Origin of the sequence: Micromonospora fulviviridis, assembly GCF_014648395.1 — a bacterium.
Taxonomy (GTDB): Bacteria; Actinomycetota; Actinomycetes; order Mycobacteriales; family Micromonosporaceae; genus Micromonospora; species Micromonospora fulviviridis.
Genome location: NZ_BMRA01000005.1, coordinates 487249 through 544214 on the forward strand (window position 1 = coordinate 487249; position 56966 = coordinate 544214).

Consider the following 56966-nt stretch of genomic DNA (forward strand, 5'->3'; position numbering starts at 1 on the left):
CGGCCGCCGCTCCGCCGCCCGGGTCGATCGTCCCGACCGGGCCGACCGGACCCGGCCTGCCGGTGGTCAACCCGGCGCCGGTGCGGAACGGCGCGCCGTCGGCACTGCTCGCCGGGTGGGTGCTCGGCTGGGTCGGGCACGGCGTAGCGCTGGCCCTGGCGGCCGGCTGCGCGCTGGTGCCGCTGGTCCTCGGGCGGGCGGCCGGCACCCCGCTGCTGGCCGGCGGTCCGCTGCTGGTGGTGGCGCTCGCCCTGTTCGCCGGCGCGCTGGCGGCGGGCGGCCGGACCCACCGGGCGGTCGCCGCCGGGCTGCTGGTGCCGGTGCTGGCCACCGCGCTGATCCGGCCGGTCGCCGCGCTGCGCCCCGGGTTGCTGCTGCTGGCCGCGGGGATCGTGGTGCTCGCGCTGGCCGGCGCGGTCCGGGCGCTGCCGGCGGGGCCGCGGACCGGCCCGCGGCTCGGCGCCTTCCTGGTGGCCGCCGGCCTGGGCCAGGTCGCCACCGTCCTCAGCGGGCTGGTCGCCGCGGCCACCGCGGCCGCCGCCTTCCCGGCCTGGCAGGGCGGGCGGACCGCCCCGGTCCCGTCCTGGGGGTGGCAGCTCCCGGTGGCCGTGCTGCTCACCGCCGGGGCCGTCGCCCTGCTGGTGCCCCGGGTCGCCCGGCCGCTGGCCGGGGTGGTCGGTGGCGCGCTGGCCGTGCTGGCCGCACCGGCCGTGACGGCCACCCCGTGGCCGCTGGTGCTGGTCGCGGACCTGGCGGCGGCCACCGCGCTGCTGCTGGTGGTGGTCGCCCGGCCGCGCCGGCGGTACCCCACCGTGGTGGTCACCGCGCTCACCGCGGCCGTCCTGCTCGGGCACGCCCTGCTGGTCTCCTGTGCCGCGCCGGCCGGCGCGGGCGCGGTGCTCGCCGTCCTGGCCGCCCTCGGCGTGACCGTGGCGGCGCGGGGTCGCCGGGGCCGGGGCGCGCAGCCGGTCATCGCCGGGGTGGCGCTGGCCGTGGCGCTGGTCGCCGTGCCGGCGGGGGTGGCCGTCGCGCTGCTCGGTCTCGGCGCGCCGCCCTGGTGGCAGTTGCGCGGCGCGACGGTCGCCGTCGGGGTACCGGTGGTCGCCGTCCTCGCCGTCCGTCGCCACTGGCCCGACCTGCACGGGTACGCCTCGACCGGCCTCGCCGTGGCGCTCGCGGCGGTCGGCCTCGGGCCGCTGGTCGTACCGGGTGGGGAGCCCGTGGCGCTCTACGGCGCCGTCGGGGCGCTGCTGGCGCTGGCCGCCGGGGGCGGTGCCCGGCCCGGTCCCGCCCCGCGGGTGGTCGGCGCCGCGCTGGCCGGCCTGGCGCTGCTCGCCGCCGCCCCGGCCGCCCTCGCGGTGCTGCTGGACCTGCCGGTCCGGCCCTGGTCCGGGGTGCCCGCCGTCGAGCCCGCGCCGGCGGCGGCCCGCGCCGGGCTGGTGCTGGTGCTGCTTGGAGCGGTCGCGGCGGCGTACGCCCGGATCGCGACGGTTCCGGGTCGCCGGGCGTCGTCGGGTGCGCCGAGCGGGAGTCGCCGGGGCGGCGGCCACTGGCTGCCCGCGCTGGCCGCGCTGCCGTTCGGCGCGGTGGCCCTGCCGGTGCTGCTGGCGGCGGCCGGCGCGCCCTGGCCGGTGGTGCCCGCCCTGGTCTTCGGGACCGGGGTGGCCGCGCTGCTGCTGGCGGCGCTGGCCGGCCCGCGCCCGGCGGCGCTGCCGGTCCTGCTGCCGCTGGGGCTCGCCCTCACCGCCCTCGGGTTCGGTGGCCTCCTCGCCACCCGGGCCGGCACTCTGGCCGGGCTGGGCGTGCTGGTCGTCGCGGCGGCCGTGGCGGGGGCGGCCGGCCGGCCGGCCGAGGTCCGGCTCGCCGGCTGGCTGGGCGCCGTGGCGGCGGCCACCGGGTTCGCGGTCACCGCGGCGCTGGCCGGCGGGCTGCCGCTGCGTACCGCCGCGTTCGCGGTGCTGGCCGTCGCGGCGGTGACCCTGCACGCCACGCCGGCACTGCGCGCCCGGACCGCTGCCTCGACGGGTGGGGCGGAGGCGCGCCGGCCCGCTGAGGCGGCGGGTACGGCGCAGGGGGCCGGTCCGGTTCGGGCCGGCCGTGCGGACGGGGCGGTGGCGCTGGAGGCGGCGGCGCAGGCGGTTGCCCTGCTGGCGCTGCTGCTCACCGGTGGCGCGTTGCGGCACGCGGCGGCGGTCAGCGTGCTGTGGGGCCTGGCCGTGGCGGTCCGGGTGCTGCGCCGGGGCGAGACGCCGGCCCGGCGGTGGGGCTTCGCCGCGGTCGCGGGCGGGAGCGAACTGCTCGGCGGCTGGCTGCTGCTGGCCGCCGGCGGGGTGGCGGTGCTGGAGGCGTACACCCTGCCGGCGGCGGCACTCGCCCTCGGCGCGGGCCTGCTGGCGCTGCGGTCCCGCCCCGGGCTGAACAGCTGGCTGGCGCTCGGCCCCGGGCTCGGCGCGGCGCTGCTGCCCGGCCTCGTCTCGGTGCTGGCCGCGCCGGACCCGCAGCCGGCCCGCCGGCTGGTCCTCGGCCTGGTGGCGCTCGGCGCGGTGCTCGGCGGCGCGGCCCGGCGCTGGCAGGCGCCGGTCCTGCTGGGCGCGGCGCCCCTGGTCCCGCTGGCCCTGCACGAGCTGGCCCGGGGCTGGGACCTGCTGCCCCGCTGGATCTTCCTGGGCCTGGGCGGCCTGGCGCTGATCGCCCTCGCCGCCACCTACGAGCGGCGGCGACGCGATCTGGCCCGGCTGCGGGCCGCCGTGGGCGGGATGAGGTAGGGGTAGCACCACCCCGGGCTGGGGGGTTGCCAGGATTACCCAGCGCGATCAATCCGCGCAGAATCGGTTACGCAGAGTCGCGCCGCCGGCGTGGCCACCCAACCGAGGAGCGGGGATCGGATGACCTCATCGACGTTGACGGCGCCGGCGGCACGGCGGGGCAGCGACTACGCGCGGCTGTCCCGCCGGGTCGCCGCCGCGGGCCTGTTCGACCGGCGACCCGGCCGGTACGCGGCCCGGATCGGGATCACCCTGGGCGCCTTCCTGGCCGGCTGGGCCGTGGTGGTGGCGGTCGGCGACTCCTGGTGGCAGGTGCCGTTGGCGGCGCTCATGGCGGTGGCCACCACCCAGGTGGCGTTCCTCGGCCACGACGCCGGCCACCGGCAGATGTTCCGCCGGCGCGGCCCGAGCGAGGCAGCCGGCCTGGTCGCCGGGAACCTCGCGGTCGGGCTGAGCTACGGCTGGTGGGTCGACAAGCACAACCGGCACCACGCCAACCCCAACCACGCCGACGAGGACCCCGACGTCGGGGCGGGCGCGCTGGTCTGGACGTACGAGCAGGCGACGGCGACCCGGGGCGTGAGCCGGTGGATGGCCCGGCGGCAGGCGTGGCTGTTCTTCCCGCTGCTGCTGCTGGAAGGGCTGGCGCTGCACGTGGCCAGCGTGCGGGCGCTGGTCGGCCGGGAGCCGGACGGCCGGTGGCGCACCCCGGTCCGGCACCGCGCCGTGGAGGGGCTGCTGCTCGTGGCGCACGCCGTCGGCTACCTGGGCCTGCTGTTCGCCGTGATGTCGCCCGGCAAGGCGCTGCTCTTCGCGGCCGTCCACCAGGGGCTGTGGGGGCTCTACATGGGCTGTGCCTTCGCCCCGAACCACAAGGGCATGCCGATGCTCACGGCCGAGGACGACCTGGACTTCCTGCGCAAGCAGGTGCTCACCTCGCGCAACGTCTGCGGCGGGCGGTTCGTCGACGTGGCGCTGGGGGCGCTCAACTACCAGATCGAGCACCACCTCTTCCCGAACATGCCCCGGGCCAACCTGCGGCGGGCCCGGCCGATCGTCCGCGCCTACTGCGCCGAGCAGGGCATCCCGTACGCGGAGACCGGGCTGGTCGAGTCCTACCGGCAGGCGCTCGCGCACCTGCACGAGGTGGGCCGCCCGTTGCGGCAGGGCTGAGCCGGTCGGCCCGGCCGGCGAGCGGCGAGGGTCGATTTCCGGCGTGCGTCGAGCAGCGCCGATCCGCCGTGCCGGTAGGGTCGTCGCATGGCAGACCTGCTCACCGCGACGGCGGTGCGAGCCGAGGCGGGGCGGCCGGACCCGACCCGGCGTACCGACGACACCGTCCGGAGCGCGGCATGAGATTCGAGATCAGCAAGGTGCTGGACGCCATCGAGGGTCGGGTCTGCACCGATCCCTCGCTGGCGCGGGCGGTGGTCGACCTGGCCGAGGTGATCCGCTGGCAGGACCTGGACGGCGGCCGGCCGGCCAGCCTGCTGCGGCTCGGCATGGTGATCGACGCGCTGTCCCGGCAGATGGAGGAGGACAGCGTCCCGGTCTACGCGATCGTGCACCGGGCCCTGCTCTCCGACGCGGACCTGACCTCCAACGAGCGGATGGTGGTCCGGCGCTGGGCCGACGACGGCCTCGTCGAGGTGCTCGACCAGCCCGGCGACCGGATGCTGGAGGTGGCCGACCTGCTCGGCCTGCCGGTGCTCAGCCGGGTCCGGTTCGACGGGCTGGGCGGCCGGTGGCCGTGGCTCGGCCAGGCCGGCCGGGTGCTCGCCCCGGTGCCCGGCGCCGGCGGCCCGGTCTTCATCGCGCACGTCGGCGGCGGGCAGACCCCGACCTCCGGCAGCCGCTCGCCGGTCGGCGCGAAGCTGCTCGCCCGGCAGTGGCGCTGCCCCGAGCCGGGCTGCGCGCTGTTCGGCGGCGGTGGGGGCGGGGGCGCCTTCGCCGACCTGGCCCGGGTGGACCGCGCCCCGGCCGGGCAGCCGCCACCCACGGTGCGCAACGGCGTACCGACCTGCCCCCGGCACGGCGCCCGGCTCGGCGACGCCGGGCCGCGGCCGCGTACCGCGGTGCTGGCGGTGCGGATCGGCGGACTGGTCCGGCGGCGGTTCGTGCTCACCGAGACCCAGCCGGTGCTGGTCGGGCGGGCGCCGGACGCCACCGGCGGCGTCGTGCTCGGCCAGTGGCTCAACGACGAGGCGCGGCGCTGGATCAGCCGCAGCCACGTCCGGTTCGAGCTGCGTGTGGGTGAGGTGATCGTGACCGACACCAGCACCAACGGCTCGGGCGTACGGCCGGGCGGCTCGATGGCCGAGCCGGACCGGATCGTGCTGGCCCCGCAGCAGTCCCGGGTGCTGGGCGAGGGTGACCTCGTCGAGCTCTACCCGGGCGTGCAGATCGGCCGCGCCGACGAGGTGACCAGCGACGCGAAGTTCAGCCCCACCTCGGTGATGGCCGAGGCGCCGACCATGGCGATGCGGCTGCCGCGTCCCTGACGCGACACGAAAGAAGGGCGCCGGGACCGTCGTGGTCCCGGCGCCCTCTCCTCAGGTACGCGGATCAGCCGGCCAGCACGGCGGCGAGCTGCGCCACCGCGTGGTCGATCTCCTCCTCGGTGATCACCAGCGGCGGGGCGAGCCGGATGGTCGAGCCGTGGGTGTCCTTGGCCAGGACGCCCCGCTCCATGAGCCGCTCGCAGGCCTCCCGGCCGGTCATCAGCGCCGGGTCGATGTCCAGCCCGGCCCAGAGGCCCCGGCCCCGGACCGCCACGAGACCCTTGCCCACGAGCCCGCGCAGGCCGGCGTGCAGCCGCTCGCCCAGGTCGGCCGAGCGGCGCTGGAACTCGCCGGTGGCCAGCAGCCGGACCACCTCGGTGGCGACCGCGCAGGCCAGCGGGTTGCCGCCGAAGGTCGAGCCGTGCTGGCCCGGCTTGAGCACCCCGAGCACGTCGGCGTTCGCGGCGACCGCCGAGACCGGCACGATGCCGCCGCCGAGCGCCTTGCCCAGCAGGTACATGTCCGGGACGACGCCCTCGTGCTCGCAGGCGAAGGTGGCGCCGGTGCGGCCCAGGCCCGACTGGATCTCGTCGGCGATGAAGAGCACGTTCCGGTCGGTGCAGACCTGGCGGACGCCCGGCAGGTAGCCCTCCGGCGGCACCACGACGCCCTGCTCGCCCTGGATCGGCTCGAGCAGCACGGCCACGGTGTTCTCGTCGATCGCCGCGGTCAGCGCGGCCAGGTCGCCGTAGGGGACCACGGTGAAGCCCGGCGTGTACGGCCCGAAGTCGGCACGCGCGTCCTCGTCGGTGGAGAAGCTGACGATGGTGGTGGTCCGGCCGTGGAAGTTCCCCTCGGCGACCACGATGTTCGCCTGGCCCGGGGTCACGCCCTTGACCTGGTAGCCCCACTTGCGGGCGACCTTGATGCCGGTCTCCACGGCCTCGGCGCCGGTGTTCATGGGCAGCACCAGGTCCTTGCCGCAGAGCGCGGCCAGCTCGCGGCAGAAGTCGGCGAACTGGTCGTGGATGAACGCGCGGCTGGTCAGGGTGAGCCGGTCGAGCTGCGCGTGCGCGGCCTCGATCAGCTTCGGGTGCCGGTGGCCGAAGTTCAGCGCCGAGTAGCCGGCCAGGCAGTCCAGGTAGCGGCGGCCGTCCACGTCGGTCAGCCAGGAGCCCTCGGCCGACGAGATCACCACGGGCAGCGGGTGGTAGTTGTGCGCCGTGTGACGCTCCGCGTCCCGTACCGCGGAGGGCGTCCGCAGCATGTCGTCGATGATCACTTGATTGCCTTTCCCTGACGGAGTCGCAACGTGCAGCACTTCGGTCCGCCGCCGGCCTTGCGAAGCTCGGACAGGTCGACACCGATGGTCTCGTAGCCCCGGTCGCGCAGCTTCGCGGCCAGGTCGGTGGCCTGCGCGGGCAGCACCACGTGCCGCCCGTCGCTGACCGCGTTCAGCCCCAGCACCTCGGCGTCGGCCATGGTGGCGTGGACCGCGTCCGGGAAGAGCCGGCGAAGCACCGCCTGGCTGCCCGGGGAGAACGCCTCCGGCAGGTACGCCACGGTCCGCTCGTCGAGCACGGTGAGCGCGGTGTCCAGGTGGTAGAAGCGCGCGTCCACCAGCTGCATGGTGATCACCGGGTAGCCGAAGACCTCCTGGAGCTGCGCGTGCGAGGCGTGCGCGGTGCGGAACCCGGTGCCGGCGAGCAGGTGGTCGCCGACCAGCAGGACGTCGCCCTCACCCTCGTTGACGTGCTTCGGGTCGTACATCTCGAAGCCGGCGGCCTCGAACCAGGCCCGGTAGGCGGGCGCCTCGTCGGCGCGCTGCGGGTCGCGGAACTGCACCGCCATGGCCTTGCCGTCGATCACCGTGCCACCGTTGGCCGCGAAGACCATGTCCGGCAGGCCGACGACCGGGTCGATCAGCTCGACCTCGTGGCCCAGGTCGAGGTAGGTCTGGCGGAGCTGCTCCCACTGCCGGATCGCCAGGTCGGCGTCGACCGGGGCGGTGGGGTCCATCCACGGGTTGATCGCGTAGTCGACGGCGAAGTACGTCGGCCGGCACATCAAGAAGCGCTGGCGGGTGGCGTCCATCGTCATGTCGTGCTCCCAGGGGTCGGGCGCGCCCGGCCACCGTGGCCCACGGGCTGGCGCCGTGGTCCAACGGTATGCGGCCCGGGCCGACGACATCCACCGCGAGAAGTTGCGTACGGCGACGGATCGTTGCGTCTGGCCTACTTCTCGCGGTGGATCGTTGCGTCCACGTGCTCAGCCGCGCTCCACGCCCAGGTGCACCCGCCGGTGCCCCGGCCGCTCGATCTCGTCGAGCAGGGCCAGCGCCAGGTCCGCGTACGTGATCCGGCTCGCGGCCCGGGCCGGGGCGAACCGGTACCGGCCCGCGGGCGTCCCGCCGTGGTCGAAGTCGCCGGCCGGGCTGAGCACCAGCCAGTCGGCGTCCGCCCCCTCCCGGCGCAGCACCTCGGTCCCGGCCGCGTGCCCCAGGTAGAAGTCCCGGTACTCCCGCGGGTAGTCCGGCGTGTCCATGAGCGGCACGCCGTCCGCCGTCGGGAGCACCGAGGCCAGCCCGACCACCACGAGCCGGGCCGTCCCGGCCCGACGCGACCCGGCGAGCGCGGCCCGGGCCGCCGCCGGGAAGAAGACGTCCGGTGGCGCGGCCAGGTCGGCGGCGGCGTGCACCGCCGCGTCGTGCCCGGCCATCAGGCCGGCGACCTGATCGGCGTCGGTGATGTCGCCGGCGGTCACCCGCACCCCGCTGTCGGCCGTCAGGTCCGCGTGGCGGGCCGGGTCGCGGACCACGGCGGTCACCTCGTGGCCCCGGTCACGGGCCGCCCCGACCGTCGCCCGGCCGGCCCGGCCGCCGGCCCCGAAGACGATGATCCTGCTCATCGACGTACCTCTCCTCGTCGTCCTGGCCGGCGGGGTCGCCGGCCGTCCGCGCGGACGCTATCCGGCGGCCCGGTTTCCACCCGGATACCGACTACGGTGGGCGGATGGCCGCGCCGCTGGACCCGGAGATGTTCGACGAGCTCTGCCCCTCGGACCTGTCGCCGATCCGGTTCGGGGACAAGTGGGCCGGCATGGTGGTCCGCTGCCTGGAGGACGGGCCCCGCCGCTTCTCCGAGCTGCGGGTGCCGCTGCGCGGCGTCACCGCCAAGGTGCTGACCCGGTCGCTGCGCCGGCTCGAAGCCGACGGGCTGGTCCGGCGGGCCGCGCTGGCCGGGCGGGTCGAGTACGCGCTCACCCCGCTGGGGCGCAGCCTGCTCGGCCCGATGGATGTCGCCTGCGCCTGGGCCCGGGAGCACTGGGAGGAACTGCTCGACGCCCGCGACGGCGTGGCCACGGCCGCCGACTGACCCCGGACATACTTCGGGGGCGGCGAACCGCCGCCCCCGAAAGAGGTTGCCCGGCTGGTGAACCACCAGAGCTGATCGGGCGTGCCGGCGCTGCGCCGGCGACCGGGAAACTGCCCGTCAGAAGAGACCCGCAAACTGTGAGTCGAGCCACTCCCGGAACCGGCCCACCCACTCGCCGTCGGTGGTCGGCCAGTCGAACTGGCCGGTCATCGCCACGACGCCGAGCACCACGGCGCCAAGGCCGACGATCACGCCGATCAGGGCGTCGGTCTTGCCGGCCACGTGCCGGCGCCGGGTGGCGATCAGGCCGAGCACGGCAAGCACCGCGCCGACCGCGCCGAGGCCGATGCCGTAGCCGGCGAGGGTGCCGGAGAGCACGAAGAGCGCGCCGACCACCGACACGATCAGCCCGAGGGTGGCGAGCAGGCTGGCCCGGGGCCGCTTCGTGGTGACCGGCTCGACCCGCTCCACCGCCGGGTCCCGGTCGACCGGCCGGTCCGGCCGGCCGTCCCCGTCCAGGTCGACGGTGCGCTCCAGGGTCGGGTCCGGGTCGACCGTCGTGGGAGTGCGCCGGCCGTCCGGGCCGGTCGGGCGGGCGGTGGCGGCCCGCGCCGCCGCGGCCCGGTCCGCTGCGCGCCGCTCCGCGTCGGTGGCGCGCTCGTCCTCGGTCGCCGTGGCGGCACTCCGGTACGTGGTCCGCTCCGTGTCGCGGTCGGTGACCACGGGCCGGTCGTCCACCCGGTCGCCGACCCGGTCGCGCTCGTCGACCACCCCGTCGCCGTTCACGTCTTCGGTTCGCGCCGGGTCGTTCCGGCGGGACAGAATCTTCACTGGGACACCTCCTGATCTCCGGCGCGGAGACCGCGCATGACAGTGAGGACGTACCCCGTGGCGGACAGGTCGACACCCGTCGACCCCCGCTCCTGCCTGGTCGGCGTCGTACGGGCCGGCGGGCTACCGTTGCCGTCGTGCCAGAGGGACACACCATCCACCGCCTGGCGGCCCGGCACGCCGAGCTCTTCGCCGGCGACAAGGTGCACGCCGCCAGCCCGCAGGGCCGCTTCGCCGAGGGCGCGGCCCGGCTCACCGGCACCGTCCTGGACGGCACCGAGGCGTACGGCAAGCACCTGCTGCACCACTACGCCGGCGAGCTGACCCTGCACGTCCACCTCGGGCTCTACGGCAAGGTCACCGACGGCCCGGGCGAACCGCCGCCCCCGATCGGGCAGGTCCGATTGCGGTTGACCAGTGACCGGCACTGGCTGGACCTGCGCGGGCCGACCGCGTGCGAGCTGCTCACCCCGCCCGAGGTGGCCGCGCTGCGCGACCGGCTCGGCCCCGACCCGCTGCGCGCCGACGCCGACCCCGAGCGGGCGTACGCCCGGATCCGGCGCAGCGCCACCCCGCTGGCCGCCCTGCTGCTGGACCAGTCCGTGGTGGCTGGCACCGGCCTGATCTTCGTGACCGAGGCCCTGTTCCGGGCCGGGCTGCCGCCGCTGCTGCCGGGGCGGGACCTCACCCCGGCCGGCTGGGCGGAACTCTGGGCCGACCTGGTGGCGCTGATGACCGTCGCCGTCGAGCGGGGCCGGATCGACACCGTGCGGGACGACCACCTGCCGGAGGCCATGGGCCGGGCGCCGCGGGTCGACCGGCACGGCGGCGAGGTGTACGTCTACCGCCGCCCCGGCGAGCCCTGCCACGTCTGCGGCGCCGAGGTCAGCCGCGGCGAGCTGGCCGGCCGCAACCTCTACTGGTGCGCCACCTGCCAGGCCCGCTGACCGGCGGCGGCGCCTTCGGTGGCGAACCGGCGACCGAGCGCGGCCCGCTCAGCCGACGGCGCGGAGGGCGCCGTGGCGGCGGTGCCGGAGCCGCTCCACGGCCTGCGCTGTCGCCTCGTCGGCGGGCAGGAGGACGACCAGTTCCTGGGCGTCGGTGCTCGACAGCTCCAGCTTCTCCCGGTGCCAGCGCAGCTCGCCCACGACGGGATGGCCGAGCCGCAGCGGCACCTGCGGCGGCGGCAGGTGCTGGCGGAGCCGTCGGGTGAACTCCTGACCGGCGACGGGCGCGAGCTGGACCGTGAACCACTCGGAGGTTTCCGCGGACGGCCCGAGCCGCAGGTCGAAGGCCTGCTCGTCGGCCACCTGATCCCAGTCGGGGAACACGGTCCGGGCGCGGGAGTCGGTGAAGACGTAGCGGGTCAGGTTCGGCACGTCGGCGTCGAGCAGCCCGATCCCGCTCATGACCAGCTCGAACCCGCCCGTGTACGCGAGCACGTCGCCGAGGCGGTTGGTGACGAACGCGACCCCGGGTTCGAGCAGCCGGAGGGTCTCCCGCACGGTCGGCCGGACCTCGCGGTTGGGCGGGGCCGGGGGCCGGTGCCCGGGACAGGCCCCGCCCGTGATCTTCGCGAGGTAGCGCAGGTGCTCACGCTCCCCGGCGTCGAGGCTCAGGCCGTCCGCGAGGGCGTGCAGCACCGAGTGCGACGGGTTGCGGTCCCGGCCCTGCTCGATGCGGGTCAGGTATTCCACGCTGATCCCCGAGCGGGTGGCCACCTCCGCACGGGTCAGGCCGGGGGAGCGGCGCCGGCCCCGGTCCGGCAGGCCGAAGGACTCCGGCTGGAGGCTGTCGCGCTTGGCGCGGACGAAGTCGCCCAGTGGCGTACCCATGGGTGGAAGTCTAGGGCCGGTTCCGGCCGCACCGGCCGGCGTAGCGTGGCCCTGCGGGGGCCAGCCTGCGCCCGGTCTGGTTGCCGCCGTCCGGGCGGCGGACCGTGGACCGCATGAACGAGAAGCACAGGTTGGTCATTGTCATCGGAAGCGTCCGTGAGGGCCGGTTCGGGCCGGTCGTCGCGTCCTGGGTCGCCGAGCGGGCGCGCGAGCACGGCGGGTTCGACGTCGACGTCGTCGACCTCGCCGACGTCGAGATCCCGCTGTCGCTGCCGGCGCAGTCACCGAAGTTCGCGGGCGACGCGTACCCGCGCCCGGCGGCCATGGCGTCGCTCACCGCCCGGCTGACGGAGGCGGACGCGTTCATCCTGGTCACCCCGGAGTACAACCACAGCTACCCGGCCGCGCTGAAGGCGGCCATCGACTGGCACTTCACCCAGTGGACGGCCAAGCCGGTGGCCTTCGTGAGCTACGGCGGGGCCGCCGGCGGCCGGCACGCCGTCCTGCACCTGGAGAACGTGCTGACCGAACTGCACGCGGTGACGATCCGCGACGGGCTGGCCTTCCCGAACTACTTCACCGCCTGGCAGGACGGCCAGCCGCTCGACGCCGCGGCCTCCGGATACGCCAAGACCCTGCTGGACCAGCTCGCCTGGTGGGCCGGGGCGCTGCGGTCGGCACGCGAGGCCGTCCCGTACCCGGCCTGACCGCCGAACGGTGGGCGAGGGTGACCGGTTCGCGGGGGCCGGTCACCCCATCCCGAGCAGCCGGCGGACCGTCTCGACCTGGTGCGGGAAGACCTCGTCCTCGCCGATGCTCCAGGCCAGCGTGTGCACGACCGCCCACCCGCGCACCCGGTCCCGGTCCAGGCCCAGCTCGGCGCTGAGCCGGTCCAGCCGGTGGCGGAGCGCGGCGGGGGAGTCCCCCAGCTCGGGGCCGCGCACCAGCGGCACCGCCCCGAACTCCCGCTCGCCGACCAGGGGCTTCGGGTCGATGACCAGCCACGGCTCCCGGGTGGCCGCCAGCACGTTGCCCGCGTGCAGGTCCTGGTTGACCAGCACCTGCTCGCCCTGGCTGGGCACCAGGTCGGCGAGCAGCCCGAGGGCGGCATCCAGCAGCACCTGCTCGAACGGCCGGTTCAGCCGCTCCCACTTGGCCGGCAGCCGCTCGGCCCAGCCGGCCGCCTCCTCGGCGAGCGGGGTGAACGGCGGGCCGGCCGGCACCCAGAGGCGGGGCAGCAGTCCGACCGCCACGTCGAGCGCCGCCTCGGGCGGCAGCCGGTGCAGCGCGGTGCCGGGGACGCAGCGCTCGACCAGCAGCGCGCGGCGCTCGGCGTCGTGGGCCAGCAACCGGATCGCGCCCTGGCCGGCCCAGTGCGCCAGCGCGGTCGCCTCGTGCACGCTGTCGTCGTCCGGGTACTGGAGCTTGAGCACCGCCGGGGTGCCGTCCGGCAGCTCTACGGGCATGGCCAGCGACGCGAAGGCGTACGCGAAGGGCGGGCCGATCCGCAGCTCCCACCGGGCGGCGCAGTCGGCCAGCCGGTCCGGCAGGGTGGCCAGCCACGCCCGGCCGGCCGGATACCGCTCGGTCCAGCGCAGCCCCTCGGGGATCTCCAGACGCATCCGACCATCCTGCGTTCCGGTGGCGATCGCGTACAACCGTTTCAGCCGCGATGCCGTCTGGAACAGCGAACCCCACGGAGGTGGCCGGATGCCGGACGCATCGGACCAGGAATACGTCGACTACGTCACCGCACGCCTGCCGGCGCTGCGCCGGCTCGCGTACGGACTCTGCGGCGACCGCGACCAGGCCGACGACCTGGTGCAGGAGACCGCCACCCGGCTCTACCTGCGCTGGGCGCGGATCGGGGAGGTCGAGCAGCTCGACGCGTACGTCCGCACGGTGCTGGTGCGGCACTTCCTGGACACCCGGCGGCGCGGCTGGTGGCGGGTGCACCTGTTCGGCGGGCCACCCGACGTGCGGTCCACCGAGGACCGGGGCGTCGAGGAGCGGACCGTGCTGCGCGACGCCCTGGCCCAGGTGCCGCCCCGCCAGCGCACGGTGCTGGTGCTGCGCTTCCTGCACGACCTGCCGGTGGAGGAGGTGGCCCGGACGCTGGGCTGCTCGCCCGGCACGGTGAAGAGCCAGACCTCGCACGGCCTGGCGGCGATGCGCCGGCTGCTCGGAGACCGCGAGCTGGCCGGTCGGACCGGAAAGGAGCGGTGAGCATGAGGACCGATGACGAACACGTCGCCAACCGGCTGCGGTGGCTGGACGACGAGCCGGCCGGCCCGCCCCGGATCGACCTGCCGGGGGCGATCCGGGAGGCGCGCCGCCGCCGACGTAACCGCCGGGTGGCGGCGGCCGGACTGGCCGCCCTGGGCGTGCTGGCGGTGGCGGCGCTGCCGGCGGCGCTGGGCGAGGACCGGCGGGCGGCGCCTGCGCCGGCCGCGAGCCCCAGCCCGTCGTTGCCGTTGCCCGAACCGACCGGCCCGTGGCAGGGGGTGTGCACGGCCACACTGCTGCCCGTGCCGGGCGATCCACGGGCCGCGGTCACCGGCGGAGACCCGGACGGCCGGTGGCTGGTGGGGCGTCGGGCCCCGCAGGGGCAGGGTCGCACGGATTTCGGCCTGCTGATCTGGGAGGGGGACCAGGTCCGGGAGGTCGAGATGCCGGGCTCCATGCAGAAGCTGACGGACGTGAACCGGGCAGGCCTGGCGGTGGGTTCGTCGTGGGGGGCCGGCAGGGAGCAGCGGGCGTGGGCGGTGCGCGACGGCGAGGTCATCGGCCTGCCCGTGGTGACGTCCGGGGGCGCGACGGCCGTCAACGACGCCGGCCGGATCGTCGGCTACCGCAATCTGGTTCCCGAGAAACCCTGGATCCAACGGCCGGTGGTCTGGGACTCGTACCGGAGCCGGCCGGTCGACCTGCCACTGCCCGGCCCGAAGTGGGAGGGCACGGCCATCGACATCGACGAGGACGGCACCATCCTGGCCACGATGACCGACGGGCACCCGGACAAGCCCACCCGCGCGGTGGTGTGGCGTCCGGGCGCCGCCCGGCCGGAGGTGCTGCCGTTGCCGCGGGTGCCCGGCGGGAAGGCCGACCGGTTCATGCCCCTGTCGTTGGCCGGTGGCTGGGTGACCGGCACCGCCGAACGCGACACCGAGGTGGTCCCCCGCAGCGGCATACCCAGCTATCCGGTGCGGATCAACCTGCGGACCGGGCAGGCGGAGGTGCTGAAGGGCGTCCTCTGGGCCGGGACCGGCAACGGTCAGGGCTGGCTGGCCGGTTGGGTCTCCGATGACGTGCCGGGCGTGATCACCGACACGAGGTCGGTGAGGTTGCCCGTGCCGGACGGCTGGCGCGGCGAGCGGCAGGGCGAGGTGACCAGCTTCAGCGACGACGGCCGGGTGCTCGGCGGGAAGCTCGAGTCCGACGACCAGGTCCGGCCGGTGCGCTGGACCTGCCGGTGACCGGTCCGGGGGCGGTCCCGCACCGCCCCCGGACCGGAGCCGTTCAGCGCAGCCGGCGGATGTCGCCGTACGCCCGGTAGAAGCCGCCCCGGCCGGCCTCCCGGACCTCCGCGACCAGGTAACGCGCGCCCGGCTCCCGGATGCCCTTGGGGAACTGCACCGACCAGTCCCGCCGGTAGCCGTCGGAGAGCACGCGGATGCGCGTCCGGCCGCCCTGCTCGACGCACTGCACGACGACGCCGGCCCGGTCGTCGGTGGTCACCTCGACGGTGGTCCAGGCGGCCGGCTCGGGCAGCCGGGCCGGGGCCTTCACGTCGACCACCTCGGGCACGCTGCCCGCCTCGGCCGCCCGGATCGCCGGCTCGCTGGCGTCGATGCAGGCCAGGTGGCCACCGGTGGTCACCACGTAGAGCCGCTCGTCGTGGTACTGCATCGAGTACGCCGAGCCGCAGCCGGTGCCGAGCTTCCACAGCCGGTTGCCGGACTCGTCGAAGCAGTAGATCGAGGAGGCGCTGTCGCCGGCGAAGACGTACCGGCCGCCCTCGGCCGTGGCGCAGGAGAAGACCGCGGCGTCGCACCGGTAGGTCCGCTCGGCCCGCCCGTCCTTGCGCAGCCGTACCACCTCGCGGGTGCCGGTCCCGGCGAACACGGCGTCGCGCTCCTGCCAGCCGAACAGCACCGCCCCGGTGCGGGTGTGCCACAGCTCCCGCCCGGTCCGCCAGTCGTAGCCGGTGACCCCCTGCGAGTGGCCGTGGTAGAGGGCGTCGGTGTCGCACCGCACCATCCACGCGGAGCGGCCCCGGCCCGGCCGGCGCCAGAGGAACTCGTCCTCGTGGTCGACCGCGGCGATGCCGCCCTCGCGGTCGGAGACGCCCAGCACGCCGTCGTGGATGTCCAGCCAGTAGATGTCGATGTCGGGGGCGATCGCGTACGCCACCCGCGGCACCTTGCCGGAGAGGTCGTAGACGTTGCCGTCGTCGCAGCCCGCGTAGATCCAGGCGTCGTCGGCGACGATGCACTTCACCCCGTCGGGGAGCCGCACCTGGTTGAGCACCCGGGCGTCGTGGTCGAGCGTGGTGATCACGCCGTGCTCGTTGCCCACCATGCAGGTCTGCCCGTCGATGAAGATGCCGAACGCGGGCGCGCCGGAGGCGTAGCGCCAGAGGACCGGCGCGGTGCGGGCGGTGGAGCGGGTGCTGACGATCTGCCGGCGGGAGACCGCCCGCTTCTGGCGTACGCCGGGGACGGCCGGCGCGTATCCCTTCCGGATCTTCTCCCCGATCTTCTTGGCGGCGGCGGCCCGGGCACGGGCGTTGTCCGGGAAGTTGCTGATCTTCACCTGGCCCTGGTCGCCGATCCGGCCGTAACGCACGGCCATCGTGGTGCCGTCGACCACGACCTCGTAGAACTTGTGCGCTCCTCCGTCCACTTCGGACAGTTCGAGGTAAGTCGTCTCCTGCGACATGGGATGCCTCCGAGGGGGAAGTGCCGGACCCGGCAACGCGACAGCGCGCACAAGGTAACCGCGCCCCCCGACAAAGAGCTTCGGGTGCGTCTGTTGTGGCCGGGACGACAACAGACGCACCCGCAACGGCTTCAGGGACGCCAGCCGGCCGCGGTCAGGGCGGCGCGGAGTTGCGCCACCACCTCGTCCGGGCGGTGGCGGACGTCGAAGGCGGTGAAGCGCAGTATCCGGTCGCCCTCGATCCAGACCCGGTTCTGGCGACGCAGGTCCGCCGCCCAGTGCCGGACGTCCATGTGGTGCGCGCCGTCCACCTCGACGTGCAACCGCCAGCGCGGCCAGTAGGCGTCCAGGTAGCGTTGCCGGCCGTCGGCGTCCCGCCGGCGCGCCTGCCCGTCCGGCGCTGGCAGGCCGTGGCGGCGGCAGAGCCGGACCAGGTCGATCTCGGACAGGGCCTCGGCGCCGCCGGCCACGTCGCGCAGCGTCTCCCGGACCAGGCCGCGCCGCCGCGCGCGGGGCATCCGCTCCAGCACCGCGCCGATCTCCGCCAGGGTCGCCCGCCGCTGCTGGCAGCCGGCCGCGACGATCTCCTGCGCCTCCTCGTCGGTACGCGCCCACTGTGCCGCGTCCACCAGGGAGCGTGCCATGGTCGTCCGGTCCGGCCGGCCCCGCTGGTGGTCGGCCGCGGCGAGCTGGCGCACCCGGCGCACGCGTACCGCCGGCAGGCCCAGCGGGAGCCGTCGCAGCAGGTCGGGCGCCCGCCGCTGGTGGGGGACCAGCACGTCCACCACCTCGTACCGCCAGTTGCTCCGCAGGCCGCCGGCCCGGGCGGCCGCCAGCCCGGCCAGCAGCGCCCCCTCGCCCGCCGCCAGCACCGCGACCCACCACTGCTGGTCCCGGCTGAACGGGCCGCCCGGGGCGGCTCGCAGGACGCCGCGACACACCCGTTGCCAGCGGCCGCTGGCCAGCAGGTGCCGCACCTTCGCCGGAGTCAGTTCCGCGACCGCCTGCGCCCAGGTGAGCACCCCCGACTGGGCGAACAGCGTCCACTCCAGTCCCGACGCGTCGTCCCCCGGCACTCGCACCGGTCGATCCCACCGCGCTTCGGGTGCGTTTCTTGTCGCCCCAGCGACAACAACCGCACCCGAAAGCCGACAGGTGTCAGCGGCCGGCGTGGGCCAGGGCGTCGACGGCCTTGCGGGCGGCGATCAGCACCGGGTCCCAGACCGGGGCGTACGGCGGCGCGTAGCCCAGGTCGAGCGCGGTCATCTCGTCCACCGTCATGTTGTTCCACAGCGCAACGGCCAGCGCGTCGATCCGCTTGGCCGCCTCGGACCAGCCGACGATCTGCGCGCCCAGCAGCCGGCCGCTGGGCCGCTCGGCGATGAGCTTCACGGTCATCGGTCGGGCGCCCGGGTAGTAGCCGGCCCGGTTGGTCGACTCGGCCAGCACGGTGATGAACTCGAAGCCGGCCGCGGTGGCGTCCCGCTCGCGCAGGCCGGTCCGCCCCACCTCCAGGTCGCAGACCTTGGTCACCGCCGTGCCGATCACGCCGGGGAAGGTCGCGTACCCGCCGCCGATGTTGATGCCGGCGACCCGGCCCTGCTTGTTGGCGTACGTGCCCAGCGGGATGTGCACCGGCATGCCGCTGACCCGGTGCAGCGACTCCACGCAGTCGCCGGCCGCCCAGACACCGGGCACCCCGGGCACCCGCATCCGCCGGTCGACGCGGATCGCCCCGGACGGGCCGATCGGCAGGCCGGCCGCCTCGCCGAGGGCGGTGTTCGGGCGTACGCCCAGGCCCAGCACCACGACGTCGGCCGGCATCGGCCCCTCGTTGGTGACCACGGCGGCGATCCGGCCGTCCCGCTCGTCGAGGCCGGTGACCGTGAGGCCGGTGCGGATGCCGATGCCGGTGCCGCGCATCGCCTCGGCCACCAGCTCGCCCATGTCCGGGTCCACGGTGGACATCGGCTGGTCGGCCTGCTCGACCAGGTCGACCGAGAGCCCGTGGTGCAGCAGCGCCTCGGCCATCTCCACGCCGATGTAGCCGCCGCCGACCACCACCGCGCGGCGGGGCTTCGGCTCGCGTTCCAGCCAGTCGAGCAGAGCGGTGCCGTCGTCGAGGGTCTGCATGCCGAACACCCCGGCCACCCCGCCACGCGCCCAGTCGGGCTGGATCGGGCGCGCGCCGGTGGCGTACATCAGCGTGTCGAAGCCTTCGCGGACCTCGCCGCCGCCCTCCAGGTCGCGGGCGACCACCTCGCGGCGGTCGAGGTCGATGGCGGTGACCTCGTGCCGCAGCCGGACCTCGATGTCGAAGTCGTTCCGGAAGGTGGCGGGATCCCGGGCGATGAGCTGGTCCCGCTCCGGCACGATCCCGCTGACCCAGAACGGGATGCCGCAGGCCGAGTAGGAGGTGAAGTGGCCCCGCTCGAAGGCGACGATCTCCAGGTCGCCGCGGTCGCGGAGGCGCCGGGCCTGGGACGCCGCCGACATTCCGGCGGCGTCCCCGCCGACGACGACCATCCGCTCCGCCACGACGCCCATCCTGTCACGCGCGCCGCGCTCGCGTGGGCGCTCAGCCCCGGGTCTGCCGGGCCACGTCCGCGACCACGTCGACCAGCTCGCCGGTACGCGCGAACACCGCCCGCTGTCGTGCCGCGCCGCTGCCGTGCCGGCGCAGCCCGCCGAGCAGGTCGGTCACCTGGTCGAGGTCGCCGTGCCGCGCCAGTTCCGGGCGGACCCGCTCGACCAGCCCGTCCAGCAGTTCCCAGGCCGGGCGCAGCTCGCCGTCGGTGAGGTCGACGCCCTCGCCCTCCAGCCCGTCGTGGGCCGCCCGCCAGTGCGCGGCGACCAGCAGGTGGTGGTCGGTGTTGGCGGCCGGCCGGCCCTCGGCGATCTCCGTCATGGCGGTCGCCACCAGGGCCCGGACCAGGGCGGCGACCAGCACCGCGTCGTCCACCGACGGGCAGACGTCACCGATCCGGATCTCCACGGTGGGGTACTTGGCGGACAGCCGGGCGTACCAGTAGAGCATCCCCTCGTCGAGCATCACGCCGCTGGCGATGAGCTGCCGGATCAGCCGTTCGTAGTGCTCGTGCGAGTCGAGCCAGGGGGTGGGCGCCACCGAGGGCCAGCGCTCCCACTCGACCGAGCGCCAGCTCGCGTAGCCGGTGTCCTCGCCCTTGGCGAACGGGGAGTTGGCGGTGACCGCGTGCAGGATGGGCAGCCAGGGCCGCACGTGGTTGAGCACCTGCACGCCGGTCTCCGCGTCCGGGACGCCGACGTGCACGTGCATGCCGTTGTTGCCGGGCCCCGGCACGAGCAGCCGGAACCGTTCGATCATCCGGTCGAAGCGGGGCTTGTCCACCACCGGCGGCACCGGCCCGTCCACCGGACCGGTGCCGATGGCCAGCAGCCGGACGCCGGCCCGTTCGGCGGCGGCGGACAGTTCGGCGCGGAGCATGGCGAGCGAGTGCCGGATGGAGGACAGTTCCAGCCCGGGCGGGCTGCCGATCTCGATCTGGCTGGTCTGGAACTCCCGCTCCACCTGGCCCCGCAGTTCGGCCGGCACCTGCTCCATGACGAGGTCGACGGCGGGCACGGCGGCCCCGGTGTGCGGGTCGACGAGCAGGAACTCCTCCTCCACGCCGACCGTCAGCAGGTCCGTCCCGCCGGGTGCGGCGCTCCGTTCCCGCTCCGCCACTGACCCGCTCATCGACACCACCGTCCGCTCCGTACCGGCCGCGGCACCGTGCCGCCCGGTCGACGCCCTGTTACCCACCGTGTCGGCGTGGGGAAACGCCGGGCGGCGTGTCGCCGGGCACGCGCCGCGATCGGGTCCGGGGACGTGACAACGGGTTCTAGGGTGGTCGTGTGGCAGGGATGCTGATGACCGGGATGTGGGCGTACGCCCTCGCCCTGCTCGCGGACCGCCCGGCCGGCCTGCTCGCCGGCGCGGCGGTGGCCGCCGCGCTGCTGCTCGCCACACTGCTCGCGCTGCGGGTCCGGGCGCTGCCCACGCCGCGCGGCGGCCCGCGCGCCGTCGCCCTGCGGGCCCGGGCCCGGCACCGCCGGGTGCCCCGTCAGGTCGACCCGGACGCCCCGGGACGGCCGCGTCCCCGTGCGCCCGGGCTGCGCCCCTCGGCCGCGTAGCCGCCTCGCGTCGGGTCCTCCTCCGGCGCGCCGTCGCCGCGGCCGGTTCCGTCGTCATCCGTCCCGACGGGACGCGTCGTCCCGTCGGGGCATCCGGAATCGGACCGAGGGGTTTCCCCATGCTCGCCTTCGCACCACTGCACGCCGCGACCTCCGCCGCCGCCACCGTCGTCACCTGGCTCGCCGACACGCTCGCCCCGCTGACCGGCGGCGCCGCGACGGCCGCCGCGATCGTCCTGTTCACCGTCGGGGTCCGGCTGCTGATCTCGCCGCTCACCCTGGCCCAGGTCCGCGGGGAGCGGCGCCGCGCGGCGCTCGCCCCCGAGGTCCGCGACCTCCAGCGGCGGTACGCCGACGATCCCGGCCGGCTCCAGAGCGAGTTGTTCGCGCTCTACCGGCGGGCCGGGGCCAGCCCCGTCGCGGGCTGCCTGCCGGCGCTGTTGCAGGCGCCGTTCTTCCTGGTCATGTACCGCCTCTTCGCCACCGGCGACGGCCACTCGCACCTGCTGGACGAGAAGCTCGCCGGCGTACCCCTGGGGTGGCATCTCGGCGACGGGCTCACCGGTCCGGTGGTGGCGGTCTTCGGGGTGCTGCTGGCGGCGCTGCTCGTGCTGGCCTGGTGGTCGGCCCGGCGGGCGCGCCGGGCGGCCGCGGCCACCGGCACCATCGCCGGTGCGCCGACCGAGGGCCCGGGCGCCGCGGTGCTGGGTTGGCTGGTGCCGCTGCTGCCCTTCACCACGGTGCTGGTGGGGCTCGTGGTGCCGCTGGCGGCGGTGCTCTACCTGGTCACCACGACGGCGTGGACCGCGCTGGAGCAGGCCGTGCTGCGCCGGCCCCAGCCGGAAGGCATCGACGTACGTTGACAACTGCGGGGGCGGACGCGTAGAAAACGCCTCAGAGAGCGCTCTCTCCTGCCCGTCCCCCGCAGAGAGGCACCCCGATGAACCCTGTCCCGGCGGCCACGGCCGCCCCCTCCGCCGTGCGCGGATCGCGCCGGCGGCTCTCCCTGGCGGCCGCCGTGCTCGCCGCCACCACCGCCCTCGCCACCGTCACCATGACCGCCCACGCCGCCGTGCCGCCGCCGCCCAGCGGCTGGAGTCTGGTGTGGAGCGACGACTTCACGGGCGCGGCGGGCACCCTGCCCTCCTCGGCCAACTGGATCATCGACACCGGCACCAGCTACCCGGGCGGCCCGGCCAACTGGGGCACCGGCGAGATCCAGACCTACACCTCCAGCACCGCCAACCTGTCCCAGGACGGCGCCGGCAACCTGCGGATCACCCCGCTCAGGGACGGCGCCGGCCGGTGGACCTCGGCCCGGATCGAGACGGTCCGCGCCAACTTCAAGCCGCCCGCCGGGGGCGTCCTGGCCTTGGAGGGGCGGATCCAGATGCCGAACGTGACCGGCGCCCAGGCCGCCGGCTACTGGCCGGCCTTCTGGGCGCTCGGCTCCCCGTACCGGGGCAACTACCAGAACTGGCCGGGCATCGGCGAGTTCGACGTGATGGAGAACGTCAACGGGATCAACTCAGTCTGGGGGGTGCTGCACTGCGGCGTCGCCCCGGGCGGGCCGTGCAACGAGTTCAACGGCATCGGCAACTCCCGGGCCTGCCCGGGCAGCACCTGCCAGTCGGCGTTCCACACCTACCGCTTCGAGTGGGACGCCTCGATCAGCCCGCAACAGCTGCGCTGGTACGTCGACGGCCAGCTCTTCCACACCGTCAGCCAGAGCCAGGTGGGCGAGCCGTACTGGGGGCAGATGACCAACCACGGCGGCTACTTCATGCTGCTCAACGTGGCGATGGGCGGCGGTTTCCCGGACGGGGTGGCCGGCTCCGCCACGCCCACCGCGTCGACCGTCTCCGGTCGGCCCATGCTGGTCGACTACGTGGCCGCCTACACCCGCGGTGGCGGCGGCACGCCGTCGCCCACCCCGACCACGCCGCCGCCCGGCGGGGCGGTGGACGCGTACTCCACCATCCAGGCCGAGGCGTTCACCGGGCAGAACGGGGTGCAGGTGGAGGCGTGCGCCGAGGGCGGCCAGGACATCGGCTGGCTGGCCAACGGCGACTGGGCCCGCTACGACAACGTGGAGTTCGGCGCCACGCCGCCGAGGGACTTCGTGGCCCGGGTCGCCTCGGGCGCGCCGGCCGGGGTGAGCGGGCTGGTCGAGGTTCGGGTGGACAGCCCCACGAACCCGCCGATCGGCAGCTTCGCGGTCGCCAACACCGGCGGCTGGCAGAGCTGGCGCTCGGTGCCGGGCAACGTCGCCGCGGTCACCGGCCGGCACACCGTCTACCTGACCTTCACCAGCGGCCAGCCGGCCGACTTCGTCAACGTCAACTGGTTCACCTTCCGGCGCTGAGCCGGCCGGGCCGGGGGCTCCGCGAGGGACCCCCGGCCCGCCTCTGGACAGAAACAGTTAACAGTCTTAATAATGAGCGCACGTCGACGGTCGTAAATGCCCACCCTCCACCACAACGGTCCCTGGAGGACGCCGTGAGACTCCGCTCCACCCGTACGGCGACGTTCGCCGCCGCGCTCGCCGCCGCCCTGGTCGCCGGCACCCTGCTGGCCGCGCCACCCGCCTCCGCCGCCACCGCCGCCTTCGTCCGCACCTCCACCTGGAGCAGCGGGTACGAGGCGAAGTTCACCGTCACCAACGACAGTTCGGCCAGCATCTCCTCCTGGAACGTCCAGTTCGACCTGCCCGCCGGCAGCACCCTCGGCTCGTTCTGGGACGCCCGGCTGACCACCTCCGGCCAGCACGTGACCGCGGTGAACCAGTCCTGGAACGGCACCCTCGCCCCGGGCGCCAGCACCAGCTTCGGCTTCATCGTCAGCGGCACCGGCGACCCGACCAACTGCACGGTCAACGGCGGGTCCTGCACGGGCGGGGGCGGCGGCAACCCCGGCGCGCCGGCCACCCCCGGCGGCCTCCGGGTCACCGGCACCACCAACACGTCGGTCTCGCTGGCCTGGAACGCCGTCTCCGGCACGGTCACCGGCTACCGGGTCTACGAGGGCGGCACCGTGAAGGCCACGGTCACCGGCACCTCGGCCACCGTCTCCGGGCTGGCCGCCTGCACCGGCCACAGCTACACGGTGGCCGCGTACAACGCCAGCGGGGAGTCGGCGAAGTCCGCGCCGGTGTCGGCCACCACCACCGGCTGCACCGGCGGGGGTGGCGGCGCGATGGCCGCGGCGCCCTACCTCTACCCGGGCTGGGGCGACCCGCCCGCGCCGTCGACGGTGATGGGCGCGACCGGGATCAAGTGGTTCACCATCGCGTTCGTGCTCTCCGGCGGCGGCTGCACCCCGGCCTGGGACGGCAGCGGCCCGCTCACCGGCGGCACGCACGCCAGCACCATCGCCGCGATCAAGGCGGCCGGTGGTGACATCATCCCGTCCTTCGGCGGCTGGAGCGGCAACAAGCTCGGCCCGAACTGCTCCTCGGCCAGCGCGCTGGCCGGCGCCTACCAGCAGGTCATCAACGCCTACGGACTCAAGGCGATCGACATCGACATCGAGAACAGCGACGAGTTCGAGAACGAGGTGGTGCAGGACCGGATCCTGGACGCCCTGAAGATCGTCAAGCAGAACAACCCGGGGATCAGGACGATCGTCACCTTCGGCACCTCGACCACCGGGCCGTCCTACTACGGCACCCGACTGATCAACCAGGCCGCCGCGAAGGGCGCCAACATCGACGTCTTCACCATCATGCCGTTCGACTTCGGCGGCGGCGCGAACATGTACCAGAGCACGGTCAACGCGGCCGAGGGGCTGAAGAACGCGCTCAAGAACGCGTTCGGCTGGTCCGACGCCACCGCCTACGCCCACATGGGCCTCTCTGGGATGAACGGGCTCTCCGACCAGCAGGAGCTCACCTCCCCGGCCACCTGGACGCAGATCCGGGACTGGGCCAAGGCCCGTGGGCTCGCCCGGTTCACCTTCTGGTCGGTCAACCGGGACCGGCCCTGCCCGGGCGGCGGAGTGGTCTCCAACTGCTCCGGCATCGCCCAGAACACCTGGGAGTTCACCACCATCACCGCGGGATTCTGATCCCGCGCCGCGGTCAGCGCCCGGCGGTCACCGACTGCCGGGCGCGCCGCCGGCGCACCTTCTTGACCACCCAGCTCACGATCATCACGGCGAAGACCGCGAAGATCGCGTAGTTGAACCAGTCGCTGTACTGGTTGACCCGTTCCCAGCGCGAGCCGAGGGCGAAGCCGGCCCCGACGATCAGCGTGTTCCACACCCCGCTGCCCAGCGTGGTGAGCAGGACGAACTCGCCCAGCGGCATGCGATTCGCGCCGGCCGGCACCGAGACCAGGCTGCGCACCACCGGCACCACCCGGCCGATCAGCACCGCCCACCGGCCGTGCCGCTCGAACCAGCGGTCGGCCTTCTCCAGGTCCTCCCGGTCCACCAGCGGGATGCGGTCCAGCCAGCGCTTCAGCCGTTCCTCCCCGAGCGCCGCGCCGAGCCAGTAGAGCACCAGCGCGCCGAGCAGCGACCCGGCCGTCGCGGCCAGCACGATCAGCACCACGTTGAACCGGCCCTCGGCGGCCAGGTAACCCGCCATGGCCAGCACGACCTCGCTCGGGATCGGCGGGACGATGCTCTCCAGGGCGACCAACAGGGCCACCCCGACCGCGCCGAACGCATCGATGATGCTCGCCACCCAGCCGGTCAGCCCGGTGAACTGGTTCGGGTCGACGTTCTGGGCGAGTGCCATGGGCGTCCTTCCGCTCCGTGCCGGGGATCCGTAAGCGGTACCCCGGCGAGCGCCCGTCACACCTGGCGGTGACCGGACCCACGGCCGCCGGGTCAGCCCTCCGGGTGCAGCGCGGCGTCCGCCGGCCCCCGCCGCCAGCCCGTGAAGCGGACCACCAGGCCGCCGCGGCTGGGCGAGCAGCAGTACGGCCCGGCCGCCGCCTCGGCCCCCGGGTCGAGCGGGGCCACCCGGACCAGCCGCCACGGCTCGGCGGCCACCCGCGCGCGGACGGTCAGCGCGTCCCCGGCCCGGCTGACCCGGACGGTCACGTCCCGCCCCGACCACTCCGGCACCGGCGCCACCGACCAGTCGGACAGCTCGTCGGTGACGACCGCGCCGACCTGCGGCTGCCCGTCGCTGACCTCCACGCCCGCCTTGGTCCACCGCCGCTCGTCCACCCGGACCAGCACCCCGGCCTGATCGAACTGGGCGGCGTAGTCGAGCCGGAAGCTCACCTCCACGGCACTGTCGACGGGGAACGGGGCGAGCAGCGCGGAGCCGTCGTCGTGCACGAAGCCGTAGCTGGTCCGCCGCCAGAAGTCGCTGCCCCCGCGGGGCTCGACAAGCAGCGCGTTCCCGGCGGAGTCCGCCCGCTCCGGCGGGTTGAGCCAGGTGCCGGCGGACCAGTCGAGGGCGTGGGTGTCGGCGCTCATCCCGGCACCGTACCGGCCGGCTGGGCCGGCGGTGGGTTTGCCGCGGTCGGCAACCGGAGAAGTAAGCCGGGCATGGGTGACAGGTGGTATCAGGAGGCGGTGGTCTACTGCCTCGACGTCGACACGTTCGCGGACTCCGACGGCGACGGGGTGGGTGACTTCCGCGGCCTGATCGGCCGGCTCGACTATCTCGCCCGGCTCGGGGTGACCTGCCTCTGGCTGCACCCGATCCACCCGTCGCCGAACCGGGACGACGGCTACGACGCGACCGACTTCTACAACGTCAGCCCGCGGCTGGGCACCCTCGGCGACTTCGCCGAGCTGCTGCACCAGGCGCGGAACCGGGGCATCCGGGTGATCATCGACCTGGTGGTCAACCACACCTCGGACGAGCACCCCTGGTTCCAGTCCGCGCGCTCCTCGCCCGACTCGCCGTACCGCAACTGGTACGTGTGGAGCGACGAGGCGCCGCCCGACCGGCACCAGGGCATGGTCTTCCCCGGCGAGCAGAACGAGACGTGGAGCTACGACCGCACCGCGAAGGCGTGGTACTACCACCGCTTCTACAAGTTCCAGCCGGACCTCAACGTCGCCAACCCCGAGGTCCGCGCCGAGATCAAGAAGATCATGTCGTTCTGGCTCCAGCTCGGCGTCTCCGGTTTCCGGATGGACGCGGTGCCGTTCATCATCGAGCTGACCGAGCCGGGCAACCCGAACTCGCCCAAGGACCTGGACTTCCTCACCGAGCTGCGCCAGCACGTGCAGTGGCGGCGGGGCGACGCGGTCCTGCTGGCCGAGGCGAACGTCGAGCCGGACCAGCTGCCGGTCTACTTCGGTGACAGCGGCGGCTCGGCCAACCGCATCCACATGCTCTTCGACTTCATGATGAACGGCCGGCTGATGCTGGCCCTGGCCCGGCAGGACCCGGAGCCGGTCATCGAGGCGCTGCGGGACACCCCGGCCCTGCCCGAGGGCGGGCAGTGGGCCACCTTCCTGCGCAACCACGACGAGATCGACCTGTCCCGGCTCACCGCCGAGCAGCGCAACCAGGTGTACGAGCAGTTCGGCCCGGACGAGGACATGCGCCTCTACGGGCGGGGCATCCGCCGCCGGCTGGCCTCGATGCTCGGCAACGACCGCCGCCGCATCGAGCTGGCGTACGCGCTCCAGTTCTCGCTGCGCGGCACGCCGGTGCTGCGCTACGGCGAGGAGATCGGGATGGGCGAGGACCTGTCGCTGCCCGGCCGGGAGGCGATCCGCACCCCGATGCAGTGGTCGTACAAGGAGAACGGCGGCTTCTCCACCGCCGACCCGGAGAAGCTGGTCCGCCCGGTGATCGACAAGGGCGAGTACGGCTACCAGAAGGTCAACGTGACCGCCCAGCGCAAGGACCCGAGGTCGCTGCTGGGCTGGTTCGAGCGGATGATCCGTACCCTCCGGGAGGCTCCGGAGATCGGCTCGGGGAGCACCAGCCACATCGACGTGCCGATGCCGCCCGGGGTGCTGGCGCACCGGGCCGACGGGCCGACCGGGACGATGGTCTTCCTGCACAACCTCGGCACCGAGGACGCCGAGGTCGACCTGAGCGTCCTCGCCCCGGAGGCCGACCTGCCGATCGACGTGCTCACCGACCGCAACTACGAGGAGGTCGGCAAGCTCGACCGCTTGAAGCTGGCCGGCTACGGCTACCGGTGGATCCGGATCTGCCGGGGCACGCGGCTCTGACGGCCGGCCCGGCGTTAAGCTCCTTCGATCGAGCCCAAGTTACCGGGAGGTAATCATGTCGGAGGAGCCCCGCGTCGCCATCGTGACCGGAGCCGCGCGCGGCATCGGCGCGGCCACCGCCCGACGGCTGGCCGCCGACGGCATGGCCGTCGCCGTGGTCGACATCGAGGAGTCGGCGACCAAGGAGACCGTGGACGCCATCGCCGCCGCGGGCGGGCGGGCGCTCGGCGTCGGCGCCGACGTGTCCGACCGGGCCCAGGTGGAGGCCGCCGTGGAGCGGGTCGCCGCCGAGCTGGGCGCGCCGACCGTGCTGGTCAACAACGCCGGTGTGCTCCGGGACAACCTGCTGTTCAAGATGACCGACGCCGACTGGGACACGGTCATGTCGGTGCACCTGCGCGGCGCGTTCCTGTTCAGCCAGGCCGCCCAGAAGCACATGGTCGAGCGGAAGTGGGGCCGGATCGTCAACCTCTCCAGCACCTCGGCGCTGGGCAACCGGGGTCAGGCGAACTACTCGGCCGCCAAGGCCGGCCTGCAGGGCTTCACCAAGACCCTCGCCATCGAGCTGGGCCCGTTCGGGGTGACCGTCAACGCGGTCGCGCCGGGCTTCATCGTCACCGACATGACCGCCGCCACGGCGGCCCGGATGAAGGTCGACTTCGCCGCGCTCCAGCAGCACACCGCCGCGGAGATCCCGGTGCGCCGCACCGGCCGCCCGGAGGACGTCGCCCACACCATCTCGTTCCTGGCCAGCGAGGGCGCGTCCTTCGTCTCCGGCCAGGTCATCTACGTCGCCGGCGGCCCGAAGGACTGACCCGGCCGCGTGCGCCCGGCACGGCTCCCTCAGGCGGGGTCGTGCCGGGTGCGCCAGAGCCAGAACAGGCCGAGCACCGGCAGCACCAGCGGGATGTAGCCGTAGCCGCTGCCGAAGCCCGACCAGACCGTCTCGTCCGGGAACAGCTCCCGGTCGGCGAGGCTGAGGATGCCGACGCCGACCACCCCGACCAGCTCCACCGAGCAGCAGGCCAGCGCGACCCGGCGGCCGGTGTGCCCGGCGCGGGCCAGCCCGACCGCCGCCACGATGTAGATCAGCGCGGCCAGCGCCGAGAGCAGGTACGCCACCGGCGCCTCGTCGAACTTCGTGGCGATCTGGAGGCCGGCCCGCGAGGTCGCGGCGATGGCGAAGAGGATGTAGACGGCGATCAGCAACCGGCCGGGCCCCCGGTTCGTCGCCCGCTGCTCAGCCACCGACGACCTCCCAGGTCTGCTGCAACCGGACCACCACCACCGGGGTGACCAGGCAGACCGCGCAGACGATCGCCGAGCCCCAGCGGGTCGGCTCCATCCGGGCCAGCACCCAGGCCAGCGGCGGCAGGCAGACCAGCGTCACGAGGTAACCGAAGAACGCCCCCGGCTCGCCCGGCCGTTCGCCGCCGCCGAGCGCGACGAGCGCCACCACGGTGAGCGCCAGCAGGGCCACCTCCAGCACGGCCAGGCCGACGAACTGGAGCCGGTCCGGCGCCCGGTGGCGTACCGCCGCCACCAGGGCCCAGATTGCGATGAGCAGCGACAGCACGATCGAGGCCGTCGCGAGGATGCCGTCCACCGGCGAGCCGGTCGCCGCGGCGCTGGTCATCGACGCCGTCCCGGCGCAGTCCCATTCACCGGCACAGCCTACTAATCGTCGTAGTAGCCACCCTCGCCCGGCTCTCCCGCGGGGTCGCGGCGCGCCGGCCGGGCCGGACGACTAGCGTGGATCACGGCCACCGGCGTACGCCGTGGCGGAGGACGACAGCAGGGGGTCCGTGGTGCGGTTCGGCTTGTTCGGCACGGGTCACTGGGCGGCGGAGACGCACGCCGCGGCCATCGACGCGCACCCGCGGGCCGAGCTGGCCGGCGTGTGGGGGCGGGACCCGGCGAAGGCGGCCGCGCTCGCCACCCGGCACGGCGTACCGGTCTTCGAGGACGTGGACCAGCTGCTGGCCGCCTGCGACGCGATCGCCGTCGCGCTGCCGCCGGACGTGCAGGCCGAGATCGCCGTCCGGGCCGCCACCGCCGGGCGGCACCTGCTGCTGGACAAGCCGCTGGCGCTGAGCCTCGCCGACGCCGACCGGGTGGTCGCCGCCGCGCAGGCGTCCGGGGTGGCCTCGGTGGTCTTCTTCACCCAGCGGTACCACCCGAACGTCACCGGCTTCCTCGCCTCGACCGCGGCGGTCGGCGGCTGGCAGCACGCGCGGGCGACCATGTTCGCCTCGATCTACCAGCCCGGGAACCCGTACGGGAACTCGCAGTGGCGGCGCGACCGGGGGGCGCTCTGGGACATCGGCCCGCACGCGCTGTCGCTGATCCTGCCGGTGCTCGGCCGGGTCACCCGGGTCGCCGCCATGGACGGCCCGAGCGGCCTCGTGCACCTGCTGCTCACCCACGACGGCGGCGCCACCAGCACGCTCTCGCTCACCCTCGACGCGCCGCCCGAGGCGGTCACCCGCGACTTCGTCTTCTTCGGCGAGAACGGCACCGAGACCGTCCCGCCCGGCGACGGCAGCGTGCTCCAGGCGTTCGGCACGGCCATCGACCAGCTGCTGGAGGAGGTCGAGGCGGGCACCCGCGACCACCGCTGCGACGTCCGGTTCGGCCGGGAGGTGGTGGCGGTGCTCGACGCCGCCGAGACCGCCCGCAGCGAGCGGCGCACCGTCGACATCTGAGGAATTCCGTCGCGTGCCGGCCGGGCCGCCGCTAGCCTCGCCGGCATGTGTACGCACGCCCTGATCGACGTGGCCGTCACGCCGGCCGCGCGGGGGCTCCTCCTGGTCGCCCGCCCGTGGGTCCGGCGTCCGGCCCTGGCCGGCCGGTACGCCCACCGCGCCTGACCTGACCGTCCGCACCGCCGGCCCCTGACCGGGCCGGCCGCCGCCGGCTGCCCACGCGCCGCCATCCCCGACACGGGGACCGGCGGGGCAGGGCCAGATCGGTCAGCGCGTGCTCGCCGCCGCCCGCCTCGACGCGGATCCGGCGGCTCGGTGCCGCGTACCCGCCGCCGTCCAGGGTCGTCCGAGTCCCGATCCGCTCGGACAGGCCCCGGCTTCCCTCGTGCGCCTGTCCGTTCCCGTCGCCGTCCGGCGACAGACAGGACGATCCCGTGGCGCCCCGCCGACCCCGTACCACCGCACGCGACCGGTCCCGTCGCGTACTGTCCCAGAACTTCCTCGCCGACCCGGCCGCCGTCGCGCGGATGCTCCGGGCGGCCCGCCCCGGCCCGGACGACCTGCTGCTGGAGGTGGGCGCCGGGCGCGGGCAGCTGACCCGGCCGCTCGCCGCCGCGTGCGGCCGGCTGATCGCGTACGAGGTCGACCCGGCCGTGCTGCCGGAGCTGACGGCGGCCTGCGCGGACCTGCCGCACGTCGAGGTCCGGGCGGCCGACTTCCTGGCCGCCGTCCCGCCCGGTGAGCCGTTCGCGGTGGTCGGCAACATTCCCTGGTCGCTGACCGCCGCCGTGGTGCGCTGGTGCCTCGCCGCGCCCGGCCTGCGCGCCGCGACCCTGCTCACCCAGCTCGACTACGCCCGCAAGCGCACCGGTGACCGCGGCCGGTGGAGCCGGCTCACCGTGCTCACCTGGCCCGAACACCACTGGCGGCTGGCCGGCCGGGTGCCCCGGGGCGCGTTCCGGCCGGTGCCCGCGGTGGACGGCGGCATCCTCCGGCTGGACCGGCGCCCCGAGCCGTTGCTGCCCAGCACGGCGCTGCCCGCGTACCGGCGGGTGGTGGAGCTGGGCTTCGGCGGGGTCGGCGGCTCGCTGGCCGCCTCGCTGCGCACCGCGTACCCGCGCCGGCGTCTCGACGGGGCGTTGCGGGCCGCCCGGCTCGCCCCGGACACCCCGGTCGGGCTGGTCTGGCCCGAGCAGTGGCTGGTGCTGTTCCGGCTGCTGCACGCCGTGGCCCCCGGGACCGGGCGGTAGCCGGGCTCAGACCAGGGTGTTGAGGGCCTCGCCCAGCTCGGCGGGGGTGTTGAACTCCTCCGCCGGCAACGCCTTGAGCATCTGCAGCATCTCGGTGCTGGCCCCGTTCTCCTGGCCCCAGCGGACCAGGTCCGCACGGGAGACCGGGTAGTCGAGCCCGGCCAGGAACTCCTGCAACTGCACCCCGGTGACGGTCATGCCGGCGGGCTACCCGCTGTGCCGGGCACCATGCCCGCCGGCGCGGCCGGGCTGGCGGTTTGTCCGGACGGGGCCCGGGTAGCCGCTGGCATGCTGGTACAGCGGCTCGGCGCGCCGAGCGACTTCGACCCGCTGCTGGAACGCGTCCGGGACGCGCGGATCGTCATGATCGGCGAGGCGACGCACGGCAGCTACGACTACTACCGGCTGCGCGAGCAACTGACCCGGCGGCTCATCGCCGAACAGGGCTTCGACTTCGTCGCGGTGGAGGGGGACTGGCCGGACTGCGACCGGGTGAACTGCTCGGTGGTGGGCGCCCCGGGCGGGCTGGCCGATCCGCAGACCGCGCTGGAACGCTTCGAGCGCTGGCCGACCTGGATGTGGGCCAACGCCGAGGTGGCCCGGTTCTGCCGCTGGCTGCGGGCGTGGAACCTGGAACGCCCCGAGGGGGAGCGGGCCGGCTTCCACGGGCTGGACGTCTACAGCCTCTGGGAGTCGATGCAGGCCATCTTCGACTACCTGGGCGAGGAGGACCCGGCCTCACTGGAGGCGGCGCAGGAGGCGTACCGGTGCTTCGAGCCGTACGGCAAGCGGGTCGAGGACTACGGGACGGCCAGCCGCTTCGTCTCGGCCCGCTGCGAGGAGGAGGTGGTCCGGCTGCTGGCGCGTACCCGGGAACAGGCCGCCGCCGACGGCGCGGACCGATTCTCGGCCTGGCAGAACGCGGAGGTGGTGGCCGGCGCGGAGCGCTACTACCGGGCCATGGTGGGCGGCGGCCCGGAGTCCTGGAACATCCGTGACATCCACATGGCCGACACGCTGGACCGGCTGCTCGACCGCTACGGCCCGCGGGCGCGCGGCGTCGTCTGGGCGCACAACACCCACGTGGGCGACGCCCGCGCCACCGACATGGCGGCGGACGGGCTGGTGAACATCGGCCAGCTCGGCCGGGAACGGCACGGCCGCGACGCCGTGGCGCTGGTCGGCTTCGGCAGCTACCGGGGCACGGTGGTCGCCGCGCCGCGCTGGGGTTCGCCGGCCGAGGCCATGGTGGTGCCGCCGGCCCGGGAGGGCTCGGTCGAGCGGCGGCTGCACGAGCTGATGCCGGAACGGGCGGTCCTGGTCTTCGGCGGCGAGGACCAGCCGGAGTGGGTGACCGAGGCGGCCGACCACCGGGCCATCGGGGTGGTCTACGACCCGAGCTTCGAGTCCTGGGGCAACTACGTGCCGACCCGGCTGGGCGAGCGCTATGACGCGTTCGTCTGGTGCGACGAGGCGACCGCGCTGCACCCGCTGCCGGCGCTGCCCACCCCGGGCGAGATGGAGACCTACCCGGCCGGCGTCTGACCGGCCGGGCAGGTCTCCGGGTCACACCTGGGCGGGCTCGCGCTCGGCGAGGTGGGCGCGCAGGCCCTCGCCCTCGACGTCCACGTTGGGCAGGATCCTGCCGAGCCAGCGCGGGAGCCACCAGGCGGCGTTGTCGAGCAGCGACATCACCGCCGGGACGATGGTCATCCGGACCACGAACGCGTCGATGGCGACACCGATGGCGAGCGCGAAGCCCATCGACTTGATGACCGGGTCGTCGAGGAACACGAAGCCACCGAACACCGAGATCATGATCAAGGCGGCGGCGGTGACCACCCGGGCGCCGTGGCCCATGCCGTTGATGGTCGCCTGCCGGGCCGTGTCGCCGTGCACGAAGTCCTCGCGCATCCGGGAGACCAGGAAGACCTCGTAGTCCATGGCCAGGCCGAACAGGATGCCGATGAGCAGGATCGGCAGGAAGCTGACCAGCGGGCCCGGGGTGTCCAGCCCGACCAGGTCGGCCAGGTGGCCCTGCTGGAAGACGGCGACCGTGATGCCGAAGGTGGCCGCCACGGTGAGCAGGAAGCCCAGCGCCGCCTTCACCGGCACCAGGACCGACCGGAACACCAGCATGAGCAGCAGCACCGACAGGCCCACCACCAGCAGCAGGTAGACCGGGAGCGCGTCGGAGAGCTTCTCCGACACGTCGATGCCGATCGCGGTGACGCCGGTGAGCATCACCTCGGCGTCCTGGATGCCGCCGACCTGCCGGCGGATGTCGTGCACCAGTTCCTCGGTCTTCTCGTCGGTCGGTCCCTTCTCGGGGATCACGCCGAGCAGCGCGGTGCGGCCGGACGGGTCGAGCTGCGGCGGGGCCACCGCCACCACCCCGTCGGTCTTCTGGATCAGCGCGGCGACCTGCGGCACGGCGGCCTGGGTGGCCTGCGGCGAGTCGGCGGTGACCACGACCGCGAGCCGGCCGGTGAAGCCGGGACCGAAGCCCTCCCGGATCAGGTCGTTGCTGACCCGGGCCGGGGTGCCCTCGGCGGCGGTGGCGGCGTCCGGCAGCGCCAGCCGCATGTCCTGGGCCGGGATCGCGAGCAGGCCGAGGCCGAGCAGGCCGACCAGGATCACCGGGATGCGGAACCTGGTCACCCAGTGCGCCCAGCGGAAACCGAAGCCGGAGCGGTCCTCCGAGCCGGTGCCCGGGTCCTCGACCGCCCTGCGGTCGCGCAGCTTGCGCGGAAGCACCTTCCGGCCGGCGAACCCGAGCAGCGCCGGGGCCAGGGTGATCGCCACCAGCACGGCCACGGTGACGGTGCCGGCGGCGGCCAGACCCATCACGGTGAGGAAGGGGATGCCCACCACGGCCAGGCCGGCGAGCGCGACCACCACGGTGGCGCCGGCGAAGACCACGGCGGAGCCGGCGGTGCCGACCGCGCGGCCGACCGCCTCCTCGGGGGAGAGGCCGTCGAGCAGGTTCTGCCGGTGCCGGGAGGTGATGAAGAGCGAGTAGTCGATGCCGACCGCGAGGCCGAGCATCAGGGCCAGGATGGGCGCCGTGCTGGTCAGCTCGACCGCGCCGCTGAGCGCGTACAGGCCGGCCATCCCGACGCCGACACCGATCAGCGCGTTCAGCATGGTCATGCCGGCCGCGACCAGCGAGCCGAAGGTGACGATCAGGACGACCGCCGCGACCAGCACACCGAGCGCCTCGGTGGAGCCGACCTCCGGCTCGGCGTTCAGCACCTCACCGCCGGGGGCGATCTGCCAGCCCTGCGCCTCGGCCTGCGCGCCGACCTTCTCGTACGCGTCGCGCTGCGCGTCGGTCACGTCGTCGGCCCGGCCCTGGAACTGCACCTGGATCAGCGCGTACCGGCCGTCCGGGGTGAGCGCCTGCGCCTGGTACGGGTCGACCGCGCCGACCACCCCGGGCAGCGTGGCCGCCTCCTGGGTGACCTGCTTGACGATCGCCTGCCCCTCGGGAGTGGTGAGCTGGCCGGCCTGGGGCGCCTTGACGGCGATGGTGCCGGTGGCGCCGCTGGCCGCCGGGAACCGGTCGGCGAGCAGGTCGAGCGCCTTCTGGGACTCGGTGCCGGGCATGGTGAAGTTGCTCGCCGTCGGGCCCTTCAGGGTGGCCGCGGCGAGGCCGAGGCCGACGAGTACGACGAGCCACACGACGGCGACGAGTCGCCGTCGGCGCAACGATGCCCGGCCGAGCCGGTACAGCAGGGTCGCCATCAGGTTTCCTTGTCCTCGGGGTCGGAGCGGGGATCAGGTGACGGGTTCGAGGGCCCGCCGGACCACGGCCAGCAGGGCGGGCCGCAGTTCGTCGTCGGGGATGTCGATGAACTCGGCGCACGTCTCGGCGATGCCGGCGAGCACCACCAGCGCGGCGATCCGCGCGGAGGGCCGGTCGGAGTGGCCCGCGAACGCCGTGATGAGCCGTTCGGAGATCTGCTGGATGTGCGCGAAGGCGGGCTGCTGGAGCAGGTCGGAGAACTCGCCCCGAAGCAGCGCGATCTCCCGCCGGAAGCGCACCGCCAGGTCGACGAAGCACTCGCCGGCGATCTCCTGGGCGGCCGCGCCGGTGGTGCCGGCGATCCGGGCGTCGAGCGCCTCCAGCACCGCGATGGCGGGCGCCATCAGCTCGCTGAGCAGGGCTTCCTTGTTGGCGAAGTGGTAGAGCACGGTCGCCTTCGAGCAGCCCACGGCGCCGGCGATGTCCTGGAGCGAGGTGCCCTTGTAGCCGGTGACGGCGAAGCGTCGCGCCGCCGCCGCGAGGATCTCGCCGTGGGTTTCGGGTACCGCTCGGGCCATGCCCTCCAGCATGCCTGACCGATCGGTCAGCGCCTGACCGATCGGTCAGACGGATTGCGTGGCCTTCGCCACAGCCGAGTCAGCCGACCGGCGCGCCGTGCTCCCGGTCGTACGCCGCCCGCGCCGCGCTGATCCCCTCGCGGTGCCGTTCCGCCCAGCGGGTGAGCGCCACCAGCGACTCGTAGAGCTCCTGGGCCATCGGGGTCGCGGTGTACTCGACGCGGGGCGGCACGGTGGGGTGGACCTGCCGGTGCAGCAGGCCGTCCCGCTCCAGGTTGCGCAGGGTCAGCGTGAGCATCCGGCGGCTGATCCCCTCGACCTGGCGCTCCAGTTCGGTGAAGCGGATCGGGCCCTGGGACGCGGCGATCAGGATGCCGATGCTCCACTTGCCGCCGACCCGGTCCAGCGCCTCCCGCACCGTGCAGGCCCGCGCCTGGTCGGCCTGGATGGACACACACCTGTTCCCCTGGGACATCAAAGTGCCTCCTTCCGCTCCGCCTCATGGTCACAGACGATGGCCTCAGTAACAAACCGTGCACCAAGGAGGCATTCCGATGACGGGGACCAACCGCTGGCCCGCGCTGCTCGTGCTCTGCGCCGGCAGCCTGATGATCATCCTGGACGGCAGCATCGTCGCCGTGGCGCTGCCGGCCGTCCAGGCCGACCTCGGCTTCCCGGCCGCCGGACTGGCCTGGGTGGTGAACGCCTACCTGGTCGCCTTCGGCGGGCTGCTCCTGCTGGCCGGGCGGCTCGGCGACCTGCTCGGCCGGCGGCAGGTCTTCCTGGTCGGGGTCGCCCTGTTCACCCTCGCCTCGCTGCTCTGCTCGGTCGCCGCCGGGCCGGGAACCCTGGTGGCCGCCCGGTTCGCGCAGGGCGTCGGGGGCGCGCTCACCACCGCGGTCAGCCTCGGCATGATCGTCCGGATCTTCCCCGAGCCGGCTGAGCGGGCCCGGGCCATCGCCGTGTTCAGCTTCACCGGCGCGGCCGGTGCCTCGCTCGGCATGCTGGTCGGCGGACTTCTCACCGACCTGGCCGGCTGGCGGTCGATCTTCCTCATCAACCTGCCGATCGGCGTGGCCATCGTGGCCGGCGCCGTACGCCGGATCGCGCCGGACCGCGGCGAGGGGCTGCGGGCCGGGCTGGACCTGCTCGGCGCCGTGCTGGCCACCGCCGGGCTGATGGCCGCCGTGCTGGCCATCGTCGGCGCCGGCGAGCACGGCTGGACCTCGCCGCGCACCCTCGGTGCGGGCGCGCTCGCCGCCGCACTGCTCACCGGCTTCGCCGCCCGGCAGCGGCGCGCCGCCCCCCCGCTGCTGCCGCCCCGGGTGCTGCGCGCGCCCGGCCTGGTCGCCGCCAACGCCACCCAGTTCCTCATGGTGGCCGCCTTCTTCGGCTTCCAGTTCCTGCTCGCCCTGCACCTGCAGACCGTGCTCGGGCTGGACCCGGCCGCCACCGGCTTCGCCTTCCTGCCCACCCCGCTGGCGATCGCGGCCGTCTCGCTGGGGCTGGCCGGGCGGCTGATGGCCCGGTTCGGCGCCCGGACCGTGCTGGTCGGTGGGCTGGCGCTCGCCGTGGCCGGGTTCCTGCTGCTGGCCCGCCTCCCGGTGGACGCCGGTTACGCCGCCGACGTGCTGCCGGCGCTGCTGGTCTTCGGCGTCGCGGGCGGGCTCACCCTGCCGGCGGTCACCACCCTGGCCATGGCCGGCGCGGAGCCCGCCGACGCCGGACTGGCCTCCGGGCTGGCCAACACCACCCAGCAGGTCGGCGGGGCGCTCGGGCTGGCCGTGCTGGCCACCCTGGCGGCCAGCCGGACCGACGGGCTGCGCGCCGCCGGCACCGACCAGGTCACCGCCCTCGCCCTCGGTTACCGGTCCGCTTTCGGGGTCGCCGCCGGGCTGGTGGCCGCCGCCCTGCTGGTCGCCCTCCTCACGGCCCGTCCCGCCCGCCGTCCCGCCCCTGCCGCGCTCCCCACCCCCGCGGCGCCCGAGGCCTGCCCCGCGCGCTGACCCCGGGCGGCACGCCCGCCCGCCGGCGCCGGCTCCGACCGTGGCGAGTTCCCGTTCCCGCCGCACGGGGACTCGCCACGATCCGGTGAGCAGCCACCGGAGGAAGCGGGTTCAGGCGTCCAGGTCGTGCAGCACCCCGGCCAGCAGGTCCACGGCGGCCGGATAGGCGTGCGCGGGTGGGTGGGCGTAGCCGACCACCAGGCCGGGCGGTCCGCTGTCCGGGTGGTGCCGGTGCATGGCGAGCCCGCCGACGGCGAGTCCGCGCGCGGCGGCCGCGGCCAGCACCGCCGCCTCGGTCGGGCCGCCGGGTCGCAGGTGGACGGTGGCCTGCAGGCCGGCCGCCACCCCGGCCACGGCCGACCGGCCACCCAGCCGGTCCAGCAGCAGGTCCCGCCGCTGGCGGTAGCGGCGCCGGACGGTGCGGATCTGCCGGTCGTAGCCGTGCCCGTCGATCAGCTCGGCGAGGGCGAGCTGGCCGATGGTCTCCGTGTGCAGGTCCAGGTGGCGCTTGGCCTCCACCACCGGCTCCACCAGCCGGGCCGGCAGCACCAGCCACGCCAGGCGGAGCGCCGGGCCCAGCGTCTTCGCCGCCGTTCCCACGTACGCGACCTGCTCCGGGGCGGTGCCCTGGACCGCGCCGACGGGCTGCCGGTCGTAGCGGAACTCGCCGTCGTAGTCGTCCTCGACCACCAGGCCGCCGGTGGCCCGGGCCCATTCCGCCAGCGCGTGCCGGCGGGCCGGGTGCAGGGTCACCCCGGTGGGGAACTGGTGCGCCGGGGTCACCACGGCCGCCCCCACCCGGGCCAGCGGCCCGGTGCCGAGCAGGTCGGTACGCGCGCCGAGCCCGTCGACCGGCAGCGGCAGCACCGTGCCGCCGTGCCGGCGGACCACCTCCCGGTGGAAGGCCAGCCCGGGGTCCTCCATGGCCACGGTCGGGGTACCGGCGTCCCGCAGCACGCCGGTGAGCAGCACGAGGGCCTGGACGTACCCGCTTGTGACCACGATCCGTTCCGGGTCGGCCAGCACGCCGCGGGCCCGGCCCAGGTAGCCGGCGAGCGCCCGGCGCAGCTCCGGGCGGCCGCGCGGGTCGCCGTAGCCGTACGCCTCGGCGGGGGCCACGGCCAGCGCCCGCCGGGTGGCCCGCAGCCAGGCGGCGACCGGGAAGAGCCCGACATCGGGGCTGCCCGGGCGCAGGTCGTACCGGAAGGTCGGCGGCCCGGACGGCGGCGCGGCCGGCGGCGGCGCGGCCCGGCGCAGCCCGCTGACCTCCGTGCCCGCGCCGATCCGGGCGACCAGCCAGCCCTCGGCGACCAGCTGGTCGTAGGCGGCGCTCACGGTGCCCCGGGACAGGCCCAGCTCGGCGGCGAGGGCGCGGGTGGCCGGCAGCCGGGTGGCCGGCGGGAGCCGCCCGTCGCGGATGGCGTCCCGCAGCGCCCGTTCCAGCCCGGCCCGCCGGCCGCCGGTGGCGTCCAGCTCCAGGTGCAGGTCGACGCCGAAATCGGCCCAGTCCATCGGCACGGAATTGGAGCTTACGGGCGGGCCGCCGGCCCGGCGAGACTGGCCGCATGACCGAGCTGAGCCGGCGGGCCGCCGCGTTGCGCGCGCTGCACCGCCCCGGGGACCCGCTGATCCTGCCGAACGCCTGGGATCCGGGGTCGGCCCGCGCGGTGGTCGCGGCGGGCTTCCCAGCCGTCGCCACCAGCAGCGCCGCGGTCGCCGAGGCGCTCGGCCACGCCGACGGCGAGGCCGCGCCGGTGGCCGAGATGTTCTCGGCGGTCGGCCGGATCGCCGCCGCCGTGCCGGTCCCGGTCACCGCCGACCTGGAACGGGGGTACGGGCTGCGCCCGGCCGAGCTGGTCGAGCGGCTGCTGGCGGCCGGGGCGGTGGGCTGCAACATCGAGGACTCCGACCCGCGGACCGGGAGGCTGTACGACGTCGAGGAGCAGGCCGACCTGCTCGCCGGGATCCGGGCGGCGGCGCGCACGGCCGGCGTGGACCTGGTGCTCAACGCCCGGGTCGACGTGCACCTGCGGGCGTACGGCCCGGCCGAGGGGCGGCTCGCCGAGGCGGTCCGCCGGGGACGCGGCTACCTGGCCGCCGGGGCGGACAGCGTCTACCCGATCCTGCTGGCCGACCCGGAGCAGATCCGCGGCTTCGTCACCGAGGTGGACGCCCCGGTCAACGTCATGGCCCGACCCGGCGCGCCCGCACCGGCCGAGCTGGCGGCCCTCGGCGCGGCCCGGATCAGCTTCGGCTCCGGCGTGTACGCGGCCGCCCGCGCCCGCGCCGCCGAACTGCTCGCCACCGTCCACGCCGGCGGCGACCCGTTCGGATCCTGACCCGCGCCGCCGCGTCGGGTCGCCGGATGTCGGCCGGGACGGCAGGATGGGCGGATGGGCGCCGCTGACGAGACCCGGGACGGGGTGTCGCTGACCAACCTGGACCAGCCGCTGTTCGACGGGGCCGGGGCCACCAAACGCGACCTGGTCGACTACCTCGACGCGGTCCACAAGCGGATCCTGCCCGGGCTGCGGGACCGGCCGCTGTCGGTGGTCCGGGTGCGGCCCGGCCAGGACCCGTTCATGCAGAAGAACCTGCCGAAGTACACGCCGGACTGGGTGCGCCGCACCTCGGTCTGGGCGGAGGCCTCGCACCGCAGCATCTCGTACGCCCTCTGCGACGACCGGCGCACGCTGCTCTGGTTCGCCAACCAGCGGGCGGTGGAATACCACCCGACGCTGGGCCACGCCGGCGACCCGGAGCACCCCACCCACCTGGTCCTCGACCTGGACCCGCCGCCGGGCGACTCGTTCGGCGCGGCGGTCCGCACCGCGCTGCTGGTCCGGCAGGCGCTCACCGACGCCGGGCTGGCCGGCGCCGTGAAGACCAGCGGGGCGAAGGGCCTGCACGTCATCGTGCCGGTGGACCCGGCGACCACCGCCGAGGAGGCCGCCGCGGCGACCCGGGCCCTCGCCGCCCGCGCCGAGCGGCTCGACCCGGCGCTGGCCACCACGGCCTTCATCGTCGAGGACCGGGGCGGCCGGGTCTTCGTCGACTCCACGCGGGCGTACGGGGCGACCGTGGTGGCCGCGTACAGCCCGCGGATCCGGCCCGGCACGCCGGTGTCGTACCCGGTCGGCTGGGCCGACGTCGAGGCCGCCACCCCGGCCGACTTCACCGTGAAGACGGTGCCGGCGCTGCTCGGCGACCGGGACCCGTGGGCGGAGGCGCTGCCCGCGCCGCAGCGGCTGCCGGAGGAACTGGTGGCCGAGGGGCGGAGCATCCCGGTGGCCCGGGTGCAGGCCATGCACGAGGGCAAGCGCCGTGCGAAGGCCCGCCGCGAGGCCGGCTGACCCACCCCCTGACCACGGCCGTCGACGGCCCTGGCTGATCGCTGCCAAGTCAGCATCCCGCCGTCGGCGAACCCTTCCGTGGTGGCGGGAGGGGCGAGTATCTCCTTCACCATGCTCCCCCAGACACCCCTGCGCCGGGCCGCCGCCACCGGGCTCGCCGGCGCCGTGCTGGCGGCGGCCCTCTTCGGCCCGCCGGCCCCGACCGCCGGCGCCACCCCGCCGCCCCCACCGTCCCGGCCGGCTCCGGCCACCACGGTCACCCTCCTCACGGGTGACGTCGTCACGGTCACCGAGATCGGTACGGGCCGCTACTCGACCGAGATCCGGCGCCCGACCGGAGCCCGGGGCGGCGTGCACGCCCAGACCATCGGCAAGGACCTCTACGTCATCCCCGACGAGGTGCTCCCGTACCTCGCGTCCGGACGGCTCGACCGGCGCCTCTTCGACGTCACGGGCCTGATCGAGGACGGCTACGACGACCAGCACTCCGACGGCATCCCGCTGATCGTGAGCTACGCCGACCCGGTGTCCGCCCGGCGTCCCGCGCCGGCCGGCGCCACGATGGTCCGGCGGCTGGCGAGCGTGCGCGGTGCGGCGGTACGCGCGACCAAGCACCAGGCCCGCCGGGTCTGGGACGCGGTCACCCCGGAGGCCGCCACCGTCGCCCCGGCCTCGGCCGACGCGACCCCGGCGCTGGCCGACGGCATCAGCCGGATCTGGCTGGACGGCCGGGTCCACGCCGACCTCGCCGACAGCACCGCGCAGATCGGCGCCCCGGCCGCCTGGGCCGCCGGGCGCGACGGCTCCGGCGTGAAGGTGGCCGTCCTCGACACCGGGGTCGACGCCGACCACCCCGACCTGGCCGGCCGGGTCAGCGCGAGCGCGACCTTCGTGCCCGGCGAGACCGTCGACGACGGCAACGGCCACGGCACCCACGTCGCCTCGACGGTCGGTGGCAGCGGCGCCGCCTCCGGTGGCCGGGAGCGGGGGGTCGCCCCGAAGGCGGACCTCATCGTCGGCAAGATCCTGGCGGACGAGGGCTACGGCGCCGACTCCTGGGTGATCGCCGGCATGGAATGGGCGGCCGGCCAGGGCGCCCGGGTGGTCAGCATGAGCATCGGCGGCGACCAGTCGACCGACGGCACCGACCCGCTGAGCACGGCCGTCAACCAGCTCACCGCCCAGACCGGCGCGCTGTTCGTGGTGGCCGCCGGCAACGCCGGCGCCGAGGGCGTGATCAGCTCACCGGGCGCCGCGGACGCCGCGCTCACCGTCGCCGCGGTGGACTCCGACGACCGGCTCGCCGACTTCTCCAGTCGGGGGCCACGCTTCGGCGACTACGCCCTCAAGCCGGACATCGCCGCTCCGGGCGTGGACATCCTCGCCGCGAAGGCGGGCGGCACCGCGGCCGACGGCTGGTACCAGTCGATGAGCGGCACCTCGATGGCCACGCCGCACGTGGCGGGCGCCGCGGCGATCCTCGCCCAGCAGCACCCGGACTGGCGCGCCGCCGAGCTGAAGAACGCGCTGATGAGCACGGCGAAGAAGCTGGACGGTCAGACCGCGTACCAGGTGGGCGCCGGCCGGGTCGACATCCCGGCCGGGCTCGGCGCCACGGTGACCGCCACCGGCTCGGCGTACTTCGGGTTCCAGGGCTGGCCCCACGACCACCTCGCGCCGGTCGATCGCACCATCACGTACACCAACACCGGCGACGTGGCGCGGACCCTGCGCCTCGCGGTGACCGGCGAGATCGCCGGCGGGCCGATGGACGCCGACCCGCACGCCGACGAGGGCAAGCCGGCGCCGGGTGTCTTCACCCTGCCCACGGAGACGCTCGTGGTGCCCGCGCACGGCACGGCCACGGTCACCGCGACCGCGCACCCGGAGCTGGGCGCCGCCGGTCGCCGCTACCTCGGCGAGGTCACCGCGACCGACGCGGGCGGTGCGCTCGCCCGCACCACGCTCGGCCTCTACCTCGAGGAGGAGCGGCACGACCTGACCTTCTCCGTCCGGGACCGCGCCGGCCGGTACGTGTCGGCGTTCCTCGCCGTGCAGCGCTTCGGCGAGGCCGACCCCTACTTCCTGACCAGCAGCGACACCGGACCCACCACGGTGCGGCTGCGCCCCGGCACCTACAGCGTCTGGAGCTACCTCGACGTGCCCGGCGGCCACGGCACCGACTCGTGGGGGACGGCCCTGCTCGGCGACCCGGAGATCGTGCTGGACGGGGACCGCACGGTGGACCTGGACGCCCGCAAGGCGGTGGAGGCCACCGCCACGGTGCCGAAGCGGACCGAGGACCGGATCCTGATGATGGACTGGTACCGGTCGGACGGCGTCAACGGCATCGACGACAAGTACATCCTCGCCCCGTGGGCGGACACCATGTACGTCCTGCCGACGAAGCAGGTCACCCGGGGCGCCTTCGAGTACGAGACCCGCTGGCGCAAGGCGTACCCGCTGCTCACGATCACCGACCAGGGTCGGGAGGTGCGCTTCCTCGGCCAGCCGGGTTCGGCGCTCCACGACGGCCGCGAGCAGGTGGACGGCGTCTTCGCCGGTCTCGGGCGCCCGACGGACTACGCGGGCCGCGACGTGCGGGGCAAGGTCGTGCTGGTGAACCGCTCCGACGAGCTGACCAACGCGGAGCGCGCGGCAGCGGCGGCGGACGCCGGAGCCGAGCTGCTGATCGTGGTCAACGACACGCCGGATCCGTACTCGCAGTGGGTGGGCGACGAGGAGGGCGGGCTCAGCGCCGTGCCGGTCGTCGGCGTCACGTCCACCACCGGCGGTCCGCTGGTGGACCGGGCTCGCCGCGGGCAGTTGCGGCTCGGGCTCGAGGGCACCCCCAGTTCGCCGTACACGTACGACCTGGTCGACCCGCATCCGGGAAGGGTCCCGGCCGACCTCGCGTACCGGCCCCGGCCGAAGGACCTCGCGGTGGTGGAGATGCGGTTCCACGGTGACGCCCCGACCCTGGGCGGCGAGTTCCGGGAGGACTTCCGTCCCTACCGCACCTACGCGGCCGGCTTCCCCCTCTGGCAGGGCATGCAGCGGACCCGGACCGACTACGTCTCCGCCCAGCCGGGCACGACCTGGCGGGAGGGCGCCATCGGCGGCCGGGAGCGGGAGCTGGCCTCGGTCGGGGAGCAGCGGGCCTACCGGCCGGGCAGCACCAGCACCGTCTCCTTCTTCGGGCCGGTCACCCGGCCCCGGGACAACGCCTCGTTCTACGCCTCCGAGCGCACCGCCGGCTGGCTGACCTTCAACGTCCAGCCCTGGTCGGACGGCGACCGGGGGCACGCCGGTTTCATGCAGTGGGGCAGCGATCTCGCCCTCACCGTCCGGCGGGACGGGGAGGAGGTCGCGAAGGTGGACGGCTGGGCCCAGGCCACCATCGAGGGCAACCCGGAGGGCGTCGGCCACTACACCCTCGACCTGACGGCCAGCCGGGCCGGCTACCGGCTGTCCCCGCGTACCCACACCACCTGGGAGGTGCTGTCCCCGCACGTCGAGGACATCGACGACCTCGACGTGGTGGCGGTGCTCCAACTGGACTACGCGGTCTCGACCGACCTGGCCGGGGACGCCCGTGGCGGCCGCCAGCACCTCACCGTCACCCCGTCCCACCTGCCGGGTGCCGCCGGTGCGGGGACGATCGCCGGCACGACGCTCGCCGTGTCGTTCGACGACGGCGCCCACTGGCGGGACGTGGCCCTGGTCCGGCGCGGCGGGACCTGGGTGGCAGACTTCGTGGCCCCCGACACCGGCTACGTCTCGCTCAGGGCCACGGCCTGGGACGACGCCGGCAACCGGGTCAGCCAGGAGATCACCCGGGCCTACGGCCTCGCCACCCCCGGTTCGCGGTAGCGAACCGTCAGGAGCGGCGGCCCCGGGGACCCCCTCCCCGGGGCCGCCCGCTGTCGGCCCCGGCACCCGAGCACGAGATGGGACAGGCATGCTGGCACCGCTGGGACTCGACCCCGTCGAGGAGGAGATCTACCGGCAGCTCATCGCGTCCCGGCGGGCGTGCGCCGCCGAACTCGCCGCCGCCACCGGCCGCTCCGACGCGGCGGTCCGGTCCGCTCTCGCCGGTCTGGTCGAGCGCGGGTTGACCGGTACACCCGGGGACGCCCCCGCCGACGGCGACCCGGTCTTCGTGCCGGCGCCGCCCGCCGTGGCCCTCAACGCCCTGCTGCGGCAGCGCCAGGACGACCTGCGGCAGGCCGAGTCCGACGTCGCCGCGCTGGCCGAGCAGTACCGCACCGCCGACCTGGCCCCGGGCGTCATCGAGGTGATCGCCGACATCGACACCGTCCGGCGCCGCTTCTTCCAGATCCAGGAGGCGGCGCGCCACGAGGTGCTCTCCATGGTGCCGCCCGACCTGCGGGTCGTCCCGCACCGGGAGAACACCGCCGAGCGGGTGAGCATGAAGCGGGGCGTCCGCTACCGGGCCCTGCTGGACCGGCGGGCGCTGAGCGCGCCCGACATGCAGGCCGACATCCGCGCCAGCATGGCGCTCGGCCAGGAGATCCGCATCGTCGACGCCGTGCCGGTCAAGATGATGATCGTGGACGGCGAGATCGCCATGCTGCCGCTGCACCACGACGCCGACGGCTCGCCGGCCTCCATCCTGGTGCACCGCAGTGGACCGCTCGCCGCGCTGGTCGCGTTCTTCGAGTCGGCGTGGGAGCGGGCGTACCCGCTGCGGCCCGCCCCGGCCCCGGACGAGGTCGCCGAGCTGTCCGGCGGCGAGCTGACGGACGAGCACATGCAGGTGCTGGCGCTGCTGCTCTCCGGCCAGACCGACCAGGCCATCGCCACCCAGCTGGAGATCTCGCTGCGGACGGTGCACCGCCGGATCCGCCAGCTCATGGACGCGGCCGGGGTCGAGACCCGGGTCCAGCTCGGCTGGGCCGCCGCCCGCAACGGCTGGGCCTGAGGCGGGGAGTCCGCGGGATGCGAAAAAGCCCGGGCCAGCGGCCCGGGCTTCCTCCTGTCTGTGCCCCCGGCAGGATTCGAACCTGCGCCCCCGCCTCCGGAGGGCGGTGCTCTATCCCCTGAGCTACGGGGGCTCAGCGACCCGAGAAGAGTAGCAAACGCCGTCCCGGATCACCGAATCGGCACCCCGCGCGCCGATCTTCGTGGATCAGGCGGCGGCCACGGGGCGACCGCAGCTGGGCAGCGGGTGCAGCACGATGCGGCGCGGCAGGCGGCGGGGCCACTCGTTGCGCGGCCAGGAGCCGTCGACGATCAGGTGCACCGTGCGCTCGTCGGCGCCGCTGAGCCGCAGCACGAAGTCGCGGGGGAGCGGCGGGTCGACCGTGGGAGTCGTGATCATGAAGCGCACCCGGCCCCGGGACGAGACCGCGGAGATCACGTCGGCCGCCGGCATGGTCCCCCGCAGGCGTACGCGGCCGATCCAGTAGACGTCCGCGGCGTGCTCCTGGGCGGCCCGGGTGATCGACGGGTACTCGCTGCGTACCCAGCGCTCGACCGCGCCGACGCAGAGCCCGCAGGCCCGCTCGCGGGGCTCCCGCGGACCCAACCCCCAGGCCCGCAGGTACGCCCCGACCGTGCCGGCGTCCATGGTCAGCTCGAACTGGCGCTCGATGAGGGTGGTCAGGCTCTGCCGCGTCCAGAGCTCCTCGTCCAGGCCGAACTCGTCGGGGTGGACGCCCCGCAGCACGTCGATCAGTTCGAGTTCCTGTTCGCGACTGAGCGTTCCCGGCTCGCCCTGCCGCAGTCCGCGACGGACGGCTGCCACCGCCCCGTCACCGCCGATGGTGTGGCGTCGGCACCAGCTGGTCACCGACCGCCCTGCGTCTCTGAGTGCAACCCCCACGTCCTGCGCAACGAGCCCGAATCGCAACTGGTCACGATATGTGGGGAGAAAAGTCTCCAAGCAGCGCAATGGGTTGTACCACCCAAACCGTTATAAAGCGGCATAACGGTCACGGGCCCGGCCCGGGTACACGAAGGGCCCGCGTCGCAAACGACACGGGCCCTTCCGTACGAGCAGGTGTTACAGGGTGCCGCCCAGGCGCTTGAGCGCCGCCGTGAGGTTGGTCAGGTCGTTCTGCTGGGTGTTCTTCATGACCTGCGCGACCGCCAGCACGTCGTCGTCGTGCCCCTGGTCGAGGATCCCGTCGATCATGTGCACCCCGCCGACGTGGTGCCGGATCATCATCTGCAGGAACAGCACGTCGAACTCGCGTCCGGTGGAGGCCTTCAGCTTCGCCATCTCCTCCGGCGTCGCCATGCCCGGCATCAGCCCGTTCTTCACCGCCGCGCCGTCCGACATCCAGGCCATCGGCGGCTCGTTCCCGGTCGGGTCGAGCTTCCAGGAGCGCAGCCAGGTCTGCATGGTGCCGATCTCGCCCTGCTGCCCGGTGGCGATGTCGCCGCCCATCTGGCGTACCTCCGGGTCCTGACCCTGCCGGAACGCCAACAGCCCCATGGCCACCGCCTGCGCGTGGTGGGCCGTCATGTCCCTGGCGAAGCCCGCCTCGGCCGAGTTGTCGCCGGGGCGGGTGAGCGTCGGGGTGAGCAGGCCGCCCGCGTAGCCGAGGAGGAGACCGACCACGACGGCGGCGGCCAGGGCCAGGGCGCCGAAGCGCCGCGCGGCCCCCCGGCCACCGTCACCGGTGTCCGGGGCCTCGTCGTGCTCGGTGTCCGTCGTCACGGCGGCGGTCATCGCGGCGTCCTCACTGCGTGGGCTGCTCGGGCATGTTGTTGGGGAGGTTGTCCCGCGGGGTGGTGCCGGTGGCGGTGACGCCCTGGTCGCAGAGCGCGGTCGGGCCCTCGATGGAGGCGTTCACCCGCAGGGTCTTGATGAACTCGTCGATCCGGCCGTCGTCGGCGTTGTCGACCTTGAGCTGGAAGCCCCACGCCTGGAGGGAGATCGGCTTGTCCAGCCCCTCGTACGGGCTGAGCATGAGCTTCTCCTTGCCCTGCACCTTGGCCTTGAGCTTCTCCACCTGGTCGGCGGGCAGGTCCGGGCGGTAGGTGATCCAGACGGTGCCGTGCTCCAGGCTGTGCACCGCGTGCTCGTTGGCGATCGGGGCGTCGTAGACGTCGCCCATGCAGTTCTGCCAGGCCTGGTTGTGCGGGCCGGCGACCGGCGGGCTCACGTCGTACTTGATCGTGCCCGGCTGGTGGTTGCCGCCCTTGACCAGGTTCTTGTCCTTCTTGCGGAAGTCGACGATGCCGTTGATCGCGTCGGCCCGCTTCTGCCACGGCTGCGAGCCCTGGTAGACCGCCCACGCCCCGACACCGATGATGCCGACGGCCAACACGCCCACCGCGACGAACAGGGCGATCGGACCCCACGAGCGACCCTGGCTGACCTTCACCGGGGTGACCGGCTTGCGGCCCTTGCCACCGGTCTGCCGGGTGGTGCCCTTGCCGGCCCCGGCCTTGCCGCCGGCGGGCTTGTCGGCAGCGGCGGGCCGGCCGGCGGCCGGCTTCTTGCCGGTGCTGACCACGGTCGGACGGCGTTCCGGGCCGCCCGGGGTGCTGATGCTCATCGTGCCTCGTCAGGTCGGTCGGTCAGGGAGCCGCGGGGCCGGTTCACATGCTGGGTCGCCGCCGCGGGTGCCGAGTCTACCCCCGATAACATGGTTCGGTGACTCCCGCAGAACTCGCCGAGGTCGTCCTCTCCGCAGCCCACGCCGTCTTCGAAGACCGGGGCCTGGATCGCTCCGCGCTGCCCGCGCAGACCACCGTCGAGCGACCCCGCAGCCCCGAGCACGGCGACTACGCCTCGACGCTGGCGCTGCAGCTCAGCAAGAAGGTCGGCGTGCCCCCGCGGGAGCTGGCCGCCGCCCTGGCCGACCAGCTGGGCCGGGCACCGGGGATCAAGTCGGTGGAGATCGCCGGCCCGGGCTTCCTCAACATCCGGCTCGACGCGGCCGCCGCCGGCCAGCTCGCCAAGGTCATCGTCGAGGCGGGCCCGGAGTACGGCCGCAGCGACGCCCTCGCCGGCCAGCGGATCAACCTGGAGTTCGTCTCGGCGAACCCGACCGGCCCGGTGCACATCGGCGGGGTCCGCTGGGCGGCCGTCGGTGACGCGCTCAGCCGGCTGCTCCGCGCCACCGGCGCCGAGGTCGGCACCGAGTACTACTTCAACGACGCCGGCTCCCAGATCGACCGGTTCGCCCGCTCGCTGCTCGCCGCCGCCCAGGGCCAGCCGGCCCCGGAGGACGGCTACGGGGGCGCGTACATCGCGGAGATCGCGGCCGAGGTGGTCAAGCGCCGGCCCGAGGTGCTGGACCTGGCCGAGGCCGCCGCCCAGGAGGTGTTCCGGGTCGAGGGCGTCGAGCTGATGTTCGCCGAGATCAAGTCGTCACTGCGCGACTTCGGCGTCGAGTTCGACACCTACTTCAACGAGAAGGACCTGCACGACCGGGGCGAGCTGGACAAGGCCCTCGACCGGCTGCGGGAGCAGGGCCACCTCTACGAGTCCGAGGGCGCCACCTGGCTGCGCACCACCGACTTCGGCGACGACAAGGACCGGGTGCTGCGCAAGTCCAACGGCGAGTGGACCTACTTCGCCGCCGACTGCGCCTACTACCTGGACAAGCGCGAGCGCGGCTTCGAGCGCGTGGTGATCATGCTGGGCGCCGACCACCACGGCTACATCGGCCGGATGAAGGCCATGGCCGCCTGCTTCGGCGACGACCCGGACCGCAACCTGGAGATCCTCATCGGCCAGCTGGTCAACCTGCTCCGCGACGGCGCCCCGGTGCGGATGAGCAAGCGGGCCGGCACCGTGGTCACCCTGGAGGACCTGGTCGACGCGATCGGCGTGGACGCCTCCCGCTACGCGCTGGCCCGCTACTCCAGCGACTCGCCCATCGACATCGACGTGGAGCTGTGGACGCGGGCCACCCGCGACAACCCGGTCTACTACGTGCAGTACGTGGCCGCCCGCACGGCCAGCGTCGGCCGCAACGCCGCCGAGGTCGGGCTGACCCGGGGTGAGGCCGACGCGTTCCACGCCGAGCTGCTCTCCCATGAGAAGGAGAACGAGCTGCTCAAGGCGCTCGCCGAGTTCCCCGCCGTGGTCTCCTCGGCGGCCGAGCTGCGCGGTCCGCACCTGGTCGCCCGCTACCTGGAGCGGCTGGCCGGCGCCTACCACCGGTTCTACGACAACTGCCGGATCCTGCCGCGTGGCGACGAGGAGGTCACCGACCTGCACCGGGCCCGCCTCTGGCTGAACGACGCCACCCGGGTGGTCATCGCCAACGGCCTGCGCCTGCTCGGCGTCTCGGCCCCGGAGCGGATGTAATGCGGGCGCACGAGGCCGGTGCCCTGCACGGCGACATCGGCAACCGGGGGCCGGCCTGGCTGCGTCCGCCGGTCGACGTCAACGACCTGGTCCCGCAGCTCTGGCCGCGCAACGTGGCGCGCGGCGCGGGCGGCGCGCTGGCGGTCGCCGGCCTGGACGTCCGCGACCTGGCCGCCGAGTTCGGCACCCCGGTGTACGTGCTCGACGAGGACGACCTGCGCGCCCGCAGCCGCGAGTTCCGCGACGCCTTCCCCGACGCCGACGTCTACTACGCCGGCAAGGCGTTCCTCTGCCGCGCGGTGGTGCGGATGATCGCCGAGGAGGGTCTGTTCCTCGACGTCTGCACCGGGGGTGAGCTGGCCACCGCGCTGTCGGCCGGCATGGAGCCTGCGCGGATCGGCTTCCACGGCAACAACAAGTCCGTGGCGGAGCTGACCCGGGCCGTGGACGCCGGGGTGGGCCGCATCATCGTCGACTCGTTCGCCGAGATCGACCGGCTCACGGCGCTCGCCCGCGAGCGCGGCGTACGCCCGAGGGTGCTGGTCCGGGTGACGGTCGGCGTGGAGGCGCACACCCACGAGTTCATCGCCACCGCGCACGAGGACCAGAAGTTCGGCTTCTCCCTCGCGGGCGGGGCGGCCGCCGCGGCCGCCTTCAAGATCCTCGACGAGGACGTTCTGGAGCTGCGCGGGCTGCACTCGCACATCGGCTCGCAGATCTTCGACGCCAGCGGCTTCGAGGTCTCCGCCCGCCGGGTGCTGGCCCTCCAGGCGCAGATCCGCGACGCGCGGGGGGTCGAGCTGCCCGAGCTGGACCTGGGCGGCGGCTTCGGCATCGCGTACACCACGCAGGACGACCCGGCCACGCCGCACGAGCTGGCCAAGCGGCTGCGCAAGATCGTCGACGGGGAGTGCGCCGCGGAGAAGCTGGCCGTGCCGCACCTGTCCATCGAGCCGGGCCGGGCCATCGTCGGGCCGGCCGTGTTCACCCTCTACGAGGTGGGCACGGTGAAGGACGTCGACGGGATCCGCACCTACGTGAGCGTCGACGGGGGGATGAGCGACAACATCCGCACCGCGCTCTACGACGCGTCCTACTCGGCGACGGTGGCCAACCGGGTGTCGGCCGCCGAGCCGATGCTCGCCCGCGTGGTGGGAAAGCACTGTGAGTCCGGGGACATCGTGGTGAAGGATGAATTCCTGCCCGCCGACGTGCAGCCCGGAGATCTTGTCGCGGTGCCCGGCACCGGGGCCTACTGCCGGAGCATGGCCAGCAACTACAACCATGTCCCGCGGCCCCCGGTCGTCGCCGTCCGCGAGGGTCGGGCGCGGCTGATCGTCCGCCGGGAGACCGAAGACGACCTGCTCGCATTGGATGTCGGATGACCTCACCCGTTCGCTTGGCGCTGCTCGGCTGCGGCACGGTCGGCAGCGACGTCGTACGGCTGCTGCACGAGCAGTCCGCCGACCTCGCCGCCCGGATCGGCGCCCCGCTGGAGATCGCCGGCATCGCCGTCCGGCGGCTCGGCCGCGACCGCGGCGACCTGCCGGTCGACCCCGCCCTGTTCACCACCGACCCGCTCGGCCTGATCAAGCGGGACGACGTGGACGTCGTGGTGGAGGTCGTCGGCGGGATCGAGCCGGCGCGGACCTGGCTGGTCGAGGCCCTGCGCGCCGGCAAGAGCGTGGTCACCGCCAACAAGGCGCTGCTCGCCGAGGACGGCGCGACGCTGCACGACGCGGCCGCCGAGGGCGGGGCCGACCTCTACTACGAGGCCAGCGTCGCCGGGGCCATCCCGCTGCTGCGCCCGCTGCGCGAGTCGCTGCACGGGGACCGGATCAACCGGGTCACCGGCATCGTCAACGGCACCACCAACTTCATCCTCTCCGCCATGGACGCCACCGGCGCCGGCTTCGCCGAGGCCCTCGAGGAGGCCACCGAGCTGGGATACGCCGAGGCCGACCCGACGGCCGACGTGGAGGGCTTCGACGCCGCCGCCAAGGCCGCCATCCTCGCGTCGCTGGCGTTCCACACCCGGGTCACCGCCGCCGACGTGCACCGCGAGGGCATCACCGAGGTGACCGCCGCCGACGTGGCCAGCGCCAAGGCCATGGGCTGCACCATCAAGCTGCTCTGCATCGCCGCCCGGGGCGCCGACGCGGCCGGCCGCGAGACGGTCAGCGTCCGGGTGCATCCGGCGATGATCCCGCTGACCCACCCGCTGGCCAGCGTCGGCGACGCGTTCAACGCGGTCTTCGTCGAGGCGGAGGCGGCCGGGCAGCTGATGTTCTACGGCCGGGGCGCCGGTGGCGCGCCGACCGCCAGCGCCGTCCTCGGCGACGTGGTGGCGGTCGCCCGCAACCGCCTCGCCGGGGTGCACGCGGCCAGCGAGTCGGCGTACGCGGACCTGCCGGTGCGGCCGATGGGCGAGGCGCTGACCCGCTACCACATCAGCCTCGACGTGGCCGACCGCCCGGGTGTGCTGGAGGCGGTGGCCGGGGTCTTCGCCCGGCACGAGGTCTCCATCGCCACCGTGCGGCAGGGCCCGGCCGGCGGCGGCCCCGACGCCGAGCTGGTCATCGTCACCCACGTGGCGCCGGACGCCGCGCTCGCGGCCACCGTCGGCGAGCTGCGCGGGCTGGACATCGTCCGCTCGGTGACGAGCGTGCTGCGGGTCGAGGGCGGGGCGTAGCCACCCGTCCCGCCTGATGGTTATCCGGAGGTGTGCCGGCGGCCGGTCGGTAAGGCTGGTCCACGCTGGTAGGGGCCCCGCGCCGACCGGGGCGGCAGAGGCGAGGAGTGCGACATGTGGCGGGGTCTGATCGAGGCGTACCGGGACCGGCTGCCCGTCACCGACGCCACTCCCGTCGTCACCCTGCACGAGGGGAACACGCCGCTGCTGCCGGCGCCGGTGCTCTCCGCCCGGGTGGGCGCCGACGTGTGGCTCAAGGTCGAGGGGGCGAACCCGACCGGCTCGTTCAAGGACCGGGGCATGACGGTCGCCGTCTCCAAGGCCGTCGAGGCCGGTGACAAGGCGATCATCTGCGCCTCCACCGGCAACACCAGCGCCTCCGCCGCCGCGTACGCGGCCCGCGCCGGGATCACCTGCGCCGTGCTGGTGCCGCAGGGCAAGATCGCGCTGGGCAAGCTGGCCCAGGCGCTGGTGCACGGCGCGAAGCTGCTCCAGGTGCAGGGCAACTTCGACGACTGCCTGGCGCTGGCCGGCAAGCTCGCCCAGGACTACCCGGTCGCGCTGGTCAACTCGGTCAACATCGACCGGCTGCACGGGCAGAAGACCGCCGCCTTCGAGATCGTCGAGGCGCTCGGCGACGCGCCCGACATCCACTGCCTGCCGGTGGGCAACGCCGGCAACATCTCCGCCTACTGGATGGGCTACTCCGAGGACCTGCGCGACGGCAACGCCACGAAGGCCCCCACGATGTACGGCTTCCAGGCGGCCGGCGCGGCCCCGATCGTCACCGGCAAGGTGGTGCCGGAGCCGTCCACCATCGCCACCGCCATCCGGATCGGCAACCCGGCGAGCTGGACCAAGGCGATCGACGCCCGGGACGCCTCCGGCGGGCTGATCTCGGCGGTCACCGACCGGGAGATCCTGTCGGCGTACCGGCTGCTGGCCCGCGAGGTCGGGGTCTTCGTCGAGCTGGGCAGCGCGGCCAGCGTGGCCGGCCTGCTCCAGCAGGCCACCGCCGGCCGGGTGCCGGCCGGCGCCACCGTGGTCTGCACGGTGACCGGCCACGGCCTCAAGGACCCGGAGTGGGCCATCTCCACGGCCCCCGCCCCGCTGACCATCGCCAACGACGCCCTGGCCGCCGCCCGCTCCCTCGACCTGGTCTGACCGGCCCGCGCCGGCCGGAGCGGGCGCCGTCACGCCGGCCGGGGTCCCTGCGTGGGAGCGTGATCGCGTGCGGCAGACTCTGGACACCCCGTACACCCCTTTGCAGGAGTGAGTGACGCCGATGTCGGTGCTCGCCAGATTCAGTCTCGCCAACCGGGGGCTGATCGCCCTCATCGCACTGGTGACCACGGCGTTCGGGGCGTTCGCCGTGCCGTCGCTGAAGCAGCAGCTGCTGCCGTCCCTGGAGTTCCCGGCCGCGTTCATCGTGGCGCCGTACCCGGGTGCCGCGCCGGAGATCGTCGAGTCCCAGGTCGCCGAGCCGATCGAGAACAGCCTCCAGGGCATCCCGGGGCTGGAGAAGGTCACCTCCACCTCGCGCGAGGGCTCCGCCACGGTCCAGGTGCAGTACGAGTTCGGCACCGACCTGGACGACGTGGTCAACAAGATGCAGACCGCGCTGAGCCGGATCGACGCCCAGCTCCCCGAGGGCGTCGACCCGCAGGTGATCGCCGGCAGCACCGACGACCTGCCGGCCGTGGTGGTCGCCGCCACCGGGGACGCCGACGAGCGGGCCCTGGCCGAGAAGCTGCGCAGCACGGTCGTGCCGGAGCTGGAGGGGCTGGACGGCGTCCGTACCGTCGACGTCACCGGCGCCCGCGACCAGGTCGTGACCATCGTCCCCGACCCGGCGAAGCTGGCCGCGGCCCGGCTGGCCCCGACCGCGATCGCCCAGGCGTTGAAGACCAACGGCGTGGCGCTGCCGGCCGGCACGGTGATCGACGGCAGCCGCTCGCTGCCGGTGCAGGTCGGAACCCCGATCCGCACCGTGGACGACCTGCGCGGGATCGTGCTCAGCACCGCCCCCGCCGCCCCGGTACGCCTCGGCGACGTGGCCCGGGTGGAGCAGCAGCTCGCCCCGGCCACCAGCTTCACCCGCACCAACGGCAAGCCCAGCCTCGGCATCGCCGTCACCGCCTCGCCGGACGGCAACGCGGTGGCCATCTCGCACGACATCCGGGACCGGCTGGACGAGCTGGAGGCCGCCTCCGGCGCCGACCTGACCGTGGTCTTCGACCAGGCGCCGTTCGTCGAGCGGTCCATCGAGAGCCTCACCACCGAGGGCCTGCTCGGCCTGCTGATGGCGGTCGTGGTGATCCTCGTCTTCCTGCTCTCGATCCGCTCCACCGTGGTCACCGCGGTCTCCATCCCGCTGTCGGTGCTGGTCGCGCTGATCGTGCTCTGGGCCGGCGACTACTCGCTGAACCTGCTCACCCTGGGCGCGCTGACCATCGCCATCGGCCGGGTGGTCGACGACTCGATCGTGGTGCTGGAGAACATCAAGCGACACCTGGAGTACGGCGAGCCGAAGCGGGACGCCATCCTGGCCGCGGTCCGCGAGGTGGCCGGCGCGGTGACCGCCTCCACCCTCACCACGGTAGCCGTCTTCGCGCCGATCGCGCTGGTGGGCGGCTTCGTCGGGCAGCTCTTCGCGCCGTTCGCGATCACCGTGACGGTGGCCCTGCTCGCCTCGCTGCTGGTCTCGCTGACCGTGATCCCGGTGCTGGCGTACTGGTTCCTCAAGCCGCCGCGCGGCGGGGCCGACGAGGCCGCCGCCCGGCACGCCGCCGAGGAGAAGGAGCTGCGCAGCCCGTTGCAGCGGGCGTACCTGCCGGCGATCGGTTTCGCCACCCGCTCCCGGGGCACCCGCTGGGCGACCGTGGCTCTGGGCCTGCTGGTGCTCTTCGGCACCTTCGGGCTGGCCCAGAAGCTGGAGACCAACTTCCTGGACGACTCCGGCCAGGACACCCTGGCCATCCATCAGGAACTGCCGGCGGGCACCGGGCTGACCGGCACCGACCAGGCCGCCGCGCGGGTCGAGGAGATCCTGCGGCGTACGCCGGGGGTGGCGACGTACCAGGTCAGCGCGGGTGGTGGCGACAACCCGTGGGCGGGTGGCGGCAACGACACCGCCTCCTGGTCGGTGGCGCTCACCGACGACACCGACGCCGCGGAGGTCCGCGAGAAGCTGCGCAAGGAGTTCGACGCGCTCGGCCCGGAGACGGGCGAGCTGACCTTCGGCGGCGGGCAGAACGCCGGCGCCGCCAACCAGCTCGAGGTGGTCGTGCAGGCCGCCGACCAGGAGACGCTGACCCGGGCCGCCGAGGCCGTCCGGGACGCGATGGCCGGTACGGCGGGCGTCGAGGACGTCACGACCGGCCTGGCCACCCGGGTGCCCCGGGTGGAGGTGACCGTGGACCGGGTCGCCGCGGCCCGGGCCGGGCTGACCGAGGCGGCGGTGGGGCAGGTCGTCGCGCAGGCGTACCGGGGGGCGCCGCTCGGCCAGGTCACCCTGGACGGCACCCCGCAGGACGTGGTGCTGAGCACCGGGGCCCGGCCGCCGCTGAGCGTGGCCGAGCTGCGGGCGCTGCCGGTCGGCCCGGTGAAGCTGGACGACGTCGCCGACGTCAACCAGGTCGAGGGCCCGCAGCAGGTGACCCGGATCGACGGTGAGCGGAGCGTGTCGGTGACCGGGTCGGCCACCGGCTCGAACCTCGGCGCCACCACCCAGGAACTGCAGAAGAAGCTGGACGCGCTGGACGTGCCGGGGGCGACGT

The 56966-nt window shown here is 74.6% G+C and carries 49 protein-coding genes and 1 tRNA gene (1 of these 50 running past the window's edge); 27 read left to right on the forward strand and 23 right to left on the reverse strand.

What is annotated here, in order from left to right; genetic code table 11:
• The 3 genes from IEY96_RS33150 to IEY96_RS16475 form a co-directional block, all read left to right on the forward strand.
• Positions 1-2765, forward strand: a 2765-nt coding sequence (locus tag IEY96_RS33150; protein ID WP_268247150.1) for an SCO7613 C-terminal domain-containing membrane protein, incomplete at its 5' end; no start/stop codon positions are given.
• A 120-nt stretch (positions 2766-2885) separates the two neighbouring features.
• A complete protein-coding gene (locus IEY96_RS16470; protein ID WP_189195662.1) occupies positions 2886-3938 on the forward strand; it encodes a fatty acid desaturase family protein in 1053 nt (350 codons plus the stop codon).
• A gap of 179 nt (positions 3939-4117) precedes the next feature.
• Positions 4118-5266: an FHA domain-containing protein gene (locus IEY96_RS16475; RefSeq protein WP_189195663.1), complete on the forward strand. Its 1149-nt coding sequence runs from the start codon at positions 4118-4120 to the stop codon at positions 5264-5266.
• Positions 5267-5330: 64 nt separating this feature from the next.
• Here the strand turns inward: IEY96_RS16475 and rocD are convergent, their stop codons facing one another.
• The 3 genes from rocD to IEY96_RS16490 all read right to left on the reverse strand — a co-directional run bounded on the left by rocD (position 5331) and on the right by IEY96_RS16490 (position 8173).
• Entirely contained in the window at positions 5331-6545 is a 1215-nt protein-coding gene (gene rocD / locus IEY96_RS16480; protein WP_189195751.1) for an ornithine--oxo-acid transaminase, read from the reverse strand.
• A complete protein-coding gene (gene ddaH, locus IEY96_RS16485) occupies positions 6545-7360 on the reverse strand; it encodes a dimethylargininase (RefSeq protein ID WP_189195752.1) in 816 nt (271 codons plus the stop codon). Before ddaH ends, rocD begins: the two co-directional genes overlap by 1 nt.
• A gap of 174 nt (positions 7361-7534) precedes the next feature.
• Positions 7535-8173 (reverse strand): NAD(P)-dependent oxidoreductase, encoded by a 639-nt coding sequence (locus IEY96_RS16490; RefSeq protein ID WP_189195664.1) that lies wholly within the window; start codon positions 8171-8173, stop codon positions 7535-7537.
• Between the two features lie 104 nt (positions 8174-8277).
• Between IEY96_RS16490 and IEY96_RS16495 the strand changes: the two genes are divergently transcribed.
• On the forward strand, positions 8278-8640 hold the full coding sequence (locus IEY96_RS16495) for a winged helix-turn-helix transcriptional regulator (RefSeq protein ID WP_189195665.1): 363 nt from the start codon (positions 8278-8280) through the stop codon (positions 8638-8640).
• A gap of 117 nt (positions 8641-8757) precedes the next feature.
• Here the strand turns inward: IEY96_RS16495 and IEY96_RS16500 are convergent, their stop codons facing one another.
• Positions 8758-9471, reverse strand: coding sequence for a DMT family transporter (locus IEY96_RS16500; protein WP_189195666.1), 714 nt, complete (start codon positions 9469-9471; stop codon positions 8758-8760).
• A 137-nt stretch (positions 9472-9608) separates the two neighbouring features.
• Between IEY96_RS16500 and IEY96_RS16505 the strand changes: the two genes are divergently transcribed.
• Positions 9609-10418: an Fpg/Nei family DNA glycosylase gene (locus IEY96_RS16505; RefSeq protein WP_189195667.1), complete on the forward strand. Its 810-nt coding sequence runs from the start codon at positions 9609-9611 to the stop codon at positions 10416-10418.
• 48 nt (positions 10419-10466) lie between these two features.
• Here the strand turns inward: IEY96_RS16505 and IEY96_RS16510 are convergent, their stop codons facing one another.
• On the reverse strand, positions 10467-11306 hold the full coding sequence (locus IEY96_RS16510; RefSeq protein ID WP_189195668.1) for a helix-turn-helix domain-containing protein: 840 nt from the start codon (positions 11304-11306) through the stop codon (positions 10467-10469).
• Between the two features lie 113 nt (positions 11307-11419).
• Between IEY96_RS16510 and IEY96_RS16515 the strand changes: the two genes are divergently transcribed.
• Positions 11420-12013 carry an NADPH-dependent FMN reductase gene (locus IEY96_RS16515; RefSeq protein WP_189195669.1) on the forward strand — a complete coding sequence of 198 codons (594 nt, stop codon included), beginning with the start codon at positions 11420-11422 and terminating at the stop codon, positions 12011-12013.
• Positions 12014-12055: 42 nt separating this feature from the next.
• Here the strand turns inward: IEY96_RS16515 and IEY96_RS16520 are convergent, their stop codons facing one another.
• Positions 12056-12928 carry an aminoglycoside phosphotransferase family protein gene (locus tag IEY96_RS16520; protein ID WP_189195670.1) on the reverse strand — a complete coding sequence of 291 codons (873 nt, stop codon included), beginning with the start codon at positions 12926-12928 and terminating at the stop codon, positions 12056-12058.
• Between the two features lie 88 nt (positions 12929-13016).
• Here IEY96_RS16520 and IEY96_RS16525 point away from each other — a divergent pair, with 88 nt between their 5' ends.
• Entirely contained in the window at positions 13017-13532 is a 516-nt protein-coding gene (locus IEY96_RS16525; RefSeq protein ID WP_189195671.1) for a SigE family RNA polymerase sigma factor, read from the forward strand.
• Between the two features lie 2 nt (positions 13533-13534).
• Entirely contained in the window at positions 13535-14782 is a 1248-nt protein-coding gene (locus IEY96_RS16530) for a hypothetical protein (RefSeq protein ID WP_189195672.1), read from the forward strand.
• A gap of 43 nt (positions 14783-14825) precedes the next feature.
• Here IEY96_RS16530 and IEY96_RS16535 read toward each other — a convergent pair whose 3' ends face one another.
• The 4 genes from IEY96_RS16535 to IEY96_RS16550 form a co-directional block, all read right to left on the reverse strand.
• The gene (locus tag IEY96_RS16535) at positions 14826-16247 is read right to left on the reverse strand and encodes a WGR domain-containing protein (RefSeq protein WP_189195673.1); all 1422 of its coding nucleotides are present in this window, start codon (positions 16245-16247) and stop codon (positions 14826-14828) included.
• A gap of 131 nt (positions 16248-16378) precedes the next feature.
• A complete protein-coding gene (locus tag IEY96_RS16540; protein WP_189195674.1) occupies positions 16379-17329 on the reverse strand; it encodes an endonuclease domain-containing protein in 951 nt (316 codons plus the stop codon).
• A 76-nt stretch (positions 17330-17405) separates the two neighbouring features.
• Entirely contained in the window at positions 17406-18785 is a 1380-nt protein-coding gene (locus IEY96_RS16545) for an FAD-dependent oxidoreductase (protein ID WP_189195675.1), read from the reverse strand.
• Between the two features lie 40 nt (positions 18786-18825).
• Complete coding sequence (locus tag IEY96_RS16550) at positions 18826-19974, reverse strand: carboxylate-amine ligase (RefSeq protein ID WP_189195676.1); 1149 nt, start codon at positions 19972-19974, stop codon at positions 18826-18828.
• A gap of 158 nt (positions 19975-20132) precedes the next feature.
• On the opposite strand from IEY96_RS16550, the gene IEY96_RS16555 reads away from it, so the two are divergent.
• The 4 genes from IEY96_RS16555 to IEY96_RS16570 all read left to right on the forward strand — a co-directional run bounded on the left by IEY96_RS16555 (position 20133) and on the right by IEY96_RS16570 (position 24467).
• Positions 20133-20402, forward strand: coding sequence for a DUF6412 domain-containing protein (locus tag IEY96_RS16555; RefSeq protein ID WP_189195753.1), 270 nt, complete (start codon positions 20133-20135; stop codon positions 20400-20402).
• A gap of 119 nt (positions 20403-20521) precedes the next feature.
• Entirely contained in the window at positions 20522-21265 is a 744-nt protein-coding gene (locus IEY96_RS16560) for a YidC/Oxa1 family membrane protein insertase (protein WP_189195677.1), read from the forward strand.
• A gap of 77 nt (positions 21266-21342) precedes the next feature.
• Positions 21343-22767 (forward strand): carbohydrate-binding protein, encoded by a 1425-nt coding sequence (locus tag IEY96_RS16565; RefSeq protein ID WP_189195678.1) that lies wholly within the window; start codon positions 21343-21345, stop codon positions 22765-22767.
• A 134-nt stretch (positions 22768-22901) separates the two neighbouring features.
• Positions 22902-24467, forward strand: coding sequence for a cellulose binding domain-containing protein (locus IEY96_RS16570; protein ID WP_189195679.1), 1566 nt, complete (start codon positions 22902-22904; stop codon positions 24465-24467).
• A 13-nt stretch (positions 24468-24480) separates the two neighbouring features.
• Here the strand turns inward: IEY96_RS16570 and IEY96_RS16575 are convergent, their stop codons facing one another.
• Entirely contained in the window at positions 24481-25143 is a 663-nt protein-coding gene (locus tag IEY96_RS16575) for a DedA family protein (RefSeq protein ID WP_189195680.1), read from the reverse strand.
• Positions 25144-25235: 92 nt separating this feature from the next.
• Complete coding sequence (locus IEY96_RS16580; protein WP_189195681.1) at positions 25236-25835, reverse strand: DUF1349 domain-containing protein; 600 nt, start codon at positions 25833-25835, stop codon at positions 25236-25238.
• 72 nt (positions 25836-25907) lie between these two features.
• Between IEY96_RS16580 and IEY96_RS16585 the strand changes: the two genes are divergently transcribed.
• Both IEY96_RS16585 and fabG read left to right on the forward strand, forming a co-directional pair.
• A complete protein-coding gene (locus IEY96_RS16585; RefSeq protein WP_189195682.1) occupies positions 25908-27560 on the forward strand; it encodes an alpha-amylase family protein in 1653 nt (550 codons plus the stop codon).
• 55 nt (positions 27561-27615) lie between these two features.
• Positions 27616-28374, forward strand: a complete 759-nt coding sequence (fabG, locus tag IEY96_RS16590) for a 3-oxoacyl-ACP reductase FabG (RefSeq protein WP_189195683.1) — start codon at positions 27616-27618, stop codon at positions 28372-28374.
• Between the two features lie 29 nt (positions 28375-28403).
• On the opposite strand, the gene IEY96_RS16595 is transcribed toward fabG, so the two are convergent.
• Positions 28404-28808 carry a hypothetical protein gene (locus IEY96_RS16595; RefSeq protein WP_091262250.1) on the reverse strand — a complete coding sequence of 135 codons (405 nt, stop codon included), beginning with the start codon at positions 28806-28808 and terminating at the stop codon, positions 28404-28406.
• Positions 28801-29196 (reverse strand): hypothetical protein, encoded by a 396-nt coding sequence (locus IEY96_RS16600; protein WP_189195684.1) that lies wholly within the window; start codon positions 29194-29196, stop codon positions 28801-28803. The genes IEY96_RS16595 and IEY96_RS16600 overlap by 8 nt, the downstream gene beginning before the upstream one ends.
• A 169-nt stretch (positions 29197-29365) precedes the next feature.
• Here IEY96_RS16600 and IEY96_RS16605 point away from each other — a divergent pair, with 169 nt between their 5' ends.
• Together IEY96_RS16605 and erm are read left to right on the forward strand one after the other, a co-directional pair.
• Positions 29366-30265: a Gfo/Idh/MocA family protein gene (locus IEY96_RS16605; protein WP_189195685.1), complete on the forward strand. Its 900-nt coding sequence runs from the start codon at positions 29366-29368 to the stop codon at positions 30263-30265.
• 434 nt (positions 30266-30699) lie between these two features.
• Entirely contained in the window at positions 30700-31515 is an 816-nt protein-coding gene (gene erm, locus IEY96_RS16610) for an ErmE/ErmH/ErmO/ErmR family 23S rRNA (adenine(2058)-N(6))-methyltransferase (RefSeq protein ID WP_189195686.1), read from the forward strand.
• Between the two features lie 6 nt (positions 31516-31521).
• Here the strand turns inward: erm and IEY96_RS16615 are convergent, their stop codons facing one another.
• Positions 31522-31713, reverse strand: a complete 192-nt coding sequence (locus IEY96_RS16615) for a DUF2795 domain-containing protein (RefSeq protein ID WP_107079291.1) — start codon at positions 31711-31713, stop codon at positions 31522-31524.
• A 90-nt stretch (positions 31714-31803) separates the two neighbouring features.
• On the opposite strand from IEY96_RS16615, the gene IEY96_RS16620 reads away from it, so the two are divergent.
• Positions 31804-33060, forward strand: a complete 1257-nt coding sequence (locus IEY96_RS16620) for an erythromycin esterase family protein (protein WP_189195687.1) — start codon at positions 31804-31806, stop codon at positions 33058-33060.
• A gap of 21 nt (positions 33061-33081) precedes the next feature.
• On the opposite strand, the gene IEY96_RS16625 is transcribed toward IEY96_RS16620, so the two are convergent.
• The 3 genes from IEY96_RS16625 to IEY96_RS16635 all read right to left on the reverse strand — a co-directional run bounded on the left by IEY96_RS16625 (position 33082) and on the right by IEY96_RS16635 (position 36316).
• A complete protein-coding gene (locus tag IEY96_RS16625; RefSeq protein WP_189195688.1) occupies positions 33082-35262 on the reverse strand; it encodes an MMPL family transporter in 2181 nt (726 codons plus the stop codon).
• 33 nt (positions 35263-35295) lie between these two features.
• Positions 35296-35841, reverse strand: a complete 546-nt coding sequence (locus tag IEY96_RS16630) for a TetR/AcrR family transcriptional regulator (RefSeq protein ID WP_189195689.1) — start codon at positions 35839-35841, stop codon at positions 35296-35298.
• Positions 35842-35920: 79 nt separating this feature from the next.
• On the reverse strand, positions 35921-36316 hold the full coding sequence (locus IEY96_RS16635; protein ID WP_091318658.1) for a winged helix-turn-helix transcriptional regulator: 396 nt from the start codon (positions 36314-36316) through the stop codon (positions 35921-35923).
• A gap of 79 nt (positions 36317-36395) precedes the next feature.
• On the opposite strand from IEY96_RS16635, the gene IEY96_RS16640 reads away from it, so the two are divergent.
• The gene (locus tag IEY96_RS16640) at positions 36396-37847 is read left to right on the forward strand and encodes an MFS transporter (RefSeq protein ID WP_189195690.1); all 1452 of its coding nucleotides are present in this window, start codon (positions 36396-36398) and stop codon (positions 37845-37847) included.
• A gap of 111 nt (positions 37848-37958) precedes the next feature.
• On the opposite strand, the gene pdxR is transcribed toward IEY96_RS16640, so the two are convergent.
• Positions 37959-39359 carry a MocR-like pyridoxine biosynthesis transcription factor PdxR gene (gene pdxR, locus IEY96_RS16645; RefSeq protein WP_189195754.1) on the reverse strand — a complete coding sequence of 467 codons (1401 nt, stop codon included), beginning with the start codon at positions 39357-39359 and terminating at the stop codon, positions 37959-37961.
• A 53-nt stretch (positions 39360-39412) separates the two neighbouring features.
• On the opposite strand from pdxR, the gene IEY96_RS16650 reads away from it, so the two are divergent.
• The 4 genes from IEY96_RS16650 (at position 39413) to IEY96_RS16665 (ending at position 46145) form a co-directional block, all read left to right on the forward strand.
• On the forward strand, positions 39413-40186 hold the full coding sequence (locus IEY96_RS16650) for an isocitrate lyase/PEP mutase family protein (RefSeq protein ID WP_189195691.1): 774 nt from the start codon (positions 39413-39415) through the stop codon (positions 40184-40186).
• 54 nt (positions 40187-40240) lie between these two features.
• Positions 40241-41200 carry a non-homologous end-joining DNA ligase gene (ligD, locus tag IEY96_RS16655; RefSeq protein ID WP_189195692.1) on the forward strand — a complete coding sequence of 320 codons (960 nt, stop codon included), beginning with the start codon at positions 40241-40243 and terminating at the stop codon, positions 41198-41200.
• A gap of 111 nt (positions 41201-41311) precedes the next feature.
• Positions 41312-45073: a S8 family serine peptidase gene (locus tag IEY96_RS16660; RefSeq protein WP_189195693.1), complete on the forward strand. Its 3762-nt coding sequence runs from the start codon at positions 41312-41314 to the stop codon at positions 45071-45073.
• Between the two features lie 88 nt (positions 45074-45161).
• The gene (locus IEY96_RS16665; protein ID WP_189195694.1) at positions 45162-46145 is read left to right on the forward strand and encodes a LuxR C-terminal-related transcriptional regulator; all 984 of its coding nucleotides are present in this window, start codon (positions 45162-45164) and stop codon (positions 46143-46145) included.
• Between the two features lie 61 nt (positions 46146-46206).
• Here the strand turns inward: IEY96_RS16665 and IEY96_RS16670 are convergent.
• From IEY96_RS16670 to IEY96_RS16685, 4 genes are all read right to left on the reverse strand, one after another.
• A tRNA-Arg gene (locus IEY96_RS16670) sits at positions 46207-46278 on the reverse strand.
• A gap of 74 nt (positions 46279-46352) precedes the next feature.
• Positions 46353-47048, reverse strand: a complete 696-nt coding sequence (locus IEY96_RS16675; RefSeq protein ID WP_189195755.1) for a winged helix-turn-helix domain-containing protein — start codon at positions 47046-47048, stop codon at positions 46353-46355.
• 180 nt (positions 47049-47228) lie between these two features.
• On the reverse strand, positions 47229-47900 hold the full coding sequence (locus tag IEY96_RS16680) for a DUF305 domain-containing protein (protein ID WP_189195695.1): 672 nt from the start codon (positions 47898-47900) through the stop codon (positions 47229-47231).
• Positions 47901-47910: 10 nt separating this feature from the next.
• The gene (locus IEY96_RS16685; protein ID WP_189195696.1) at positions 47911-48732 is read right to left on the reverse strand and encodes a thioredoxin-like domain-containing protein; all 822 of its coding nucleotides are present in this window, start codon (positions 48730-48732) and stop codon (positions 47911-47913) included.
• Positions 48733-48830: 98 nt separating this feature from the next.
• Here IEY96_RS16685 and argS point away from each other — a divergent pair, with 98 nt between their 5' ends.
• The 5 genes from argS to IEY96_RS16710 form a co-directional block, all read left to right on the forward strand.
• Positions 48831-50495, forward strand: coding sequence for an arginine--tRNA ligase (argS, locus tag IEY96_RS16690; protein WP_189195697.1), 1665 nt, complete (start codon positions 48831-48833; stop codon positions 50493-50495).
• Entirely contained in the window at positions 50495-51880 is a 1386-nt protein-coding gene (lysA, locus tag IEY96_RS16695; RefSeq protein ID WP_189195698.1) for a diaminopimelate decarboxylase, read from the forward strand. The genes argS and lysA overlap by 1 nt, the downstream gene beginning before the upstream one ends.
• On the forward strand, positions 51877-53187 hold the full coding sequence (locus IEY96_RS16700) for a homoserine dehydrogenase (RefSeq protein WP_091318691.1): 1311 nt from the start codon (positions 51877-51879) through the stop codon (positions 53185-53187). The genes lysA and IEY96_RS16700 overlap by 4 nt, the downstream gene beginning before the upstream one ends.
• Positions 53188-53301: 114 nt before the next feature.
• Positions 53302-54351: a threonine synthase gene (gene thrC / locus IEY96_RS16705; RefSeq protein ID WP_189195699.1), complete on the forward strand. Its 1050-nt coding sequence runs from the start codon at positions 53302-53304 to the stop codon at positions 54349-54351.
• 121 nt (positions 54352-54472) lie between these two features.
• Positions 54473-56966, forward strand: partial view of an efflux RND transporter permease subunit gene (locus IEY96_RS16710; RefSeq protein ID WP_189195756.1) — the 5' portion only. Its footprint extends 755 nt past the window's final position; 2494 of the gene's 3249 nt are visible here — the first part of the coding sequence; the start codon lies at positions 54473-54475; the stop codon falls past the right edge of the window.

Bases quoted from the DNA above. Each gene is read 5' to 3' on its own strand.
- IEY96_RS16470 (WP_189195662.1), top strand. From the start codon at position 2,886: ATGACCTCATCGACGTTGACGGCGCCGGCGGCACGGCGGGGCAGCGAC.
- IEY96_RS16475 (WP_189195663.1), top strand. From the start codon at position 4,118: ATGAGATTCGAGATCAGCAAGGTGCTGGACGCCATCGAGGGTCGGGTC.
- ddaH (WP_189195752.1), bottom strand. From the start codon at position 7,360: ATGGACGCCACCCGCCAGCGCTTCTTGATGTGCCGGCCGACGTACTTC.
- IEY96_RS16490 (WP_189195664.1), bottom strand. From the start codon at position 8,173: ATGAGCAGGATCATCGTCTTCGGGGCCGGCGGCCGGGCCGGCCGGGCG.
- IEY96_RS16495 (WP_189195665.1), top strand. From the start codon at position 8,278: ATGGCCGCGCCGCTGGACCCGGAGATGTTCGACGAGCTCTGCCCCTCG.
- IEY96_RS16510 (WP_189195668.1), bottom strand. From the start codon at position 11,306: ATGGGTACGCCACTGGGCGACTTCGTCCGCGCCAAGCGCGACAGCCTC.
- IEY96_RS16515 (WP_189195669.1), top strand. From the start codon at position 11,420: ATGAACGAGAAGCACAGGTTGGTCATTGTCATCGGAAGCGTCCGTGAG.
- IEY96_RS16520 (WP_189195670.1), bottom strand. From the start codon at position 12,928: ATGCGTCTGGAGATCCCCGAGGGGCTGCGCTGGACCGAGCGGTATCCG.
- IEY96_RS16525 (WP_189195671.1), top strand. From the start codon at position 13,017: ATGCCGGACGCATCGGACCAGGAATACGTCGACTACGTCACCGCACGC.
- IEY96_RS16530 (WP_189195672.1), top strand. From the start codon at position 13,535: ATGAGGACCGATGACGAACACGTCGCCAACCGGCTGCGGTGGCTGGAC.
- IEY96_RS16535 (WP_189195673.1), bottom strand. From the start codon at position 16,247: ATGTCGCAGGAGACGACTTACCTCGAACTGTCCGAAGTGGACGGAGGA.
- IEY96_RS16555 (WP_189195753.1), top strand. From the start codon at position 20,133: ATGCTGATGACCGGGATGTGGGCGTACGCCCTCGCCCTGCTCGCGGAC.
- IEY96_RS16560 (WP_189195677.1), top strand. From the start codon at position 20,522: ATGCTCGCCTTCGCACCACTGCACGCCGCGACCTCCGCCGCCGCCACC.
- IEY96_RS16565 (WP_189195678.1), top strand. From the start codon at position 21,343: ATGAACCCTGTCCCGGCGGCCACGGCCGCCCCCTCCGCCGTGCGCGGA.
- IEY96_RS16575 (WP_189195680.1), bottom strand. From the start codon at position 25,143: ATGGCACTCGCCCAGAACGTCGACCCGAACCAGTTCACCGGGCTGACC.
- IEY96_RS16580 (WP_189195681.1), bottom strand. From the start codon at position 25,835: ATGAGCGCCGACACCCACGCCCTCGACTGGTCCGCCGGCACCTGGCTC.
- IEY96_RS16585 (WP_189195682.1), top strand. From the start codon at position 25,908: ATGGGTGACAGGTGGTATCAGGAGGCGGTGGTCTACTGCCTCGACGTC.
- fabG (WP_189195683.1), top strand. From the start codon at position 27,616: ATGTCGGAGGAGCCCCGCGTCGCCATCGTGACCGGAGCCGCGCGCGGC.
- IEY96_RS16600 (WP_189195684.1), bottom strand. From the start codon at position 29,196: ATGACCAGCGCCGCGGCGACCGGCTCGCCGGTGGACGGCATCCTCGCG.
- IEY96_RS16615 (WP_107079291.1), bottom strand. From the start codon at position 31,713: ATGACCGTCACCGGGGTGCAGTTGCAGGAGTTCCTGGCCGGGCTCGAC.
- IEY96_RS16620 (WP_189195687.1), top strand. From the start codon at position 31,804: ATGCTGGTACAGCGGCTCGGCGCGCCGAGCGACTTCGACCCGCTGCTG.
- IEY96_RS16625 (WP_189195688.1), bottom strand. From the start codon at position 35,262: ATGGCGACCCTGCTGTACCGGCTCGGCCGGGCATCGTTGCGCCGACGG.
- IEY96_RS16630 (WP_189195689.1), bottom strand. From the start codon at position 35,841: ATGGCCCGAGCGGTACCCGAAACCCACGGCGAGATCCTCGCGGCGGCG.
- IEY96_RS16635 (WP_091318658.1), bottom strand. From the start codon at position 36,316: ATGTCCCAGGGGAACAGGTGTGTGTCCATCCAGGCCGACCAGGCGCGG.
- IEY96_RS16640 (WP_189195690.1), top strand. From the start codon at position 36,396: ATGACGGGGACCAACCGCTGGCCCGCGCTGCTCGTGCTCTGCGCCGGC.
- pdxR (WP_189195754.1), bottom strand. From the start codon at position 39,359: ATGGACTGGGCCGATTTCGGCGTCGACCTGCACCTGGAGCTGGACGCC.
- IEY96_RS16650 (WP_189195691.1), top strand. From the start codon at position 39,413: ATGACCGAGCTGAGCCGGCGGGCCGCCGCGTTGCGCGCGCTGCACCGC.
- ligD (WP_189195692.1), top strand. From the start codon at position 40,241: ATGGGCGCCGCTGACGAGACCCGGGACGGGGTGTCGCTGACCAACCTG.
- IEY96_RS16660 (WP_189195693.1), top strand. From the start codon at position 41,312: ATGCTCCCCCAGACACCCCTGCGCCGGGCCGCCGCCACCGGGCTCGCC.
- IEY96_RS16665 (WP_189195694.1), top strand. From the start codon at position 45,162: ATGCTGGCACCGCTGGGACTCGACCCCGTCGAGGAGGAGATCTACCGG.
- IEY96_RS16680 (WP_189195695.1), bottom strand. From the start codon at position 47,900: ATGACCGCCGCCGTGACGACGGACACCGAGCACGACGAGGCCCCGGAC.
- IEY96_RS16685 (WP_189195696.1), bottom strand. From the start codon at position 48,732: ATGAGCATCAGCACCCCGGGCGGCCCGGAACGCCGTCCGACCGTGGTC.
- lysA (WP_189195698.1), top strand. From the start codon at position 50,495: ATGCGGGCGCACGAGGCCGGTGCCCTGCACGGCGACATCGGCAACCGG.
- IEY96_RS16700 (WP_091318691.1), top strand. From the start codon at position 51,877: ATGACCTCACCCGTTCGCTTGGCGCTGCTCGGCTGCGGCACGGTCGGC.
- thrC (WP_189195699.1), top strand. From the start codon at position 53,302: ATGTGGCGGGGTCTGATCGAGGCGTACCGGGACCGGCTGCCCGTCACC.